Origin of the sequence: Nocardioides sp. GCM10030259, assembly GCF_042666375.1 — a bacterium.
Taxonomy (GTDB): domain Bacteria; phylum Actinomycetota; class Actinomycetes; order Propionibacteriales; family Nocardioidaceae; genus Nocardioides.
The window spans coordinates 798,526-853,686 of sequence record NZ_JBHTDF010000025.1; the positions used below are offsets into that span (position 1 = coordinate 798,526).

Genomic DNA, 55,161 nt, shown 5'->3' on the forward strand with positions numbered 1-55,161 from the left:
CACTCGTCCCGCAGCGGCCACCAGCCGGGGACGTCCGGGTCCACCAGCCAGAGCACGCCGAAGGCGACGATCGTCAGGCCTCCGACCGCGGACAGCGCGATGCGCAGCCAGGTCTCGACGCCCTCGGCCGCCGCGCGCTTGGCGGCGCGCTCGACGGGCTCGAGTCGGCGCTCGGCCCACTCGTACTGCTGCGAGAGGATCACGAGACCCGCGAAGAGCATCAGCAGCCCGGGGCCGGGCAGCACCAGCGCCGCGATGCCGGCGACGACGAGGAGCCAGCCCACGGTCTCCAGCACGATCCGCTTCGCCGCGGCGCCACCGGGGAATGCCATGCCGGAAGCCTGCCAGACGTCCGCAAGCGACGCCGACGGATCAGGCGACCAGGCTCAGGTCGTCGCGAGCGACGTCGGGGTCGATGCCGGGAGGCAGGCGCACGAGTCGGGCGTGCACGTGCGGGGGTACGGCGAGCCGGGCGAGGATCAGGGCCGCGCCGCTGGTCGCGACCAGGGCGTAGATGAGGTTCGCGTCGATGTCGGCGAGCAGACCGTAGCCGCCCGCGAGGGCCGCGTCGACGATGAGCATCGCCCAGGCGGAGGCGGCGATCGCGGAGACGTCGGGCGAGCGCCACGCGGTGAGCGCGGCCGGGCCGACCATGAGCGTGATGGAGCAGCCGAGCGCGATGATGATCGGCCCGGAGCCGAGCACCGGGACCAGCGCGGTGAGCGCCGCGATCGTCGTGGCCCACACGACCGGCAGCCACATCCGGTCCCGGCTGCCGCCGCGGCGCCAGGCGAGGACGGCGGCGCCCGCGGTGCCGGGGAGCGCGAGGACCGCCGGCAGGATCACCCAGATCTCGTGCTCGACCACGCCGTACACCGTCCAGGCGATGCCGCTGACCGTCGAGTTCGCCAGCGCGGCGATGCTGACGCCGGCGGCCGTGCCCGATCGCGCGAGCTTGCGCATCTGGGGGACGGTGTAGGCGAACGCGAGGAGCGTGCCGGCGAGGCCGACCAGGGTCGCGAGCGAGATGTTCACGGGCGTCTTTCGTGTGTACACAGACGACGGCCGCCGCGTGCAGAGCACGCGACGACCGCCGTCGAACCGACTGGGGAACCGGGGTGCGTTCACCCGGTACGCCGGATCCTATCGGGCAATACGGACCGTTCCTGACCACAGGACGGCCCGATCAGGGTGACGTCACCCACAGATCTTGCCGCCCTAGTCCGAAATGGCCGGAAATCGTCCCGTCACGCGCCGCGATAGCGGGGCGATCGCTTCTCCGCGAACGCCGTCGCGCCCTCCTGGGCGTCCTGCGATGCGAACACCGGCAGCACGAGCTCCATCTGCTTCGCCCAGGACTCCTCGGTCGACCAGTCCCGGGCGGCCCGGGCGACCTGCTTGGTGACCGCGACGGCGAGCGGGCCGTTGGCGGCGATCGCGGCGGCCAGCTCGAGCGCGCCGTCGAGCGCGCCGCCCTCGGGCGTCACCCGGTTGACGAGGCCGAGGTCGGCGGCGCGCTGCGCCGTGATCGGGTCGCCGGTGAGCAGCATCTCGAGCGCGATGGCCTGCGGGATCCGCTGTGGCAGCAGCATCGCGGCACCCGCACCGGCGACGAGCGCCCGCTTCACCTCGGGTACGCCGAGGCGGGCGGTCTCGGCCGCGACGACGAGGTCGCACGCCAGCAGCAGCTCGAACCCGCCGGCCACGGCCCAGCCCTCCACCGCCGCGATCAGCGGCTTGCGCGGCGGCGCCTCGGTCAGGCCACCGAACCCGCGGCCCTCGACCGACGGGCTCTCGCCACGCAGGAAGGCCTTGAGGTCCATGCCGGCACTGAAGGTGCCCCCGGCTCCGGTCAGCACCCCGGCCCGCAGCTCGCTGTCGCCGTCCAGCTCGTCGAGCGCGGCGGCGACGCCCGCGGCGACTCCGCCGTTGACGGCGTTCTTCGCCTCCGGTCGGTTGATCGTGATGACCTGGACGCCGTCGCGCCGCTCGACCAGCACCTCGTCAGTCATGCTGCCACTCCTCAGATGTCGGTGACCCGGATCCCTGCGTGGGCCTTGTAGCGCCGGTTGACGCTGATCAGGTTGGCGGTCAGCGCCTCGACCTGGTGGGCGTTGCGGAGGCGACCGCCGTACACGCCGCGGACGCCGGGGATCGTCGACGCGAGGTCCTGGACCAGGTCGGTCGCCTCGCGGACGTCGCCGAGGACGAGGACGTCGGTGTCGACCGAGGCGACCTCGGGGTCCTCGAGCTTGACGGCGCTGACGTTGTGGAAGGCGCCGACGACCGTCGACTCGGCGAGGATGCCCTGCGCCTGCTGGGCCGCCGAGCCCTCCTCGACCGGCAGCGCGTAGGCGCCCTGCTTGTCGAAGCCGAGCGGGTTCACGCAGTCGACGACCACCTTGCCGGCGAGCGCCGGGGCGAGCTCCTTCAGCAGCTCGCCGTGGCCGTCCCACGGCACCGCCACCACGACGATGTCGCCGGCCGCGGCCGCGCCCGCGTTGTCGGCACCGGTGATGTCGCCCCCGACCGCCTCGGTCAGCGCCGTCGCGGCGTCGGCGGCACGCTCGGCGCTGCGGCTGCCGATCACGACCGGCAGCCCGGCCTCCGCGAAGCGACGAGCCAGGCCACGACCCTGGGGACCGGTGCCACCCAGCACCGCGATCGTCTTGCCGGCAAGGGACTCGGGGAGATTCGTCATGGCGGTCACTCTGTCAGCCCCGACCCCTGCGCAGCCCTGTGACCTTGGGCACCAGGACCCGGATCGACCGGGCTCGGAGGCCGCCCCACCACAGTCCGGCGCCGTACGCCGCGTCGTCCAGCCGCCGCGCGACGAACGCCTCCGGCGCCCGCGCCGGCGGTACGTCGCGGTGGTCGAGGAGGTCCCACACCATCGCCGCGACGACGGCCCGGCGCGCCCGTCGCGACACCAGTGCGGCGGCCGCGGCGCCGGGCCACCAGTGCCGCAGCAGCAGCTGAGAGGACTGCCGCAGGGTCGAGACCGTCACCTCGGCGGTCAGCGCCGTCGCCAGCCGGGTGCGATCGGGGGTGTCGGGGAGGGTGCGGCCGAGGCGCCACCGCACCAGCGCAATTGCGCTGGAACCGCACGCGAGGGACCACTTCCGCTGCCACAACAACGCGATTGCGCCGAGAGCGGGCACCGGGGACAGCACCGCGGGTGCCATCCAGTCGCCGTGCCGCTGGGCCAGCCACGCACCGCCGGTGCCGTAGAACGCCTTGCGGCCCAGCCAGGTGCGCCAGGTGCCGCGGCTGTCGTGGCTTGCGGCGTACGCCGGGTCGTAGCGGACGTGCCGGCCGCGCTGGATCAGGCGCCAGACGAGGTCGACGTCCTCGCCGACACGGCGATCGGCCTCGAAGGAGCCTGCCTCCAGGTCGCTCGTCCGCACCAGGAGGCACGCGCTCGGCAGCCAGCCGACCTTCGACCACGGCCGCACCAGGGCGGGCTCGGTGCCGAGGTCGAGCGAGAGGCCGTCGACGTCCCAGCGCTCGAAGCGTCGCGCCCGGTCGTTCAGCGCGACGCCGCGCACCCGCGGGCCGACCGCCGCCACCTGCGGGTCGGCGAAGTGGCCGGCCAGCCCGCGCAGCGTCGCGGCGTCCACGACGACGTCGGAGTCGACGAACGCGACGTACGACGTGCGCACCTCCGCGAGCCCCGCGTTGCGGGCGCCCGCGGGGCCGATGTTGGTGGTCAGGGCGACCAGCCGGGCACCGTGCCGACCGGCCACCGCCGCGACGGCCACCGGGTCGCGGGAGGCGTCGTCGACCACGACGACGGGGAGGTCGGCCCCCTCCTGACAGAGCGAGGCGAGCAGCCGGTCGAGGCGGTCGGCGCGGTCGCGGATCGGCACGACGACGGTGAGGTCGGCGGCCGGGGCCGGGTCCAGCACAGGGCTGGCCAGGTTGGCCGCCAGCAGCCGCTCGGCGACGACGGTGGTCGTGCGGTCGGCGACCTCGAGCACGTCGCCGCGGGCGAGCGCCGGCGCGGGCTCGCGGAGCCGCAGCACCCGCAGCGGCGAGCCGCCGACCAGCGTGCGACCGCCGTCGTGGACCCGCACGCCGTCGCCGACGCGCACCCGGAACCCGGTCGGCAGGGCTCCCCTGGACACGGTCATGGCCGGAACCCGCCGTCGGCGTTGACCACGCCGCCGTTGAGCACCGCGGCCTCGGGCGAGCAGCAGAAGGCGATCGTCGCCGCGACCTCGTCGGGGTCGAGCACCCGCCGCAGCAGCTGGTTGCTGGCGAACATCACCGGGTCGGAGATGCCGTAGAGGTCCGCCGTGCCCTCGAGCATCGCGGTGTTGGTCGACCCCGGCGAGACCGCCACCGCGGTGACGCCGGTCGCGACGAGGTCGGCGGCCAGGCCGCGCACCAGCCCGACGACCGCGTGCTTGGCGGCGTTGTAGCCCGCGAGGTTGAAGAGGCCGTACGTCGCGGCCGCCGACGCGACCGCCACGAACCGGCAGCCGCTCGGGTCCGGTCCGGCCAGCATCGCGGGCACCGCCACGGCGGCGGCGTTCCAGACGCCCCGGACGTCGACGTCCCACAGCTCCTGCAGCTCGTCGTCCGGTGTCTCCCACAGCGGCCGCCCGCCCCGGATCACCGCGGCCGCGGCGACCACGGCGTCGAGCCGTCCCCAGCGCTCGAGCGCGAGGTCGACGGCTGCCTGCAGCTCGGCCCGGTCGCAGACGTCCCCGACCACGTGCACCCCGCCCGTCGGCGCGGGCGCGTCACGGACGTCGTACCCGACGACGGCGTACCCCTGCGCGACCAGCCGCGCCACGGTCGCGGACCCGATCCCGCCGGCGGCGCCGGTGACCAGCGCGACGCGCGTCATGCCAGTCGTCCCACCACGTCGGCGACCATCGCCTTCAGCACCCGCTCGCCCTCCGCCGCCGAGGCACCGGCCGGGTCGCCGAGCACTCCGTTGGCCGACACCGCGGCGATGCCGCCGGCCATCATCGCGGGGACGATCTCGCTCAACGGCTGGGTGTTCCCGGCCTCGGCGCGGTCGAGCCGCACCGACCCGGGCCGCAGGTGCAGCATCAGCGAGGTCTCGGTGAAGCCCGCGTGGAGGTCCACCTCCTCGGTGGCGCAGGGGACCCAGGCGATCTCGTCGGACGCGTTGAGCGCGGCGACGTTGCCACCGTGGGCGTTGACGAACACGACGCGATCGGCCCAGGTGCGCAGCGAGCGCACCAGCTCGACCAGCTGGTGCGTGAGCGCATCAGTGCCCACCGAGGACGTGCCGGGGAAGGACTGGTGCTCGCCGCTCGAGCCGTAGCTGATCGGCGGCGCCACCCAGGTGCCGCCCCACGATGACGGAGCCTCCGCGGCGACCGCCTCCGCCACGGCGACCGCGATCACCGTGTCGGTGTCGAGCGGCAGGTGCGGCCCGTGCTGCTCGATCGAGCCGAGCGGCACCAGCACCAGCCCGGCGCCGGTCGTCTCGAAGGAGGTGGCGCCGCCGAGCCTCATGAGCGGTGGAAGCCCTCGGGCACCAGCAGCGTCTCGGGGGTCAGCTCGTCGATCGACGACAGCCCGAGGCCGAGCAGCGCGGAGTCGATGCCGCCGCGCAGCACGTCGAGCACGTTCTCCACACCCGCCTGGCCGTTCGCCGCGAGACCCCACAGGTAGGCCCGCCCGATCAGCACCGCCCGGGCGCCGAGCGCGAGCGCCTTGACCACGTCGGAGCCGCGGCGTACGCCACCGTCCATCAGCACCTCGACCTGGTCGCCGACCGCGGACGCGATCGGGTGCAGCAGCCGGACCGCGGCGGGCGTGCCGTCGAGGTTGTTGCCGCCGTGGTTGGACACCGAGATCGCCGCGACGCCCGCGTCGACCGCGCGTCGCGCGTCGTCGACGCGGGAGACGCCCTTGAGCACGAACGGCGTGCCGCTGATGTCGTGCCACTGCCGGCGCATCCAGGCGACGTCGTCCCACGAGGGCGGCGGCGTGGTCATCCACTCGTAGTAGGCGCCGAAGAACGTCGGCGCAGGGCCGCCGTCCGGCGGCGCGAGGTTGGGCGCGGTCAGGTCGGGCACCTGGCCGGTGCGGCCGAACTGGTAGAGCCAGCGCGGCTTCGTGGCGACCTTCGGCGCCATCCGCACCATCGTCTTGAGGTCGACCTTCTCCGGGATCTCGGGCGATCCCCAGTCGCGGCCCATCGAGAACGACCAGTCCAGCGTGGCGATCAGGCCGACCGCGCCGGCCTTGTGGGCGCGCTCCATGCGCTGCACCATCACGTCGCGGTCGCCGGTCCAGTACATCTGGAAGAGCGTGCGCGGGCACGCCTCCACGACCTCCTCGACCGGCTTGGACGCGAAGTTCGACAGCCCCATCAGGGTGCCGCGCGCGTTGGCCGCGCGGGCCACGGCGACCTCGCCGTCGGGGTGCACCGCCTGGACACCGGTCGGGCTGATCAGCACCGGCAGCGACACCTCGTGGCCGAGCACGGTGCGCGTCATCGAGCGGTCGGCGTGGTGCCCGGCCACGTGCGGCAGCAGCCCGATCTCGCCGAACGCCGCCTGGTTGTCGGCGATCGTCTGCCCGCGCTCGGAGCCGGCGACGAGCGCGCCGTACACCGGCGCCGGCAGCCGCTTCCGGGCCCGTTGCTGCGCGACGGCGACGGACTCGAACCAGGGGTTCTGCTTCCAGGGGTTCTCGAATCGGCTCATGGCACGAACCCCGCCAACGGGCTCTCCGCGCAGTCGCTGACGGGCGGCCGCGTCATCAGCTTGAGCATCACCGGCTGGTTGCGCGTCGGCGCCGACTTCGAGTGGTCCTGGCTCGCCGCCGGGATCGTGCGGGCGCCGGCGAGGGCGAGCTCGCTGTGTCCCTGCACGCACTCGGGGTCGGGGCCGTCGAGCGGCAGGCCGGTGAAGAACTTCGCCGCCATGCAGCCGCCGCGGCAGGCGTCGTAGTGCGCGCACTTGGTGCAGGCCCCGCCGGTCTGCGGGGAGCGGAGCTCCTGGAAGAGCGGCGAGGTCTGCCAGACCTCCTTGAACCCGCCGTCGGTGAGCAGGTTGCCGGCGTGGAACTGGTCGTGGATCGCGAACGGGCAGGCGTAGACGTCGCCCACCGGGTCGATCAGGCACACCACTCGACCGGCGCCGCAGAGGTTGAGCCCGGGCAGCGCCTCACCGAAGGCGGCGAGGTGGAAGAACGAGTCCCCGGTGAGTACGCCGTCGCCGTGCGCCATCAGCCAGTCGTAGAGCTCGCGCTGCTGCTCCGGCAGCGGGTGCAGCTCGTCCCACACGTCGGCACCGCGGCCGGACGGGCGCAGCCGGGTGAGCCGCAGCGTCGCGCCGTACTCGTCGGCGATCGCCTTGAACTCGTCGAGCTGGCCGATGTTCTGCCGCGTGCAGACGACGCTGATCTTCGCGTCCCGGAAGCCCGCGTCCTTGAGGTTCTGGAGGGCGAGGAGCGCGGTGTCGAAGGAGCCCGGCCCACGCACGTAGTCGTTGACCTCCGCGGTCGCGCCATCCAGCGAGATCTGCACGTCCACGTAGTCGGTGGAGGCGAGGAACGCCGCGCGCTCGGGGGTGATCCGCACGCCGTTGGTCGAGAACTTCACGCCGACCTGGTGCGCCACGGCGTACTCCAGGAGGTGCCAGAAGTCGGGGCGGATCGTCGGCTCGCCGCCGCCGATGTTCACGTAGAACACCTGCATCCGCTGGAGCTCGTCGATCACCGCCTCGCACTGCTCGGTGGTCAGCTCCCGCGGGTCGCGACGGCCCGACGACGACAGGCAGTGGGCGCACTCGAGGTTGCACGCGTAGGTGAGCTCCCACGTCAGGCAGATGGGGGCATCGAGCCCGTGCTCGAAGTGCTCGACGAGCTTCATGCGGCCACCTTTCGCACCATGTCCGAGGCCGCGAGGCCCTCCAGCGCAGCGACGTACGACGGCCAGCTGGCCTCCGGGATCCCGGCTGCCACGAGGGCCGAGCGGACGTCGTCCGCGGCGGCCAGGCCGCGGACGACGGCGACGAGCTCCGGGCGCTTGAGGAAGATCAGCTTCCGGTTGCCGAAGTGGTAGGCCAGCGCCCCGAAGGGCTCCGGCCTGAGGGCCACCGAGGGCGACAGCGCCCAGGGCTCGCCCAGCATCGGCATGGCCTGCATGTCAGTAGACGCCGCACATGCCGTCGATCGAGACCTCCTCGACGAGGTCCTCGGTCGTCAGGGGGGCGGTGACGTCCTGCTCGATCTCCTGCTCGGGGTTCATCGGTGACTCCTTCCGGAAACGAGTGATGGCCGCCACAATAAGTGCACTCATGGCAGAAATGGAACAGCCTCCCGCTCCCGGGCCGCGCGCCGGCCGCCCGGAGGCGACCTCGCACGCCGACATCGAGCAGGCCGCGTTCCGGCTGTTCGCGGACCGCGGCTTCGACGGCACCACGCTCGACGACATCGCCGGCGCGGTCGGCGTCAGCCGCCGCACGCTCTTCCACTACTACCGCTCGAAGAACGACATCCCGTGGGGGCAGTTCGACCGCACCCTGGAGCGCTTCCGCCAGATCCTCCGCGACCTGCCGCAGGACCAGTCCGTGGCCGAGGTAGTGCAGCAGGGCGTGCTGGCCTTCAACGAGTTCGACGACGCCGCCGACCCACCGCACCGGGAGCGGATGCGGCTGATCCTCGAGACGCCCACCCTGCAGGCCCACTCGGTGCTCCGGTACGCCGAGTGGCGCGCCGTGATCGCGGAGTACGTCGCCGAGCGGTTCGGCCTCGAGCCCACCGACGCCCTGCCCGAGACCGTCAGCCAGGTCTGCCTGGCGCTCGCCCTCTCGGCGTACGCGCTCTGGCTGCGCGATCCCGGACCCACCCTCCACGCCCGGCTCGAGCGGTCCCTCGCCGACCTGCGCAGCTACCTCGACTGAGGAAGTAGTCGGACGTCCAACTATCGTCGGAGGATGCCCGCTTCCCGCTTGCTCCCCTCCGACGAGGCCGTCGACCTGATCGCCCTGGTGCGCGATCTCGCCACCAACGAGCTCGCGCCGCTGGTCGCGCGGGCCGAGCGCGAGGAGGAGTTCCCCCGCGAGGTGTTCCGCCTGCTCGGGCGCGCCGGCCTGCTCGGGCTGCCCTACCCGGAGGAGTACGGCGGGGGCGGGCTGCCGTACGAGGTCTACCTCCAGGTGCTGGAGGAGATCGGCGCCGTGTGGGCGAGCGTGGGCGTCGGCGTCTCGGTGCACGCGCTGAGCTGCTTCGGGCTCGCGACCGCCGGCACCGAGGAGCAGCGGCAGCGGTGGCTGCCCGACATGCTCGGCGGCGAGCTGCTCGGCGCGTACTGCCTCTCGGAGCCACAGGCCGGCTCCGACCCGGCCGCGATGACGACCCGGGCCCGGCCGGACGGCGACGGCTACGTCATCACGGGCGCCAAGGCGTGGACGACCCACGGCGGGCAGGCCGACTTCTACAAGGTGATGGCCCGCACCGGCGACGGACGCAACGACATCTCGTGCTTCCTGGTGCCGGCGGACTCGGAGGGCTTGGTCGCCGACCCGCCCGAGCAGAAGATGGGGCTGACCGGGTCGACGACCGCGACGATGCGCTTCGACGGCGTACGCGTCCCGGCCGAGCGGCGGCTCGGCGCGGAGGGCGAGGGCCTGCGGATCGCACTCGCCGGCCTCGACGCCGGCCGCCTCGGCATCGCGGCCGTCGCGACCGGGCTCGCCCAGGGGGCGCTCGACCAGGCGGTCGCCTACGCGAAGAGCCGGGAGACGTTCGGCACCCGCATCATCGACCACCAGGGGCTGGCCTTCGTGCTCGCCGACATGGAGGCCGCGGTCCAGAGCGCGCGGGCGACGATGCTGCACGCCGCCCGGCTCAAGGACCAGGGCCTGGCGTACGGCCGCGAGGCGTCGGTCGCGAAGCTGGTCGCCACCGACAACGCGATGAAGGTGACGACCGACGCGGTGCAGGTGTTCGGCGGCTACGGCTACACGCGCGACTTCCCGGTCGAGCGGAACATGCGCGAGGCCAAGGTCATGCAGATCTTCGAGGGCACCAACCAGATCCAGCGCCTGGTCATCGGCCGGAGCCTGGACCGCGGAGACGCGGGCCGGCTGGCCCGCGTCTCCGGCTGATCCCGACGATCAGTCGCAGTCCTCGCCGCCGGCGAACGCGTCGCCGGCCTCGAAGGGCGAGCCGGCCGCGGCGTTGTTGAGCGACGCGGCGCCGTCGGCGGTCAGCCGCAGCCAGGCGTCGCCGTCGCCGTGGTCCCCGCCACCACGGCGGTCACGCCGGTCGCCGTCGTGGTGGTCACCGAGATCGAGCTTCAGGATCGCCGCGCGCGGGCCGCCCGAGAGCACGGCGGTGACCACGCCACGGTCCTTGTCGACGCGCAGGTTCGTCCACCGCACGTCCGGGCCGGCGCCGGTGAACGCGACTCCGCCGGAGAGCGCCCAGGTCTCGTCGCCGCCGTCGCCGTGGGCCTGCCGCCCGCGGCGGTCGCCGTCGTGGTCGTCGTCGTCGCCCGCGCCGCGGACCGGGAAGCTCAGCACGACCCGGTCGTCGTCCGTCCAGGCGTCGGCGCCGCCGATGCCGTCGACGTCGTTCGCGCCGTCGAGCAGCTCGTCGCTGACGCGCTCCGTGAGCGGGATCGTCACGTCGTACCCGTCACCGTCGTGGTCGCCCCCTGCGGTCGCGGGCGCGGCGCCCGCTGCACCGAGCGCGCCGGTGGCCAGGACCGCGGCGGCGGCGAGGGCGAATGGGCGAGATGCTGACTTCCTCATGGGGTGTCTCCTGTATCGGGGATGGCCCCCTCCCAGCAGGTAGGTGCCCGATCGGGACGCCCGGAAACGGACGGGGTTGTCCGATGTCGGCGGCGCCGTCTAGGTTGCAGTCTCGGTCACGGAGGGTGACCTGGATCACTCGGGAGTTCCCATGCGCCATCTGCTCCGTGCCCTGCTCGTCGTCGCCGTGCTGGCCCTGCTCGCCCCGTGGCTGCCGGCGAGCGCGAGCCCCGCTGGCCACCCGGGCGACCACCGCGACCGCGGGTCCGACGGCGACTACGCCGGCCACGCCCTGCGGGCCGGCGTGACCGACCAGGACTTCTACTTCGTCATGGGCGACCGCTTCGCCAACGGCGACCCGGCCAACGACACCGGCGGCCTGGGCTCCGACCGCCTGGTCAGCGGGTTCGACCCGACGGCGCGCGGGTTCTACAACGGCGGCGACCTCGCCGGCCTGCGCTCGCAGCTCGACTACATCCAGGGCCTCGGCACCGACGCGATCTGGCTGACGCCGATCTTCAAGAACAAGGCCGTGCAGATCGAGGACGGCCCCTCCGCCGGCTACCACGGCTACTGGATCACCGACTTCACGTCCGTCGACCCACACCTCGGCACCAACGCCGAGCTCGCGGCGCTCGTCGACGACGCGCACGCCCGCGGCATGAAGGTCTACTTCGACATCATCACCAACCACACCGCCGACGTCGTCGGCTACGAGGAGGGCGCGCGCACCGGGTACGTCTCCAAGGACACCTCGCCGTACGCCGACGCCGACGGCCGGGAGTTCGACGACCGCGACTTCGCGGGCAGCCGCCGGTTCCCGGACCTCTCCGCCGCCACGTCGTTCCCGTACACGCCGGTGCTCGACCCGGCGGAGCAGGACCTCAAGGTGCCGGCCTGGCTCAACGACCCGACGATGTACCACAACCGCGGCAACACCGACTTCATCCGCGACGACGAGGACAGCCAGTACGGCGACTTCTTCGGCCTCGACGACCTCTTCACCGAGCGTCCCGAGGTGGTCGACGGGATGATCGACATCTACCGCTCCTGGATCGGCGAGTTCGGCATCGACGGCTTCCGCATCGACACCATGAAGCACGTCAACGACGAGTTCTGGCAGGAGTTCGGCCCCGGCATCCTCGACTACGCGAAGCGGCACGGGAAGCCGGAGTTCTTCATGTTCGGCGAGGTCGCGCTCGACGGCAGCGGTGCAGCGTCCAAGGCGTTCACGTCGCGCTACACGACCAAGGACGGGATGCAGTCGATCCTCGACTTCCCGTTCCAGGACGCCGCCCGCGGCTTCGCGTCGAAGAGCCTGCCGACCCAGCGGGTGGCGGACTTCTTCGTCAACGACGACTGGTACACCGACGCCGACTCCAACGCCTACGCGCTGCCGACCTTCCTCGGCAACCACGACATGGGCCGGTTCGGGTTCATGCTCAAGACCGACAACGCCGGCGCCGACGACGCGGAGCTGCTCGCGCGCGACCGGCTGGCGCACGAGCTGATGTACCTCTCGCGCGGCAACCCCGTCGTCTACTACGGCGACGAGCAGGGCTTCACCGGCACCGGCGGCGACCAGCTCGCCCGGCAGACGATGTTCGCCAGCCGGGTGCCGGAGTACCAGGACGACGACCAGATCGGCTCCGACCGGACTCCGGCGGTCGACAACTTCGTGACCGACCACCCGCTCTACCGGTCCATCGCCGACCTGTCGGCGCTGACCGACGAGCACCCCGCCCTGCGCAACGGCGCGCAGCAGGTCCGGCTCGCCGGCGACGACGCGGGCGTCCTCGCGTTCTCGCGCTTCGACCGGCGCACCCAGCGCGAGTACGTCGTGACGCTCAACAACAGCGAGCAGGCGGCGTCGGCCGACGTCCCGACGTACGTCCGCAACGGCGGGTTCACGCGCGTCTACGGCACCGGCGCCCGCCGGCTCTCGACCGACGGCGCCCGCGAGCTCCCGGTGACCGTGCCCGCCCTGTCCGCGGTCGTCTACATGTCCGACCAGCGGATCGCGCGCTCTTCCCGGGCGCCCGAGATCGAGCTGGCGGCGCCGCGGCCGAGCGACATCAGCCGCGGGCGCATGCACGTGGCCGCGGACGTCGAGGGCTCGTCGTTCTACGAGGTGACCTTCCAGCGGCGGGTCGGCGGGCACGGACCGTGGCGGACGATCGGCACCGACGACTCCGCGCCGTACCAGGTCTTCGACGACGTCAGCGCGCTGCGGCCCGGCACCCGGGTCGACTACCGCGCGGCCGTGCTCGACAACGCCGGTCACACCCGCGGCACCGCTGCGCGCGGCACGCAGGTGCCGTCACCGAAGGTGACGATGGTCAGCCCGGGCGGCGCCTCGGTGATCGGCATCGACCCGGTCACCGTCGAGGCGACCGTCGACCCGGAGCGCACCACGCAGTCGGTGACGTTCCAGCGACGCGTCGGCTCGGGCCCGTGGACGACGCTCGGCACCGACACCTCGTCGCCGTGGTACAGCCGCGTCGACGACGTGTCCGACCTGCCGATCGGCACCCGGGTCTCCTACCGCGCCGTCCTCCGCGAGGGGTCCCTCCCGACCGTCACCAGCGACCCGGTGACGGTGACGGTGGTGGAGCCGACCCCGCTGCGCGACAGCGTGACGGTCGCCGGCGACCTGCAGTCCGAGCTGGACTGCCCCGGCGACTGGCAGCCCGACTGCGCCGCCACCCACCTGTCCTTCGACATCAGCGACGGCAAGTGGCACGGCACGTTCACGCTGCCGGCGGGTGACTACCAGTGGAAGGTCGCCATCAACGACTCGTGGAACGAGAACTACGGCGCCGGTGGCGCCGCGGGCGGCGACAACCTGCCGCTGTCCGTGCCTGTCGGTGGCGGCACCTACGTCTTCACGTGGGACCAGGCGTCGCGCGTCCCGAGCGTCGCGCCCGCGGGCTAGGGCGTGGCTCTCGATTCGGGCCGTCGCGAGCGTCGTCCAGCGCGTGCTCTCGCAAGGCGCCGGAGCGAAGGCAGACTGGGTCGTCTTTCGAGCGACGGCAACGCCGCGAGAGTGCGTGATGGGCGGCGCGAAGCAGGCCAGGAATTGGGAGCCACGCCCTAGGCGATGGCGCGGCAGCGGACGACGAGCTCGCGGTACTGCTCGTCGTCCGCTGCCGACTCCGGAAGGGTGAGGACGAGGCCGGCGCAGCGGCCGGCGTACCAGCGGTCGAGGACGTCGGGGATCTCGGCGTAGGTGCCCTGGGGCACGAGGGTGTCGACGACCTCGTCGGTGAGGTGGTCGGCGAGGTCGGTCCACTCCTTCCGGCGCGCCATCTCGGAGAGGGTTGCCCCGAGGTCGTCGAGGCCGAACTCCTCGAGCTGCCGTCGGTAAGCCGGGGTGCTGTAGAGGAACGCCATCTCGGGGCGGCGCGCGTCCCGGGCCTCCGCGACCAGGTCGGGCGTCGCCGCCATGATCGGCTGCGGGTTGGTGACCACGAGCGGGCCACCATCGGTCCGGCCGGCCCGGCGCGCTCCCTCGGCGAGGGCCGGCAGCAGGGCGCGCTCGAGGAGGCGGGGATGCGAGCTGGTCGGGTGGCAGACGAACCCGTCGGCCACCTCGCCGCCGAGCGCGCACATGCGCGCGTTGACGCCGCCGGTCCACAGCTGCGGCGCGGGGTGGTCGAGCGGACCGGGGTTGAAGTAGGGCTGCAACCGGTCGAACCGGTAGTGGTCGCCGACGTGGTGCAGCGGCTCGCCGGTCTGGAAGCTGTGGAAGATCGCCCGCAGCGAGGCGACGTAGTCGCGCAGCCTCTCGACGGGGTCGGCCCAGGTGACGGAGAAGCGGCCCACGATGTTGCCGCGCACCTGGGACGCGACGCCGAGCTGGAAGCGGCCGCCGGAGAGGGCGACCAGGTCCCACGCGGCGTACGCCGTGACCATCGGGCTGCGCGCGAACGCCACCACCATGCTGGTGCGCACCACCAGCCGGCGGGTGTGGGTGAGGGCCAGCGCGGCGACCGTGAACGGGTCATGCACCGTCTCGGGGACGTGCAGGACGTCGAAGCCGAGCAGCTCGACCCGCTCGGCGTACGCCCCGACGCCGCTGAGCGGCAGGTGCGACGGCCAGGAGGCCACGATCTCCACGTCAGCGCTCCAGGTCAGCGCGCCGTCGGCAGCGGCACCTCGCGGCGGTTGACCTTGCCGGTCGCGTTGCGCGGCAGCGGCGTGCCGGTGAGCACCCAGTGGGTGGGCAGCTTGTAGCGGGCGAGCCGGGGGCGCAGGTGCTCGAGGAGGTCGTCCTGGGTCACGGCGGCATCCTCGCGGAGGACCACGACGGCGGCCACCGCCTCACCGAAGTCCGGATCGGGGACGCCCATGACGATGCACTCGGCGACGGCGTCGTGGGTGACGAGCTGGTTCTCGACCTCGGCGGGGTAGACGTTCTCGCCGCCCCGCAGGATCAGGTCCGAGCGGCGGCTGGCGATGTGCAGGTGGCCGTCGGGGCGCAGGGTGCCGAGGTCGCCGGTCCGGAACCAGCCGCCCGCGTCCATCGCCGCGGCCGTCGCGGCGGGGTCGTTCCAGTAGCCGATCATCACCAGCGGGCCACGCAGGCACACCTCCCCCTCGACGCCGGGCGGCAGCGCGGTGCCGTCGGCGTCGCGCACCTCGATCTCCATGGTGGGTACGGCGCGACCGACGGTGCCCGGGTCGGCGAGCAGCTCCTGCGGACTGGCGAGGGTGGCGGCGCTGGAGGACTCCGTCAGCCCGTACGTCGTGCCGAGCGACCGCCCGGCGTCCGGCAGCGCGTCCCGCAGCCGCGACTTGAGCGTCGGCGACGAGGGGGCGCTGTTGACCGAGATCGTCCGGAGCGAGCTGAGGTCGAGGTCGTCGAGGCCGCGCCGCTCGGCGCGCTCGACGAGGCGGCTGATCATCGTGGGCACGGCCCCCCAGTTGGTGACCCGCTCCCGCTCGACGAGCCGGAGCACCTCGTCGATGTCGAAGCGCCCCAGGTGCACGACGGCGGTGTCGCCGATCGCCAGCCGTATCACCGCGAGGTTGTGCAGGGCGGCGATGTGGAAGAGCGGCGTCACCAGCAGGAACCGGCGGTCCCGCTGCGGCGCGCCCAGCTCGGCGGCCACCGCGTCGTTGAGCAGGTGGAACCACACCGCGGCGATCATGTTGCGGTGCGAGTGGGTGGCACCCTTCGGCCGGCCCGAGGTGCCGCTCGTGAAGAGCACCACCGCGGGGTCGTCCTCGGCCACCGCGACCTCCGGCAGCGGGGCACCGCGGTGACGCTCGATGAGGCCGGGCAGGTCGGCGTCGAGGTCGACGACCGGCATCCCGGCCGGGTCGGCCAGCGCCGCCCGCTGGGCGTCGGCGATGAGCACTCGGGGCGTCGTGAGGTCGAGGCCGTGGCGCACCTCCGCCGGCGCCCACATCGAGTTCATGCCGACGGCGACCGCGCCGAGCGAGACCGTCGCCCAGAAGGCGACGATCCACTCCGGCCGGTTCGCCGCGCAGATCGCGACCCGGTCACCGGGTCCGACGCCGTGCTCGTCGCGCAGGCCGGCGGCCAGGGCGGCGACCCGGTCGAGGTGCTCGACGAACGTGATCCGGTCGTCGGTCGAGACCAGGTACTCGGCGTCGCCGTACCTGGCCGAGGCGCGCAGCAGCTCGCCCAGCGAGCGGTGCCGGTGGCGGAAGACCTCGAGGTCGTGACCGCGGACGTCCTCCCGCACCAGCTCGTACGGCGCTCCGGGCGCGGTGAGCCGGGCGACGACCTCGTCGCGGGTCGCTGTGGGTGCTGGCATGGTGCCCTCCTCTGCCGGGCTCATCATTCCGCTGCGCCGATCCGGGGAGCGGTCGGCAGCCGGTCGCCCAGCGCAGCGGCCACGGCACCGGCACTCCCGAGTGCGAACGCGCCCTGCCGTCCCCACAGGAAGTAGCGGTGGATCGGGTAGTCCACGTCGGCCCCGATCCCGCCGTGCAGGTGCTGGGTGGCGTGCACGACTCGCAGCCCGCCAGCGCACGCCCAGTGCTTCGCGACCAGGGACGCCGGCTCGGCGGCATCCTCGTCGCCGCGGTCCAGGAGCCACGCGGCGTGCTGCGCGGTGAGCCTGACCGCCTCGGTGTCGAGGTAGGCGTCGGCAGCGCGGACGGCGACGGCCTGGTTGGTGGAGATCGGGCGTCCGAACTGCACGCGCTGCGAGACGTACGCCGAGGTCGTGGCGAGTGCCTCCTCGCAGACCCCGAGCTGCACGGCGGCCAGCGCGACCCGCAGCCGTCGCCGCGTCCAGGCGGCGACGACGGCGCCGTCGTCGCCCAGGGGCGAGCCGGCGGCTCGCGTGAACGACACTGCCCCGCAGCTGCGGCGGTCGGTCGCCGCTACGGGCGCGACGCTCACGCCGTCGCCGTCGAGCGGGACCACGAGCACCACCGTGCCGTCCGGGGTGCGCGCGGGCGTCACCACGGCCCCGGCGAGGGGTGCCGCGGCGACGGCGGCCAGTCGACCGCTGACCACCCAGCCGTCGGCGACCTGCTCCGCGGTCAGCGTGCCGGCCGTCTCGTCGTAGGCCGACGTGACCAGGAGGTCGCCGCCCAGGATGCCGGGCAGCCACCGGGACTGCTGGTCGGCCGTGCCCCACCGCGCGATGGGCAGCGCGGCACCCGCCAGCACCTCAGCGAGCGGCAGCGGCGCCACGCGTCGCCCCTGCTGCTCGAGCAGCGTCGTCAGGCCGAGCATCCCGAGACCGGCACCGCCGGCCTCCTCGGTCACAGGAGCCGCGAGCAGTCCGGCGTCGGCCAGTCGCGACCACAGGTCGGCGTCGAAGCCGCCCTCGGACTCCTCGACGTGCCGCACCCGGTCGACGCCGGCGCGGTCGGCGAGGATCCGCTCGGCCAGCCTCCGCAGCTCCCCCAGGTCCGGGCCGAGGGCGAAGTCCAGGCCCTCGGTGCGCTCCTCCACGGCGCTCATGCCGACTCCTTCCGCTCGATGCGCCTGGCCCCGACGGTCATGCCGAGGCACTTCGCGGCGACGATCTCGCGCATCACCTCGTTGGTGCCGCCGCCGAAGGTGTTGTTCTGCGCGCGCCGGCCGAGCGTCTCGACCCGGCCCTCGAGAGCCGCGCCAACGCTGCCGGGGCGCAGCAGGCCGGTGGCGCCGAGCACCTCCTGCAGCCGCGCGTAGGCCTGCACCACGGCCTCGGTGCCCATCACCTTCGCGGCCGCGGAGTCGCCGCCGCCGAGGGTGTTGCCGGCGACGTCGGCCACCAGCCGGAGGTTGACGAGCGACGTGGCGCTGAGCAGCGCGTAGACCTCCGCGAGGGTGGCGCGGACCCAGGGCAGGTCGTGGACGACGCCGTCGCCGTACGGCTCCTGCCGTGCCCAGGCCAGCACCTGGTCGAAGAGCTCGTTGGCGATCCCGCCGCGGGCGGCGAGCGCCACCCGCTCGTGGTTGAGCTGGTCGGTGATCAGGCCCCAGCCCTGGTCGATCTCGCCGACGACGTTGGCGAGCGGCACCCGGACGTCGTCGTAGTAGGTCGCCGAGGTGCTGATGCCGCCGACGGTGTGGATCTCGGTGACCGAGAAGCCGGGCGCGGTGGTCGGGACCAGCACCACCGAGATGCCGCGGTGCCGCGGGGCGTCGGGGTCGGTGCGCACCGCCAGCCAGATCCAGTCGGCGAAGACGCCGGCGCTGGTGAAGATCTTCTGCCCGTTGATGACCAGCTCGTCGCCCTCCACGACCGCCCGCGTCGACAGGGACGCCAGGTCGGTGCCCGCACCGGGCTCGGTGTAGCCGATCGCGAAGATCAGCTCACCGGCCAGGATCGGCGGCAGGAAGAAGTCCTTCTGCTCACGAGTCCCGTGCTTCATCAGCGCCGGCGCGACGGTGTTGAGGGTGACCAGCGAGAGCGGGGCACCGGCGCGGATCACCTCGTCGTAGAAGACGTAGAGCGCCTCGGGGTCCTCGCCGCGGCCGCCGTACTCCTCCGGCCAGCCGAGCCCGAGCCAGCCGTCGGCGCCCATCCGGCGCAGGATCCGGTCGAAGACCGGTCCGCCCTCGGTCTGGTCGACCAGCGCCCGCCGGTCGTCGTCGTCGATGATGCGGTCGAAGTAGTCGCGTAGCTCGGCGCGCAGCGCCTTCGAGCGCGGCGAGAGGTCAGGGTGCACCGGGGTTCTCCTTCACGGACGGGGCTCGCCGGGCAGCCCGAGGACCCGGCGGGCGATGACGTTGAGCTGGATCTCGACGGTGCCGCCGCCGAAGAGGACGGCGGGCAGCCCGAGGTGGTCGACGGCGTACGGCGTGGCCGCGTCGTCGACCATGCCGAGCGGGCCGAGCAGGGCGACCAGGTCGCGGGACCCCTCGCGCTGGGCCAGGGCGTTGTAGACCTTCTGGACGCTGACGGCCGGGCCCGGGTCGACGCCCGCGAGCCGGGCCAGGGTGCCCCGGAGCGCGAGGGCGGAGAGCGCCATCTCCCGCGAGGTGCTGGTGCCGAGCACGCGCAGGGCCTCGGGCAGGTCGGCGACGCAGGCGCCGTCGTCGATCGCGCGGCGCACGAGGGCGGCGGAGCCGTGGCCGAACGCGGCACCCATGTTCAGCCGCTCGTTGGCGAGCGTCGTGCTCGCGAGCCGCCAGCCGTCGCCCGCGGATCCGACCAGGCAGTCGTCCGGCACGAACACGTCGTCGAGGAAGACCTCGTTGAACTCGGCCTGCCCGGTGGCCTGCCGGATCGGGCGGGCGTCGACGCCGGCCGAGCGCATGTCGACGAGGAAGTAGGAGATGCCGGCGTGCCGCGGCGCCTCGGCGTCGGTGCGGGCCAGGCAGACGCCCCAGTCGGCCTCGTGCGCGTAGGAGTTCCAGACCTTCTGGCCGGTCAGCGACCAGCCGCCCTCGACCCGGCGCGCCCGCGTCGCCAGCCCCGCGAGGTCGGATCCGGCGCCGGGCTCGCTGAAGAGCTGGCACCACACCAGGTCGCCGCGGAGCGTCGGCCACACGAACCGGTCGCGCTGCGCGTCGCTGCCGTGCTCCAGCAGCGTCGGCAGCACCCACTCCCCGATCACCGTCGTCGGCTGCGCGAGGCCGCGGGCCGCGAGCTCCTGCGCGATCACCGCCTGCTCCTCGGGACCGGCGCCGCGCCCCCACGGGGCCGGGTAGTGCGGCGCGACGAGCCCGGCGTCGGCGAGGTGTGCCTGCCGGGGTCCGCCCCGCACCGGGCCCCACCCCGTCATGACGCCGTCGTCCGCGGGCAGCCGGGCCGCGTCGTCGAGGACGGGTGCGAGCTCGGCGCGCAGCTCGGGCATCGCGTCGGCGGGGACCAGTGAGAAGTCGCGGCTGTGCTCCCGGGCGAGCTCGCCGAGTCGGCGCGCCCAGGTCGCCTCCGGCCCGACCGACGCCGAGAGGGCGAGGGCGCGTCGCCAGTAGCGGTGCGCGTCGTGCTCCCACGTGAAGCCGATCGCGCCGAGCAGGCCGACGCAGTCGAGCGCGAGGTCGACGGCGGCCGGGGGGCCGACCACCGCGGCCTGCGCGGCGGCCAGGCGCTGCTGGTCGAGCGGCGCGTCGATGGCGCGGACGGCGTCCCACGCCGCGGCAGCCGCGGTCTCGAGGCGGACCAACATCAGGGCGGCCCGGTGCTGCAGGGCCTGGAAGGACCCGATCGGCCGGCCGAACTGGTGGCGGGTGCGGGCGTGCTCGACGGCGGTGTCGAGCAGCCACCGGCCGAGTCCGACCGCCTCGGCCGCGTGCAAGGCGTTGGTCACGAGCTCACGGGTCGGCGCCGGTGGCGGGGTGAGCACGTCGTCCGGCTCGACCACGTGGCCGTCGAGGATCAGGACCCCGCAGGATCGCGTCAGGTCGACGCCGGGGCGGTCCTGGACGACCGCGGTGGGACCCGGGCGCAGTCGCCACCACACCTCGTCGCCGTCGGCGGTCTGCGCGTGGCCGACCACGACGTCCGCGTCCGGGACTCCCGGCACCGGGAGGCTCGCGCCGTCGATCCGCCAGCCCGCGCCGTGGGGCTGCGCCCGGAGGCCGGGACCGCCCACGACGGCGCCGGTCGCGCCGCCGGCGTACGCCGCGAGCGCCTCGGTCCGGGCGGGGCCGGGCGCGCTGCCGGACACCAGGGCGCTGGCGACGACCGTCGACAGGATCGGGACGGGCGCCAGCGAGCGGCCGAGCTCCTCGACCACGACGGCGATCCCCGCGAGACCCGCGCCACCGCCGTGCTCCTCGGGCAGGTGGACGGCGTGCAGGCCGAGACCGACCAGCTGCTCCCAGGAGGAGGTACGTCGCGCGACGTCGGCGAGGTCTCGCTGGTCCTCGGTGGTTGCGAGGCTCATTCGACTCGCTCCAGGACGAGGCAGGTCGTGGACGCGGACGCGCAGATCGCGACCATCGCGATCGAGGCGTCGCGCCGGGTCAGCTCGCCGAGCGCTGTCGCGATCAGCCGGATGCCGGTCGCGCCGGCAGGGTGGCCGACCGCGATCGCGCCGCCCGTCGGGTTGAGCCGGTCCTCGTCGACCCCGTGCGCGCGAGCGAAGGAGAGCGGCACCGACGCGAACGCCTCGTTGACCTCGAAGACGTCGATGTCGGCCACGCCCATCCCGAGCCGGTCCAGGAGGATCTGTCCGCCGCGGACGGGGCCGTCCAGCATCAGCTCGAGGTCTCCCCCGATGACGCACTGGGCAAGGATGCGGGCGCGCGGCGCCAGCCCGAGGTCGCGCGCGGCCGCCGCGGAGGCCAGGACCGCGGCACTCGCGCCGTCGCTGACCTGCGAGGAGGTGCCGGCCGTGTGCAGCCCACCGTCGACCGTGGGCCGCAGGCCGGCCAGCGCCTCGAGGCTGGTCGCGCGCAGGCCCTGGTCGCGGTCGACGACGGTGGTCGTCCCGTCGTCGTTCGGCACCGTCACCGGCAGCACCTGCTCGTCGAGGTGCCCGGCGTCCCAGGCGGCCCGGGCGCGCTGCTGGGAGCGCAGCCCGAAGGCGTCGAGGTCGGCGCGCGCCAGGCCACGAGCCCGGGCGATCCGGTCGGCGGCGGTGTACTGGTCAGGAGTGTCGAGCGCCCATGTCGCCGGCCGTGGCGTCCCGAGGCCGGTGCCGGACTTCGGCGTGAGAGGCACGCGGGACATCAGCTCCACGCCGCACGCGACGCCCACGTCGACCGCGCCCATCGCGATCTGGCCCGCGAGCAGCAGCGTCGCCTGGGCGGCCGTGCCGCACTGGGCGTCGATCGTCGTCGCACCGGTCTCCGGCGGCAGCCCCGCGTGCAGCCACGCCGTACGCGTCACGTGTCCGTACTGCTCGCCGACCGGGGTGACGCACCCGCCGATCACCTGGTCCACCCGCGCCGGGTCGACCCCGAGCCGGCCGAGCACCCCCGTCTGTGCCCGGCCGAGCAGCTCGGCGGCGTGCACCGGGGCCAGCCAGCCCGAGCGCCGGCCGAACGGCGTACGCGCGGCGTCGAGCAGCACCGGCGACCGGTCGTCGAGCACGGCCATCAGGACCACCGGGCGGCGACGCGGTGCACCGCGTCGGTCACCCGCTCGACCTCGGCGTCGGTGAGCCCGTGGCTCATGCCCAGGCTCATGCCGCGCTCGAAGACGGCATCGGCGTTCGGTAGCCCGCTCTCGGGCACCCGGTGGGTGACCCCGTTCATCATCGGGTGGCGGGTGACGTTGCCGCTCCACACGGTGCGGGTGTCGATCCCGTCGGCCTCGATCGCCTCCTGGAGATCGCTGCGCGAGAACGGCGCGTCCGCGTCGACGAGCACCGGGAAGCAGAGCCAGGCGGTGTCGAGGCCCGGCAGCTCGACCGGCGGCGTGAACAGGTCGGGGTGGGCGGCGAACGCCTCTGTGTACGCCGCGAACGTCTTCTTCCGGCGCTCGTAGTTGGCGGCGAGCTTGTCGAGCTGCTGCAGCCCGTAGGCGGCCCCGAGCTCGGACGGCTCGAAGTTCCACGACAGCACGTCGAAGATGAAGTCGTTGTCGTAGTCGACGCCGTCGAGCTGCTCGCGGAAGACGCGGCCGACGCCGTTGGACCCGAAGAGGTTGGGCTCGGAGCGCCGGCCCCAGCGCCGTAGCAGCAGCGCCTTCTCGCGGTCCTCCTCGGAGTCAGTCATCACCATCCCGCCCGTGCCGGCGCAGGTGATGATGTGGGCCATCGCGAAGCTCGTGCAGCTGTAGTCGGCGCGAGCGCCGGTCGGCGTCCCGTGGAGGGTCGCGCCGAGCGCGTCGCAGGTGTCCTCGATGACCTTGAGCCCGTGCCGGTCCGCGACCGCGCGTACGGCGTCCCAGTCGGGCGCGTTGCCGGCCAGGTTGGGCAGCAGGATCGCGCCGGTCCGGTCGGTGACCAGCTCCTCGATCCTCGCGGCGTCGGCGTTGAACGTCGCCGGCTCGACGTCGACGAAGACCGGCACCAAGCCGGCCCGCACGATCGGCGCGACGTCGGTCGAGAAGGTCAGCGGGGAGGTGATGACCTCACTGCCGGCGGGCAGCCCGAGGAGCTCGACGGCGAGGTAGAGCGCGGACGAGCCGGAGTTGCACATCACGCCCCACTGCTTGCCACTGAGGGAGGCGACGCGCTCCTCCATCGAGGCGACGTGCTTGCCGATGCGCAGGCCCTGGTGGCCGCTGCGCAGCACGTCGACGACGGCCTGGATCTCCTCCTCGCCGTGGGTCGCGCGGGCGTAGGTGATGCGGTCGGTCATGGCGGTGCCTCTCTGGTCGGGGTCGCGCTCAGGCGTCGGCGCTCAGCACGATGGCGCTGTGCGGCACCGGGGAGCCGGCGGTGACGAGCACGTTGTCGACCGCCTTCCCGGGCTGGTTGACCGAGGTGCCACGGACGAGCCGGACGCCCTCGGCGATGCCGTTGACCCCGTGCAGGTAGCCCTCGCCGAGCTGGCCGCCGTGGGTGTTGACCGGCAGCCGGCCGTCGACCTCGAGGTGGCCGTCGGCGATGAAGTCCTTCGCCTCGCCGCGCCCGCAGAAGCCGTACTCCTCCAGCTGGAGCAGCACCATCGGCGTGAACGCGTCGTACACGACGGCCGCGTCGACCTGGCCGGGCCCGAGCCCGGACTGCTCCCACAGCTGACGGGCGACGAGCTCCACCTCGGGCATCTCGTCGATGTCCTCGCGGTAGTAGCTGCTCATCGAGATCTGCTGTGGGCCGACACCCTGCGCCGCGCCGGTGATCACGGCCGGCGGGTGCGGGAGGTCGCGGGCCCGCTCGGTGCTGACGATGACGAGAGCCTGGCCGCCGTCGCTCTCCTGGCAGCAGTCGAGGAGGCGGATCGGGTCGGCGATCATCCGGGACGCCTGGTGGTCCTCGAGGGTGATCGGCCGCTCGTGGAACCACGCCTTCGGGTTGCGGGCGGCGTGCTTGCGGGACAGCACGGAGACCCGGCCGAAGTCCTCGCTCGTCGCGCCGTACCTGTCCATGTATCGCCGCGCGAGGAACGCCTCCTGCTGGGCCGGCGTCATCAGCCCGTAGGGGTTGATCCAGTTGCGGTACTCCTGGTCGGTGTTGTGCACGTAGGCGAACGGCGGCGGCCCGGACCCGAACCGGTGACCAGACCGCTCGTTGAACGCGCGATAGACGACGACCACGTCGGCGACGCCGGAGGAGACGGCGAGCGCCGCCTGCTGCACCGGCGCGCACGCACCGCCACCGCCGTGCGGGATCCGGCTGAAGAACTTCAGCTCGGGGATCCCGAGCGCGCGGGCGACCGCGATCTCCGGGTTGGTCTCCATGGTGAAGAGCGCGAAGCCGTCGACCTCCTCGACGCCGATCCGGGCGTCGTCGAGGGCGGCCAGCACGCTCTCGCAGGCAAGCCGCCACTCGCTGCGGCCCGAGTCCTTGGAGAACTCGGTCGCCCCGATGCCGGCGATCGCCGCCTTGCCGGAGAAGCTCATCGCGCACCTCCGGTCGGTACGACGACCACCTCGGCGGTGACGTGCGGGCCCCGGTCGTTGCTGCCGACCACCGTGATCGTGGAGCGGTCGCCGTCGACCGCGACGACCTCGCCGGTCAGGCGCAGGGTGTCTCCGGGGAACGCCGGGACGCCGAGTCGCAGCGAGACCGAGGCGATGCGTCCCTCCGGCCCGGTCCAGTCGGTGATGTAGCGGTCGACGAACCCGTTGCTGCTGTTGATGCTCATGAAGATGTCCGGCGTGCCCCGCTCGGCGGCCTTGCCGGGGTCGTGGTGGACGTCCTCGAAGTCCTGCGAGGCGATGGCGGCCGCGACGATCGTGGTGCGGTCGAGCTCGACGGCGAGCTCGGGCAGCGTCGTGCCGACCTCGTGGGCGGGGATGCTCACTGATCCTCCTTCGGTGCGCGCAGCTGGGGCAGTACGGCGCCGTGCGCGTGCTCGGCGAACCCGACCTCCAGCGGCATGCCGATCCGCAGCTCGTCGTGCGGTACGCCGGCGATGTCGGCGACCAGCCGGGTGCCCTCCTCGAGGTCGAGCAGTCCCACGGCCAGCGGGTAGTCGAACGCCGGGTCCTGCGGATGGTGGGCGATCGTCCAGGAGTGCAGGGTGCCGCGGCGGCTGGACTCGACGGTGTCCCACTCGAACGACCGGCACCGCGGGCAGGTCGGGCCCGGCGGGTGGCGCAGCGTGCCGCAGTCGGCGCAGCGCTGGATCAGCAGCCGCCCCTCGGCCGCGCCCTCGAAGAAGAAGGAGTTGTCCTGGGTGACGATCAGCGGCGGGACCGACGTACGACGCTCGCTCATGCCTTGGCTCCGGGGTTGAACCGCAGCAGCCGGAACCGCTCGTCGACGAGGGCCTCGCCGTGCTGGTCGACGTACCGCTTGAGCAGCGTGATGAACCGCCCCGGGCCGAGCCCGGTCTGCTTCGGGTCGGAGATCGACTCGATCGTGAAGTGGCAGGTGACGTGGTCGCCGGGCACCAGCTCGCGGTGGTAGGTCTGCTCGACGTTCGTGGCGACGACCGAGGTGTAGCCGGCGTCGTCGAGCTCGCGCATCATCCGCGCGTAGGCGAAGTCCTCGGTCTCGCCGGTGGCGCGCCGCTGCTGGATCTCGCGGTAGCGGCGCAGCCCGGCCATCACCCAGGTCGAGATCATCGCCGGCGGCGCCACGATGCCGGGCCGGCCGGTGGCGCGGGCGGCCGCGTCGTCGACGTACACCGGGTTGCGGTCGTCGTGGGCCTCGACCCAGTTGCGGATCATAGCCTCGTTGACGGCGTACCGCGCGACCCGCGGCGGCTCGGCCTCGAGACCGACGTACGCGGAGAGATCGGGTTCGTCCACCGGGACTCCTCCTCCTACCGACTTGAGCAAGCGCTCGGTTTTGGTGAAACTAGCCCGACTCGAGGAGCGTCTGCCGCGTCGCTCCCACTGACCGGAAGCGGACGCCATGCGAAAAGGGGTGCAGAAGCGGGAGGAGATCCTCGCGCTGTCCGCCGAGCTGTTCGCGACGAAGGGGATCGCGGCCACGACGGTGCGCGACATCGGCGTCGCGGCGACCGTGCACTCGGGCAGCCTCTACCACCACTTCCGGTCGAAGGACGTGATCGTCGGGGAGATCCTGGGCCGCTTCATGGCCGACGTGCAGCAGCGCTTCCAGGCCGCGGTCGATGCGGCCGAGACGCCCGCCGACCGGGTGCGTGGCCTGATCCGCGAGACGCTGCGGGTCATCGACGCCCACCCGCACGCGACCGCGATGTACCAGCACGACCGGCAGTACCTGCGCGAGCACGGGCTCCTCGACCCCGTCGACGACGCCTCCCGAGCGGTCCGCGGCTTCTGGCTCGACGCGATCGCCGACGGCGTGGCCGACGGGACCTTCCGCGACGACGTGCCGCCCGAGGTCTTCTACCGGACCGTCCGCGACACCCTGTGGGCGACCATGCACTGGCCGAACCGCCGCGACCACGACGTCGACGAGTTCGCCGAGCTGATGATCGCGCTGTTCTTCGACGGCTTCACCGCGGGCGGCCATCGAGACCGCGGACGTCGAGGCCGAAGCGCTCCCGCAGGTCGAGGCTGACCGTCACCTCGCCGGTGACGTCCTCCGGGCACCGGCACAGCGCCAGCGCGCCCTCGACCATCTCCTCCATCGACTCCATCACCGAGGTGTCGATCGTGTCGCCGACCAGGAGGTCGGCGCCCTCGGTCAGCACGCCGAACCGCGGTTCGACGGTGTTGACGCGTACGCCGGTCCCGTGGAGCTCGGCGCCGAGGCCGTTGGTCAGCCGGTTGAGTGCCGCCTTCGAGGCGCCGTAGACCGCCATCGCCGTCCCGGGCGGCACCAGCACGAACGGCGGCCCCGAACGCAGCTTGGCCGTCGCGCTGGAGACGTTGACGATCCAGCCCTCGCCGCGCTCGACCATCCCGGGCAGCACCGCCTGCGCGAGGTCGAGCGGGGCGTGCACGTTGGCCTCGAAGACCAGGTGTCGCCGGCGGAGCGGGAAGTCGGCAAGCGGCTGGTAGATCGCGGCCGCCGCGTTGTTGACGAGGATGTCGAGCGGGCCACCCAGCAGCCGCTCGGCCTCGGGCACGACGCCGGCGCGCGCGTCCGCGTCGGTGAGGTCGGCGACGACGAGCTCGACGCGGCCGCCGTACGACGACAGGCGGGCCGCCACCGACTCGAGCGAGCCCTCCAGCCGAGACTCGTGGTCGCGCCGGGTGCGCCCCGTGATGACGACGTCGGCTCCCTCGGCGGCGAGCCGCTCGGCGAGGGCGGCGCCGATACCGCGGCTCGACCCGGTCACGAGGGCGCGGCGTCCGCGCAGCGACGAGGTCGGCGGGAGCACGGTCATCGGACCGTCAGCTGGCCGCCGTCGACGTTCCAGGACTGCCCGGTGACGTACGACGCCTGGTCGCTGGCGAGGAAGACCGCGACGGCGGCGATCTCCGCCGGGTCGCCGGACCGCTGCATCGGCACCTGGATGCGCACGTACTCGTCCCACTTCTCGGGCGACCAGTCGTCGAGCCGTGAGGTGCCGATGACGCCGGGGCAGATCGCGTTGACCCGGACGCCGTGCGGGCCCAGCTCCTTGGCCATCGACGACGTCAGCGACTGGAGGCCCGCCTTGGAGGCGGAGTACGCCGCGGTGCCGGGTCCGCCGAGCTTGCCGCCGATCGAGGAGACGTTGACGATCGAGCCGGGCTGTCCGATCTCGAGGCAGTGCTTGCCGAACGCCTTGCTCATCAGGAAGGCGCCGCGCAGGTTGACCGCGATCACCTGGTCCCACACGTCGGTCGCGAGCTCGGTCGCGCGCACCCGGTCGGCGCCGCGGCTGGCGGCCGCGTTGTTGACGAGCACGTCGACCCGACCGAGCTCGTCGAGGGCGCGCTGCAGCGTGTCGGCCACGCCGTCCTCGCTGGCGACGTCCGCGACGAGCGGGACGGCCCGCCTGCCGAGCGCCTCGATCTCGGCGGCGACGGACGCGATGTCGCCCCAGCCCGCGGCCTTCTCGTCCTCCGGGTAGGTCGACGGGTCCCGGCCGGTGCCGGTGACCACCACGTCGCACCCGGCGCGGGCGAGCTCGACCGCGACCGCCCGACCGATCGAGCGCATCCGGCCGGCTCCGGTCACCACCGCGACCTTGCCGTCCAGCCCGGACAGCGCGTACGTCATGAGGCCTCCTCGGGGCCGAAGCGGAGTCGGCAGCCGCTGAGGACCGATCGGCCCTCCACCTCGGCGGCCAGCGCCCGGCCACCGTCGGCGGCCGGGGCGTGGACGACGTCGACGACGTCGCCCGGGAAGACCGGGCCGGCGAACCGGCCCTCGAGCTCGACCAGGTCGGCGGGGTGCGCGCCGGTCTCCGCGGCCACCGCCAGCGTCACCGCCGCCAGCGTGCACAGGCCGTGCAGGAACGGCCGCGGCTGCCCCGCGGCGCGCGCCGCCTCCGGGTCCACGTGCATGTGGTGCCGGTCGCCGAGCAGGCGATAGAGCACCGCCTGCGTCGGGAAGGTCGGTACGGCGAGCCGGTCACCGCCGGCAGCCGTCGAGGCGGGCCGCGACGGACCACGGTCGCCGCCGAAGCCGCCGTACCCGGGCGCGAAGATCGACCAGGTCGCCACGAAGTGGTCGCTCTCGACCTCGACCTCGAAGACGGCGGCCGAGCCCTTGTCCCAGACGTTGCCGACCCGGGCGGCGAGGTCGAGCTCGCCGGAGCGCGGCAGCGGGCTGCGCACCTCGAGCCGCTGGGACCCGTGCACGGCCGTGCCGGTGTCGAACGCACCCTGGCTGCCGAGCGCGTCGGGTGCCCACTGGGCGAGGGTCAGCGCGAAGGTCGGGAGCACCCGCAGCCGCTCCTCGAAGACCAGCGTGAGGTCGTCGGCGGGCGCGCCGACGGCGAGGGCGTAGAGGATCGCGTCGCGCTCGTCGTACGCCACGGTGCGCCGGCCGAGGTCGGCCCCGGCCCAGGATCCCGCCGGCCTCTGGGGGGCGTCGCTCACGTGTGCACCTCCGTCACCGCGAGCCGGTCGCCGAGGTCCGCGAGCGCGGCGGCGGCGCCGCCGAGCGTCGACGACAGCTGCTTGCCCCAGAGGAAGTAGCGGTGCACGGGGTAGTCGACGTCGACGCCGATGCCGCCGTGCACGTGCTGCACGCGGTGCACGACGTCGAGGCCGGCCTGGTCGCACCACCACTTGGCGACGAGAGCGGAGAGCCCCGGCTCCGCGGCGTCGACCACCGCCTGCCACAGCGTGACCTCCATCGACTCGCAGTCGATCCAGCAGTCGGCGAGCTGGTGCTGGAGCGCCTGGAACGTGCCGAGCGGCCGGCCGAACTGCTCGCGCTCGGAGACGTACGCCGCGGCGAGGTCGAGCGCGCCGCGGGCGACGCCGAGCTGCACGGCCGCCACGGCGACGGCGGCCGTGGCCAGCACGTCGGCGAGCGTCCCGGGGCCGCCGACCCGCTCCGCGGGGCTGCCGTCGAGCCGCAGCTCGCCCGCCAGGTCGTGCGTGGTGACGGCCGCGGTCTCCCAGGTCGCCCCGGCCTCCACGAGGAACAGCCCGGTGCCGTCCGGGGTCGAGGCGGAGACCAGCACGCCGTCGGCGCCGACAGGCGTCGGGACGACGGCCTTGGTGCCAGTCAGGGTCCAGCCGTCGCCGGCCGGACGGGCGACGCAGCCGGGGCGCGCCGGGTCGGCGGCGTACTCCTCGAGCGCGAGCGTGAGGCGTGTCGCGCCGCTCGCCAGACCGGGGAGCAGCCGGGTCCGCTCGTCGTCGTCCCCGTGGGAGGCGACCACGAGGGCGGCGACGCCCGCGGACCAGAGCGGCACCGGTGCGACCCGGCGCCCCTGCTCGATCAGGAGCACGGCGAGCCCGGGCATGCCCAGGCCGGCGCCGTCGTGCTCCTCGGGGAGCGCGATGCCGAGCAGGCCCGCGCGGGCGAGGTCGCCCCAGAGCCGCGCGTCCACGCGGGTGTCGGAGCCTTCGACCTCGCGCGCCCGGTCGGGCGTCGCCTGGTCGGTGAAGATCTCGCGGGCCAGGTCGCGGACGGCGACCAGGTCCTCGTCGAGGTGGAAGTCCATCTCTGCCTCCGTCTCCTCAGGCCCGCCGCGAGCGCGGCAGGCCGAGCTCCTGGGTCGCGACCATGTCGCGGAGCACGTCGTTGACGCCGCCGCCGAACGTGTTGACGATCCCCTGCCGCGACAGCTGCTCGACCTGGCCGCCGAGCGCCGCGGCGGGCGACCCGGGCCGGATCCGGCCGGCGGCGCCGAGCACCTGGGTCAGGGTGCGCTGCACGTCGACGTGGGTCTCGGTGCCGTACGCCTTGACCGCCCCGGCGGTGCCGCCGCCGAGCGTGTCCTCCGCGACCGCCTGCGTCATCTTCCAGTTCATCAGCCGCATCGCCTCGAGCTTCGCGTAGGTGCGGGCCAGCTCCTGGCGCACCCAGGGCTGCTCGATGACACCGGTCTCCTTCGCCCAGGCGAGCACCTGCTCCCAGAGCTGGATCATCCGGCCGCCGAGCGCCGCGAGCCCGACGCGCTCGTGGTTGAGCTGCGCCGTGATCAGCTGCCAGCCGCGGTCGACCTCGCCGACGACGTTCGCGGCGGGCACCCGGATGCCGCTGTAGTACGTCGCCGTCACGGTCATCCCGCCGACCGCGTGGATCGGGCTCCAGCTGAAGCCGGGGTCGTCGCACGGCACGACGAGGATGGAGATCCCCTGGTGCTTGGGGGCTTCCGGATCGGTCCGAGCGGCGAGCCAGACGAAGTCGGCGGTGTTGCCGCCGGTCGTGAAGATCTTCTGGCCGTCGACCACGAACTCGTCGCCATCGCGCACCGCGCGGGTGCTCAGCGACGCGAGGTCGGTGCCCGCGGACGGCTCGGTGTAGCCGATGGCGAAGACGATGTCGCCCGACAGGATCCCCGGCAGGTAGGCGCGCTTCTGCGCCTCGGTGCCGTAGCGCATCAGCGTCGGTCCGACGGTGTTGACGGTGACGAAGGGGAACGGCAGGCCGGCGCGCTGCACCTCGTCGAAGAAGACGTACTGCTCCTCGATGGTGCGACCCTGGCCGCCGTACTCGGTGGGCCAGCCGACGCCGAGCCAGCCGTCCCGGCCGAGCATCGACACCACCTCGCGGAAGCGCGGTCCCCCGGCGCCTCCCTCGCCGACCTCGCGCCGCTCGTCCTCCGGCAGCAGGCCGGCGAAGTACGCGCGCAGGTCGCGCCGCAGCTCCAGCTGCGCCGGCGTCTCACGCAGGTCCATCGGTCTCCTCGCTCTCGAACCAGTCCCACTCCCACGGCACGACCGGCAGCAGCGGCGTGCGCAGCAGGGGCTCCGTCCCGGGCGCGTCGGGCGCGCCCATCCCACCGACGACCGCCAGCGGGTCCTCGTCGCAGTAGTGCAGGGTGATGCGCAGCGCGCCCGCGGGCGGCTCGCGCCGTACGTCCACGCCGGTGAAGGTCCAGGCTCCGGCGACACCGGGCGCGAGGTCGGGCTCCGGGTACGGCGCGGCCGGCTCGGTGACGCGCGCGACGTCGAGCACGACGCCGCGGTGCGGGCGGAAGGGCAGCGCGCCGACGCTGACGAGCGCGCGGGGCGCGACGACGCCGTGCTCCGGACGGAAGAAGTCGGTCAGGCGGCGCTCGGTCCAGTCGAGCTCGGGCCGGCGGCCCTCGAGGCGGGTCGACTCCCCGAGCGCCTTCCACTCCTCGACGTACCGTTCGACGCCACCGTCGCTGGCCTCGGCGAACCAGTACATGGCGACGTACTGCGCCGCGTCGAGCGTGGGATCGGCCGGCCCGGTCGAGGCGGCCCGGCAGGCCGGTGTCCGCACCCAGCGCTCGCCGTGGATGACGCCCCGCAGGGCGCGGTTCTCCGGCAGGTGGTCGAGCTGGTGCCACGCGTTGTAGTCCCGGTGGCGACTGGGGTCGGTCACCTCGGGGAACGAGAAGAACGCCAGGGGCGAGGCGGCGGCTCCGGTGTGCACGGCCCGCACGCTGTCACCTCGCGTCGCGGCGCGGGCTCACGTTCCCGGCAGCCGGGACCCGAGCTCGCCCGACCGCAGCCGCCCGAGCAGCGTCTCCACGACGTCATGGCCGTCGCGCGTGCCTGACGGGCCGGGCGCCTCCCGTTCCCGGCGTACGGCGCTGTCGTCGTGCGTCCACTCGCGCACGGCGAACCGCTCGACGATCGCCCACACGCCGTCGCGGCGCTCGAGGTGGTCGACGTACCGGAAGCCGCTCGTGAAGTTGCTGCGGGGGTCGTCGGCCGGCCGGCCCCAGTGCGCGGCGGTGCCGTAGGTCTCGGCGACCGCGACGTCGCCGTCGACCTCGGCCAGGTGGTTGCCGACGACGTGCATGGTGCCGTCGAGCCGGCGCAGGCCGGTGTCGACCCAGGCGACGAACTCGTCGACGGTGCCGTCGAAGCCGGTGTGGTGGTCGATGCCGTCGGGGTGGTACGCCGAGCGGACCAGGTCGAGGTCGAGGCGGTCGATCCCCCGGCAGTAGCGCAGCACGACCTCGCGGATCGCCTGCTTGTCCAGGAGCTCCCGCAACGCCTCGTCCATGTCAGTCCTCCTACCCGCAGGTCGGCGGGGTCGTGAGCCACTCGGTCGCTCGGATCGTGCGCCCGAGGTGTCCGTCGGGCGTGGGACAGCCGACGAGGTGGACGACGGCGCGGGCGGCGGCGTCCATCGGCGTGGTCGCGAAGCCACGGTCGGCGATGGCCCCGGTGCCGCCCCGCGCGGCCGCCGCCTCGGTGACGACGAAGCCCGGGTCGAGGTTGAAGGCGCGGACGCCGTCGGCGCGATGCTCGGCGTTGACGGAGCCGGCGACGCGGCCGAAGGCGGCCTTCGACGACGAGTACGCCAGTCCCCAGCCGCCCTCGCCCGGCGGCGCCGGCGGGTCGTTGACGACCGAGCCGGAGACGAGGTCCACGACGACGCCCCCGCCGCCGGCGACCATCGCCGGCAGCAGTCGCTGGAGCAGCACCACCTGGCTGACGTGGTTGGCCTCGAGGCTCGCGCGCAGCGTCGCCGGGTCGAGGTCGAGGAGGCGCGCGTGGGGCAGGTGCGAGATCGCGTTGCTGACGACGACGTCGACCCGGCCCCACTCCGCGAGCACCGCGTCGGCGGCCGCGCGGACGCTGTCGGTGTCGAGCAGGTCCATCTCGACGGGCAGCGACCGGACGCCCCGGTCGCGCACCTCGGCGTCCGTGGTGGCGAGGCTGCCCGGCACCCGGATCTCCCGCTGCTCCTCCTGCTGCGTCCGGGGCGGTACGGCGCCCTCGCCCTCGACGCGCGTCCGCCCGGTGAACGCCACGTCGTGGCCGGCCTCGGCGAGCGCGAGCGCGACCTGCCGGCCGATGCCGCGGCTGGCTCCGGTGACGAGGGCGACCGGGCGGCTCATACCGCGAGCTCCGGTCCGGTGGCGGCCGACGCGGGCACCGCCTCGTCGGCACGGGCTCTCCGCGCGGCGGCGCGGGCGAGCAGGTAGCAGCCGATCGCCGCGAGCAGGGCGAGCCCCACGCCCCACGCCGCGCCCATCCGGTAGCTCAGCCGGGTCGGATGACCGGCGGCGTCGGCGAAGCCCTGCAGCGCCGCCAGGGAGAGCGCGCTGCCCAGGCAGAACCCGAGGAACCGCATCACCAGGTTGAGGCTCATGGCACTCCCTGTCTCCGCGGCCGGCACGAAGCGGAGCATCAGCCACGGGATCGAGTTGAAGGTCATCCCGCTGCCCACGCCCGCGACCAGCATCATCGCGAGCACCATGCCGAGCGACGCAGGGAGGAGCAGGAAGACGACGTTGGCGGCGCCGTACAGCAGGCAGCCGAGCGGCAGCAGCAGGTCCGGGCCGATCGCGGGCCCGATCCGGAGCGCGAGCCGGCTGCCGGCCACGCTGGCGACGGCGTAGGGGACCATGAGCAGGCCCGCCAGGGCGACGGACCGGTCGAGGCCGTAGCCCTCACCTTCGGGCGTCTGCACCATCACCATGACCAGCGCGAACACCATGTACATCGCGCAGCCCGCGAGCAGCGCGGCCACGTGTGCTCCGGCGACGCCGGGGTGGGTCGCGAGCGAGAGGTCCACGAGCGGGTGCGCCGTCCGACGCAGCCACCAGATGCAGACGGCGAGCAGCACGGCGGCGGCGCCGAGCGCTCCAACCGTGGCCGGGGAGGCGTAGCCCCAGTGGTCGGCCTGGCTGATGGAGAGGAGCAGGAGGAAGGTGCCGCCGCCGAGCAGCGCGGCGCCCACCCAGTCGACGCGCGCCGTCACGACCTCCCGGGACCCCGGGACGGTCACGACCGCGACGAGCAGCGCCACCAGGGTGAGACCCAGGCCGAGCCAGAAGGCCCCCCGCACCCCGGCCAGGTCCGCGGTGATCGCCGTGACCGGGAACCCCAGCCCGGCCGAGACCACGCCGGACACCGAGATCGCCGCGACCGCGGTGCGCTGCCGCTCGGCGGGGAGCGCGTCTCGGGCGACCGCGAAGGCCAGCGGGGTGAGCGCGACCCCGGTGCCCTGGAGCGCCCGGCCGGCGATGAGGGCCGCGATGCCGAGAGGCAGCGCCGAGAGCAGGGTGCCCGCCGCGACGATGCAGAGGATCCCCAGGATCATCGGCTTGCGCCGCCGTCCCGCGCCGACGCGGCCGACGACGGGGGTCGCGACCGCGCTGACCAGCAGGCCCGCGGTCAGCGACCACTGTGCCGTCCGCAAAGGCACGTCCTCGGCCTGCGCGATCTCCGGGATGATCGGCGCCCCCAGGCTACCGATCACGCCGGTCACCATCGCGACCAGCAGCAGGCCGGGCAGGACCAGACGATCGCGGCGCACCCTCACCGGCTCGCCGTCCAGCGCTCCGCGAGCTCGCGCAGCGCCGACCGGGCCAGCTTGCCGGTGCTGGTCACCGGGAGATCGTCGACGACGTGGTAGTCCGACGGCACCTTGTACGCCGACAGCCGCTCGCGGACGAGCGCGTCCACGCGGCTCACATCGACGGTCGCGCCGCGCGGCACCACGAAGGCGACCAGCCGCTGCCCGCGGCGCCGGTCCGGCACGCCCGTCACCGCGACCTGGGCGACGTCGGGGTCGGCCGCCAGGACCGTCTCGACCTCGCCCGGGTGCACGTTGAAGCCCGAGACGATGACCATGTCGCTGCGCCGGCCGACGACGAGCAGCTGACCCTCCGCGTCGATGACGCCGAGGTCGCCGGTGTCGAACCAGCCGCCCGGCGGGTCGGTGGAGACCCCGTACGTGCGGGCGATGTTGTAGCCGCGGACGAGCACCCGTCCGGGGGCTCCGACGACGTCCTGCCCGAGCTCGTCGCGCACGACGACGTCGACGCCCGGGAGCGGGAGCATCGGCGCGCTGTCCCGCGCGACGTCCGTGGGCACGCGGGCCAGGGCGACCGTCCCGCACGTCTCGGTCATGCCGTAGCCGACGACGAGCTCGGGGATCGCGAGCGAGCGCGCGACGTCGACGAGCTCCCCGACCCGCACGACCTGTCCGCCGGCGATCGCCAGCCGGGCCGACGGCAGCGGGCCCGAGTCCTCGAGGTCGTGGTAGATCGTGGGCGGCCCGGCGAGCACGGTGAGCCGCTCGCGCCCCACGACCTCGGCGACGACCGCCCGGTCGTACGACGACAGCACCCGGATCATCGCGCCGCCCAGCATCGCGACCAGGAGCAGCCCGTTGAACCCGAAGGAGTGGGCCAGCGGGACCGCCACCAGGAACCGGTCGGTCTCCCGGATCGTCATCTGCTCGGCGAGCTCGGCGTACAGCCGCAGCAGCTGCTCGTGGGTCATCGGCACCGACTTCACGGCGCCCGTGGTGCCCGAGGTCGAGAGCACCAGCGCCGCGGCCGCTCCGTCGACGGACGCGGGTCGGGTACGACGAACGCCGGGCCGCGGACACGCCACGTCGGCCAGGGTCAGGCAGCGGACCCCGTCAGCCGCAGGCAGGGACGCGTCGTGCACGAGGACGACCGGGTCGAGCCCGGCGAGGACCCGACCCCGCTCGACCAGGGACGCGCCGTGGCCGACCGGCACCAGCGCCGCGCCGGCCAGCAGCGCGCCGAACGCGGCGACGACCCAGTCGGCGGAGTTGCGGGCCTGGAGGGCGACGCGGGCACCCGGCCGGACGCCGTGGGCGGTGAGCACGGCGGCGGCGTCGAGTGCCCGCTCGGCGAGCTCGGCGTAGGTCAGCACACCGTCGTCGTCGGCGACCGCGGGGCGCGCGGCGTGGGTGCGGGCGCGCTCCAGGCACAGCTCCGCCAGAGTCCGGACGTCCGGCCCCGGTCGCATGGGCGGATTCAAGCAGCCGGACCTGAGACCATCGGCACAGGTCCCGCTCAGCTGCACCACCTGGGGGCGGTGCAGCGTGGCCGGGCGGTGCCTCGTGAGGACGGTCAGGCCGTCGCACCTCCGTCGACGACGAAGTCGGCGCCGGTGCAGTAGCCGCTCGCGTCGCTGGCGAGGTAGGCGACCAGCCCGGCGACCTCGTCCGGCGTACCCCGCCGCGGCAGCGGCAGGTGGCTGAGGTCCATGGTGCTGCCGGCGATCATCGGGGTGTCGACCGAGCCGGGGCAGACGCAGTTGACGCGGATGCCGCGGGGGGCCAGCTCGCGGGCGGCCGACCTCGTCGCGCCGCGCAGCCCCCATTTCGAGGTGGCGTACGGCAGCGCGCCGGCGTGGCCGCGCAGGCCCGAGATCGAGGCGACGTTGACGATCGAGCCGCCGTCGGTCATCGCCGGCGCGACGGCCTGCATGCCGAAGACGGGTCCGAGCAGGTTGACGTCGAGGAGCGCCCGCAGGTCGTCCTCCGGCCAGGTGAGCAGGTCGCCGGTGCGGTAGACCCCGGCGTTGTTGACGAGCACGTCGACCCGGCCGTGCTGGGCGACGGCGGCCGCGACCACGCGGTCCCAGTCGGCCCGCGACGTCACGTCGTGGCGGTGCACCCCCTCGTCCTCGAGGACGTCGGTCGCGACGACGACGGCGCCCAGCCGGGCGAAGAGCGCGACCTCGGCGGCGCCCTGCCCGCGGGCGGCGCCGGTGACGATCGCGACCTTGCCGGCGAGGTCGACCAGCGGAGTGGTCATGAGCCCATCACGAACCCGGCGTACCCGAGGCTCTTCGCCTCGGCGCAGCGCGCGATGTAGGTGTGGAAGCCGCCGATGTACGGCATGAAGACCCGCGGCTTGCCCTCGATGTTGGCGCCCCGGTACCAGGAGTCCGCGCGGGAGAACAGCGTCCCGCCGGCCACCGCGTCGACGTGGTCGGTCCAGGTGCGCGCGGCGTCCGCCCGTGCCTCGACCGTGGTGTGGCCCTCCTCGCGGCAGTGGTCGACGAGATCGAGCAGCCAGTCGACCTGCTGCTCCGCGGCGAGCACCATGTTGGCCAGCACCGACGGGCTGCCGGGACCGGTGAGCACGAAGAGGTTGGGGAAGCCCGGCACCGAGACGCCGAGGAAGGTCAGCGGGCCGCCCGCCCACGCCTGCTCCATCGTGCCGCCGCGCGGGCCGCGGATGTCCATGCGGGTCATCGAGCCGGTCATCGCGTCGAACCCGGTGGCGAGCACCAGGATGTCGAGCTCGTACGACGAGTGCGCGGTCTTCACGCCCCAGCTGGTGATCGTGTCGATCGGGTCGCGGCGCAGGTTGACGAGCTCGACGTTGTCGCGGTTGTAGGTGTCGAAGTAACCGCTGTCGGTGCAGATCCGCTTGGTGCCGATGGGGTGGTCGTCGGGCAGCAGGTCGTCGGCGACGGCCTGGTCGCGGACGATCGAGCGGACCTTCTCCTCGACGAACTCGCGCGCCATGTCGTTGATCCGCAGGTCGATGGTCTGGTCGACGAACGTCTTCGCGAACAGCACGCCGCCCGCGCGCCAGCGCGCCTCGAAGGCCTGCTCGCGCTCCTCGTCGTCGACCTCCCACACCGAGCGGTGGTAGGGCTCGTGCGGCGACCCGGCGCCGCCGGCGAAGGACTTGGCGCGGCGCTCGCGGTAGGTGCGGCGCGCCTCGGCCTGGTCCTCCTCGGTCAGCGGCCGGTTGAACGCCGGCACCGAGTAGTTGGGGCTGCGCTGGAAGACGGTCAGGCTGGCTGCCGTCTCGGCGAGGATCGGGATCGACTGGATGCCCGACGAGCCGGTGCCGATGACGCCGACCCGCTTGTCGGTGACGTCGTACCCCTCCTCGGGCCACTGCGCGGTCATCAGCACGTCGCCGGCGAAGTCGTCGAGGCCCGCGATGTCCGGCCGGTTCGGCGCGGAGAGGCTGCCGGTCGCGCAGAAGAGCCACCGGCAGCGCACGACCGTGCCGGCGTCGGTGCGGACGGTCCAGGTGGCGGTGTCGTCGTCGAACTCGGCGCCGAGCACCCGCTCGCCGAACCGGAAGTGCCGGCGCAGGTCGTAGCGGTCGGTCACGTGCTCGAGGTAGGAGAGGATCTCGGGCTGGGTCGCGTACCGCTCCGACCACTCCCACTCCTGCTCGAGCTCGGGGTCGAAGGAGTAGCTGTAGTCGAGACTCTCGACGTCGCAGCGCGCACCGGGGTAGCGGTTCCAGTACCAGGTGCCGCCGGGGCCCGGCGCCGCCTCGATCCCGACGGTGCGGTGCCCGCGCTGGACCGCGCGGTGCACGGCGTACAGCCCGGCGAAGCCGGCGCCGATGACGACGACGTCCACCTCGGTCACGGACGGGTCGCTCATGCACTGCTCCTCTGGGTCGTGCGCTCGAGGAGCGCTGCGATGTCGCCCCACAGCAGGTCCCGCGCCGCGGCGGCCGGGCCGAACGGCCCGATCGTCACGAACCCGTGGAACAGCTCGGGGTAGTGGCGGTGGCGGACCGGTACGCCGGCCTCGCGCAGGGCCCGCACGTAGAGGCGGCCCTCGCTGTGGAGCGGGTCGCGGCCCGCGGTGACGACGACGGCCGGCGGCAGACCGGACAGGTCGGCGGCGCGCAGCGGCGCGACGTGCTCCGCCGGGTACGTCGCGTCGGCTGGCACGTCGGCCTCGCCGAGGTAGAGCCTCCAGTACCACTCCATCGCGGCCCGGGTGTTGAAGTGGCCCTCGCCGAAGTCGCGGTAGCCCTTGGAGTCGAAGTCCGGCTCGATGACGGGGTAGACCAGCACCTGCCCGGCGACCGCCGGGCCGCCGCGCTCCCGGGACATCAGGCAGACGGCGGCGGCGAGGTTGCCGCCGGCGCTGTCACCCGCGGTGAGGATCCGGTCGGCGTCGACCCCGAGGTCCTCCGCGTGCTCGGCGACCCAGGCGAGCGCGGCGTACGCGTCCTCGGCAGCGGCGGGCGCCCGGTGCTCGGGGGCGAGCCGGTAGTCGACGGAGACGACGACGGCCCCGGTGTGGCGGGCGACCCGGCGGCAGAAGCCGTCGTGGCTCTCGATGCTGCACAGCACGAAGCCGCCGCCGTGCAGGAAGACGATCGCCGGCCGCGGCGCCTGCTGGGCGTCCCGCGGGCGGTAGACCCGCACCCGGAGCGGACCGCCCGGACCGGCGATCTCCTGGTCCTCCGCGTCGGCGTCGTCGAGGTTGTCGACCGGCTGCGCGCGGGCGGCCACCAGGGCCCGGGCCTCCTGCCCACTCATCTCGTGGACCTTCGGGAAGCCCCCGTCGAGGACGGCCAGCATGTTCTGGACCTCGCCGGCCACGGCGTCGTGCACGTCGGTGCTCACGCTTCCCCCTTCGTTTCGCCTAGAAGTATTACTAACCGAAATACTACGTGAGAGCAAGCGGGATCCCGGCGGTGCTTGAAACCGTGACGACTCGACATGGTTCGGCTGGGAACATGACGGGCCACTCGAGGGGGTACGCTCCCGCCATGGCGAGCGACGAACCCCTCCCCAGCCTGCGTCCGACGAGCTGGGCCGTGCTCGGCCTGCTCTCGTTCGGGGAGGAGCTCTCCGGCTACGACCTGAAGAAGTGGGCCGACTGGAGCCTGCGGTTCTTCTACTGGGCCCCGTCGTACAGCCAGATCTACGGCGAGCTGCGCAAGCTCGAGGAGATCGGCTACGCCACCTCCCGCGTCGTCAACAAGGACGACGTCCGCGGCAAGCGGCTCTACACGATCACGCCCGAGGGCGAGGAGGCCGTCGCCCGCTGGGCCAGCGAGGCGCCGGTCGAGATGCCGGTGCTCAAGCACGGCGTCATGCTGCGCATGTGGCTCGGACACGCGAGCGACCCCGACCAGCTGCGCGCGATGCTGCTCGAGCACCGCGACCAGTCGGAGAAGATGCGGGCCCGCGCCGAGGCCGACGCCGAGGGCGCCTCCAAGGAGCCCGGCTGGGCCTACCCCGAGATGGTGCTCAACTGGGCCGAGCGCTACTACGCCGATGAGCGCGACCGCGCCGACACCATGCTCTCCGAGCTCGACGCCGTCCGCGCCAAGCAGCGCCGCAGCTCCGTCGCCAAGCGCTCCACCAAGGCCCGGCGTACCTCGGCGGACCTGCGCCAGCACCGGGCCTAGGCGACCGGCGCGTCCACCTGCGGCGCGGGCACCAGGTGAGCCCGGCCGTGCTCGGCGAACGCCTCCTCGAGGGCGGCCCGCGCAGAGGCGTCGAGCGCCACGTACTCCGCGGTGCGACCGACCCGCACGAAGACCGGGTCGTCCACGACCCACGCCTGCTGGCGCAGCGGCGACTTGTTGACCTTGTTGCTGCCCGTGAGCGGGATCCGGTCGACGAGCCGCACGTACGACGGCCACCACTTCGCGCCCATGTCGGCCTGCTCGTCGAGGAATCGGCCGAACGCGACGGGGTCGAAGTCGGCTCCCGGCGCGAGCTCCACGGCGCACATCACCCGGTCGCCGGTCGTCGGGTCCGGTACGGCGTACACCGGCGCGGACTCGATGGCCGGGAAGCGCTGGAGCACCCGCTCGACCTGGGCGGCCGCGAAGTTCTCGCTGTCGACGCGCAGCCAGTCGGCCGAGCGGCCCGCGAACCAGAACCAGCCGTCCTCGTCGCGGTAGGCGAGGTCGCCGGACCAGAAGTCGTCGCCGCGCACCCGCTCGGCCATCGCGCCGGGGTTGCGGTAGTAGCCCTCGAAGGTGTGCGCGAGGCCGACCGCGACCATCTGGCCGACCGCCGCCGGGTCGACGAGCCGGCCGGTGGCGTCGAACCGGGCCCGCGGGCACTCCTCGCCGGTCGCCTCGTCGAGGATCCGCACGTCGAGACCGCCGGCGGGCTTGCCCAATGACCCGGGGGGCGTGTCCGGCGTCCGGTTGATCCGGAAGACGCCCTCGCTGAGCCCGTAGCCCTCCTGCACCCGGCAGCCGAACCGCTCGCCGAACCGCGCGATGTCGGCCTCGGACGCCTCGGTGCCGTAGGCCAGCCGCAGCGTGCCCGACCGGTCGCGCGGGTCCTCCGGCGTGCTGAGCACGTAGGACAGCGCGCGCCCGACGTAGTTGACGTACGTCGCGCCGAAGCGGTGGACGTCGTCGGAGAAGCGGCTGACCGAGAAGCGGCGCACCATGCCGACCATCGCGCCGGTGGCGAACGCCGGCGCGAGGTTCATCATCACGGCGTTGCCGTGGAAGAGCGGCATGGCCAGGTAGGTCACGGAGTCGCGGGTCATCTCGACCCGGTCGACGATCGCGGGCGTCAGCCGGGCCAACCGGCCCTGCCCGACGATGACGGCCTTCGGGCGGCCGGTCGACCCGGAGCTGAAGAGCAGCATCGCGATGTCGTCGGGGCTCGGCGTCGCGGTCGGCAGCGGGGCGCCACGGTGCTCGGCGAGCAGGGCGGCGTACGCCGAGTCGTCGACGTCGAGCACCCGCTCGGACGGCACGCCGTGGTCGTGGCCGGCGACGAGGTGCATCAGCCGCGACTCGGTGACGATGAGGTCGATGTCGGCGTGCCGGATGTCGTCGGCGAGCTCCACTCCGCTGCGGCTGGAGTTGATGCCCACGACGACGGCTCCGGCCAGCGCGCCGGCGCCGATCCAGAAGACGAAGTCCGGCACGTTGTCGAGCAGTACGCCGACGTGCACCTGCCGGTCGGCCGGCCGCGGCACCAGCGCATCGAGGACGGCGACGCGGTCGGCGCTCTCCTGGACGACCTCGCCCCAGGTCCAGCTCCAGTCCTCGAACCGCAGCCCGGTCTTGTCGTCGCCCACGCGGGCGCGCACGATCTCGGCGAAGGTCTCCACGGGCGCGCTCACACGTCGGCGTGGTGGCACGCGACGTAGTGGCCGTCGCCGGCGGCGCGCAGCATCGGCTCCTCGGTGGCGCACACCTCGGTGGCCAGCGGGCAGCGGGTGCGGAACCGGCAGCCGGACGGCGGGTCCAGCGGCGACGGCAGCTCCGCCGACGTCGCGCGGATCGAGTCCTCGGTGCTCACGCCCGGCAGGTGGGCCTCGGGCACCGACTCCAGCAGCAGGCGGGTGTACGGGTGCGCGGCCGAGCTCGCCAGGTCGCCGGACGGCACGATCTCGCAGACCTTGCCGAGGTACATCACCATGATCCGGTCGCTGATGTTCTTCACGACCGCGAGGTCGTGGGCGATGAACACCATGCTGAGCCGGTAGCGCTTCTTGGTCTCCTCGAGCAGGTTGAGGATCTGCGCCTGCACCGACACGTCGAGGCTGGAGACCGGCTCGTCGCAGATCAGCAGCTCGGGGTCGAGCATCAGGGCGCGCGCGATGCACACGCGCTGGCACTGGCCGCCGGAGAGCTCGTGCGGCCGCCGGTCCCAGACCACGTCGGGGTCGAGGCCGACCGCGGTCAGCACCTCGCGGACCCGGTCGTCGTCGACCTTCTCGCCCCGCGTGCGCGGGCCCTCGGCGACCAGGTCCTTGACCCGGCGGCGCGGGTTCAGCGACGAGACCGGGTCCTGGAAGATCATCTGCATGCCCGCCCGGCGGGTGCGCAGCTCGCCGCGCGAGGCTCCGGTGAGCTCGACCCCCTGGAGCCGGACCTGGCCGGACGTCGGCGGCGGCAGCTGCATCAGCGCACGGCCGGCGCTGGACTTGCCGCAGCCGGACTCGCCGAGGATGCCGAGCGTCTCGCCGTCGATCACGTCGAAGCTGATGCCCGAGACCGCGTGGACGGTGCCGCCGCCCTTCGCGGGGAACTCGACGACGAGCTCGTCGACGCTGAGCACCTGGTCGGCCTCGCGCAGGTGCAGGCTTCCCGTGCCGGCCATCAGCGTCCTCCTGCGTCGTCGGTCTTCTCCAGGTCCAGGTGCACCGGGTGGTGGCAGGCGAACCGGTGGTCGGGCGCTCCCGGCGTTCCCTCGAGCACCGGGCTCGTCGTCACGCAGTCCTCCTGCGCGTAGCGGCACCGCGGCGCGAACCGGCAGCCCTGCGGCGGGCGCAGCATGTTGGGCGGCGCACCGTCGATCGCGTCGAGGCGCAGGTGCGGCGGCAGCTCCAGGCGCGGGATCGCGGCGAGCAGCGCCTCGGCGTACGGGTGGTGCGGCGCCCGGAAGAGCGTGTCGGCCTCGGCGGTCTCGACGATGCGGCCGGCGTACATCACGGCGACCCGGTCGGCACGGCCGGCGACGACACCGAGGTTGTGGCTGATCAGGATGACCGCCATCCCCAGCTCCTCCTGGAGCCGGTCGAGCAGGTCGAGGATCTGCCGCTGGACCGTGACGTCGAGCGCCGTCGTGGGCTCGTCGGCGATGAGCAGGTCGGGCTCGTTGGCGAGCGCCATCGCGATCACGACGCGCTGCCGCATGCCGCCCGACATCTCGTGCGGGAACTGGTCGATGCGCCGCTTCGGGTCGGGGATGCCGACCTGCACCAGCAGCTCGATCGCGCGGTCCCGCGCGGCCGACCGGCCGAGACCGCGGTGCTTGCGCAGGGTCTCGGTGAGGTGCGTGCCGATCTTCTTCACCGGGTTGAGCGCGGTCATCGGGTCCTGGAAGACCATGCCGATCCGGCCGCCCCACAGCTCGCGGAGCTGGCCGGCCGAGAGGCTGTGGACGTCCTGGCCGTCGAAGGAGACCCGGCCCTGGATCGTGGTGTTCGGGCCGGTCGTGTGCAGGCCCATGATCGTCCGGCCGAGCACGGACTTGCCGGAGCCGGACTCGCCGACGACGCCGAGCATCTCGCCGCGCGCGAGGGTGAGCGACACCCCGTCGACGGCGCGCAGGTCGCCGCGCGCGGTGTGGATCGTGGTCCGGAGGTCGTCGACGACGAGCAGCGGTCCGGCGGTGCCGGAGGCCGGTCGCTCGTCGAGGACGGCGGGTGCGTTGGTCATCGTGGCGGCTCCTCGGCGCTCACAGCTTCGCCGCCCGGGAGTCGAGGCGCTTGCGCGCCTTCTCCCCGAGCAGGTTGAACGAGAACACGGTCAGGAAGAGCACGGTGCCGGGCACGAGCACGATGTGCGGGTGCTCCTTGAACGCCTCGCCCTCGCCCTCGGCGATCATGTTGCCCCAGGAGGGGCTGGGCGCCTGGATGCCGAGGCCCAGGAAGCTCAGTGACGCCTCGGCCACGATCAGCACCGACACCATCACCATCGCGTACGACGCGAGCGGGAGCACGACGTTGGGCACGATCTCGCGCAGCATCACCCGCCAGCTCGAGGCGCCCATCGACTTCGCGGCGAGCACGAACTCGCGCTGGGTGAAGGTCAGCGTGTTCGCCCGCGCCATCCGGATCATGCTCGGCAGCGCGAGCAGCGAGAGCGCGAACGCGATGTTGTAGAGCGTCGGCTCGAGCACCGTGGCCAGCGCGATCAGCAGGATCAGCGGCGGTACGGCGAGCAGCGAGTTGGTCGAGACGCCGACGACGGCGTCGATCGCCTTCCGGAAGTAGCCCGCGATCACGCCGATCGTCCCGCCGATGATCATGCCGATCAGCACCGCGCCGATGGAGACCACGAGCGAGGCGCGCGCGCCGTACACGACGCGGGAGAGCAGGTCGAGGCCGAAGTTGTTGGTGCCGAGCGGGTACTCGCCGAGGAGGTCCGGCGGCACGTTGGCCGGGTTCATGATCGACTTGGTGAGGTCCTCGGACTCCCCGAGAGGCAGCAGCGGCGCGAAGACCGCCGCGAGCACGAGCACCACGAGCCAGGTGCCGCACAGCCAGGCGAGCAGGTCGAAGCCCATGCCGAAGCGGGCTCGGCCGAGCTCGCTCGCGCCGGCGTACGCGAAGGCGAGGCCGACCAGCACGACGACCAGCTGGACCCAGCCGTTGTCGCGGACGGCCCCGACGGCGACGCCGAAGACGACCGCGCCGACGACCAGGAGCAGCGCGCCGCGCCACCTCTTCGGTGTACGGCGCCGGGTGACGACCTCCGCGTCGGTGTGGAGCGTGGCCACCTCGACGTCGGCGCTGCCGACGTTGACGACCGGCCGCTCGACGGTCTCAGACATGGGCCCTCCGGATCCGCGGGTCGAGGTAGCCGTACGAGATGTCGATGACGGCGTTGACGACGACGTAGATGACAGCGATCACGAGCACCGCGCCCTGGACCATCACGAAGTCGCCCTTGCTGGCGGCACCGATGACGAGGCTGCCCATGCCGGGCAGCGCGAAGAGGTACTCGACGATGATCGTCGAGCCGATCAGGCGACCGAGGCTGATGCCCATCAGGGTCACCAGCGAGAACGACGAGGGCCGCAGCGCGTCGCTGAAGAGGATGTGCATGGTGCCCATGCCCTTCGCCTTCGCGGCCAGGATGAAGTCCTCGTTGAGCGTGCCGATGAGGTCGTTGCGCAGGATGCGCGTGAACATCGCGGTCTCCGCCAGCGCGATCGTGAGCGCGGGCAGGAACGCGTGGTAGAGGTTCTGCCCGAGACCCTCGCTGAGCCGTGCCCACTCGGCCCGCGGGAACCAGCCGAGCTGGTTGGCGAACACCATGATGATGATCAGTCCGGCGAGGAAGCTCGGGACCGAGAGGATGCCGAAGGTGCCGGCGCTGATCGCCCGGTCGAGCCGGCCGCCGGCGCGGTACGCCGAGATCATCGCCAGCGGCACCGAGAAGAGCAGCGCCATGCCCATGCCGAGCACGGCGAGCTCGACGCTGACGGGCAGCGCGGCCTGGATCCGCTCGGTGACATCGACGAACGGCGGCACGATCGAGGTGCCGAGGTTGCCCGAGAGCGCGTCGCCGAGCCAGTCGAGGTAGCGCTGGAAGACCGGGTCGTTCAACCCGAGCTCGGCGCGCACCGCGGCGTACTCCTCGGGTGCCCGCCCCTCCCCCAGGATCGACACGGCCGGGTCGCCCGGCATGAGCGACACGAGCATGAACGTGCCGAAGCTGACGATGAGCAGCACGATGACGAGCTCACCCAGGCGCTTCAGGACCGAACGCAGAGCCACGATTGCCCCTCCTTCCGGCGGAAGCCGATCAGGTCCGGCGTTGTGACTCCAGACACGATCCCGCCCAGCGGGAGTACTTCAGTCGAAGGTGACGACGGCACGGGCCGCTCCCCCGTCCCGCATCAGGTCGAAGCCCTGGGCGACGTCGTCCAGCGGCAGCCGGGTGGAGACCAGCGCGTCGAGCTCGAGGCGCTGCTGGGTGTAGAGGTCGGCGAGCATCGGGATGTCCTCGGCGAAGCGGTTCGACCCCATCAGCAGCCCCTGGACGCCCTTGGCCTGGGTGAGCACGTGCAGGCCCGGCAGCCGCAGCTCCTCGCCGACCGGCGGGATGCCGACCAGCCAGGCGATGCGGCCGGCCTTGAGCATCTGCACGGCCTGGACGGCGGTCGCCGACCGGCCGACGACGTCGAAGGCGTGGTCGACGCCCCCGCCGGTGAGCGCCTGCACCTCGGCGACCGCGCCGTCGCCGGCCACCACGGTGTCGGTGGCGCCGAACCGGCGGGCCAGCTCGAGCTTGGCGGGCTGTACGTCGACCGCGACGATCCGGCGGGCGCCGGCCAGCCGGGCGCCCTGGACGACGTTGAGCCCGACGCCGCCGACGCCGATGACGGCCACCGTCTCGCCGACCCGGACCTCGGCACCGCGCAGCGCCGCTCCGACGCCGGTGATCACGGCGCAGCCGAGCAGCGCCGCGCGGTCCGGGGGTACGTCGGCCGGCACCTCGACCACGGAGTTGCGGTGCAGCACGGTGCGGTCCACGAGGCCGCCGAGCCCGGCGACCTGGCCGACCGGCGTCCCGTCCGCGCGCTGGAGGCGGGGCCGCGGACGCTCCGAGCGACCGAGGTCGTTGCGGCGCGCGCAGAGCCACGAGCGACCGGCGCGGCACTCGGCGCACCGGCCGCAGAACATCGACAGGCACGCCACGACGTACGCACCGACCGCCAGGTCGTCGACGGCGGAGCCGACCGCCTCCACGATGCCCGCGACCTCGTGGCCCGGCACGGTCGGCAGCGGCGTCGGCAGCTCGGCGTCGAGCATGTGGAGGTCGCTGTGGCAGAGGCCGCAGGCGTGCACGCGCACGCGCACCTCGTGGGGCTCGAGCACGGCGTCGAGCAGCAGGTCCTCGATCACCGGCTTGCCCGGCGCCTCGGACAACACGGCTGCCCGGACCGGGATGCGGTCGTCGGTCGTCGTCATGCGTCTCCTCGGGGTCGCTTGCGCGATCAGCATATAACGATTAGTAATACTTCCAACCACAACATTCGGACATGAAATCGAGGGGCGGATGGAGTCGAGGGAGCAGGTCTACGTCGGCGGTCGCTGGATCGCGCCACGAGGCACCGAGCGCCTGACGCTCGTCGACCCACGGAACGGTGACTCGATCGCCGAGGTCGTCCACGCCGACGCCCGGGACGCCGACGCGGCGGTAGCCGCCGCGCGCGCGGCGTTCGACGGCCCCGACTGGCCGCTCGCCGATCGGCTCGCCGCCCTCACCCGGCTCGCCGACGCCCTCGAGTCGCGCACCGAGCAGATCGCCGACACCATCTCCGCCGAGATGGGCGCCCCGGCGGCGTTCGCCCGCCAGGTGCAGGTCGGCATGCCGCTTGCAACACTCCGGACCACGATCGAGGTCGCGGCCGAGCACCCCTTCGAGGAGCGGCTCGGCGACTCGACGGTCGTCGCGGAGCCGGTCGGCGTCGTCGCCGCCATCACCCCCTGGAACTTCCCGCTCCACCAGGCGCTCGCGAAGGTGGGCTCGGCCCTGGCCGCGGGCTGCCCGGTCGTGCTCAAGCCCGCCGAGACGACGCCGCTGACGGCGTACCTGCTCGCGGAGGCAGCCACCGATGCAGAGATCCCGGAGGGCTGGCTCAGCGTGCTGGCCGGCCGCGGCCACGTGGTGGGCGCGCGCCTCGCCGAGCACCCGGACGTCGACCTGGTGTCGTTCACGGGCTCGACCGCGGTCGGCCGGACCATCGCGGCGACCGCGGCCGGAACCGTGAAGCGGGTGGCGCTCGAGCTCGGCGGCAAGTCGCCCAGCGTGCTGCTCGACGACCTCGACGACGACGCCTTCGCGGCGGCGGTGCGCACCAGCCTCGGCTTCTGCATGATGAACACCGGGCAGACCTGCGCCGCGTGGACGCGGCTGGTCGTGCCGGACGAGCGGTACGACGACGCTGTCGCGCTCGCCCGCGAGGTCGCGGCGTCGTACGTGCCGGGCGAGAACCTCGGGCCGCTCGTCTCCGAGGTGCAGTGGGAGCGGGTGGCCGCCCACCTGCGCAACGCCGTCGAGGAAGGCGCCGAGGTCGTCCACGGCGACGCCGCGCCCGCGCGCCCCGAGCGCGGCTTCCACCTCGCTCCGGTGGTCTTCGGCCGCGTCACCCCGCAGATGCGGATCGGGCAGGAGGAGGTCTTCGGGCCGGTCCTCGCCATCCAGACCCACCGCGGTGACGACGACGCCGTGGTCGTCGCGAACAGCACGGTCTACGGGCTGAGCGCCGGCGTCTTCGGCGCCGACCCGGACCGCGCGTTCGGGGTCGCGCGCCGGATCCGGTCCGGGACGGTGCACGTCAACGGCATCAACACCAACCGGCTCGCGCCGTTCGGTGGCATGAAGCAGTCGGGCATCGGCCGCGAGTACGGCCGCTGGGGGATCGAGGAGTTCCTCGAGACCAAGTCGATCCAGCCGGCGGCGCGACGATGACCCTCGACGACGCGACCACCGCGCTGCTCGGCCAGCTCGCGGCCGCGGGCGGCCCTCCGATGCACGAGCTCGACCCGGCCGGCGCTCGGGCCCGGATGGCCGGGCTCGCCGGCCTGATGCCCGCGGGTCCCGACACGGTCGCGCTCGGCGAGCGGGCGATCCCCACCCGCGACGGCGAGGTGCCCGCGCTGGTGCTCACCCCCGAGCGGCCGTGCGGCGTGCTCCTCTACTTCCACGGCGGCGGCTGGGTCCTCGGCTCGCCCGCGGAGAACGAGGCGCTCGGGCGCCGGCTCGCGGACCGGACCGGCTGCACCGTCGTGCTCGCGGGCTACCGGCTCGCACCCGAGCACCGCTGGCCGGCCGCCGTCGACGACGCGTGGGACGTGCTCTCCTGGACGGCCGGGCAGCACCCCGGGCTCCCGCTGGTGGTCGCGGGTGACAGCGCGGGCGGCAACCTCGCCGCGATCCTGTCGCGCCGGGCGCGGGACGCCGGCGGTCCGGCGATCGCGGCCCAGGTGCTCGTCTACCCCGTCACCGACCACGACTTCGGGACCGACTCCTACACCGACCCGGCCAACCAGCTGGCGCTCAACGCCGACACGCTGCGCTGGTTCTGGGACCACTACGTCGCCGCCGACGACCGCGACCACCCGGACGTCTCGCCGCTGCGCACCGCCGACCTCGGCGGCCTCCCGCCCGCCGTCGTGCTCACCGCCGAGCACGACGTGCTGCGCGACGAGGGCGAGGCGTACGCCGAACGGCTGCGCGCCGCCGGCGTACCGGTGTCGCTGCGTCGCTTCGACGGCCAGATGCACGGCTTCTTCACGATGGTCGGGCTGCTGCCCGGCCACGACGCCGCCCTCGACCACGTCGCCGCGGAGCTCGGCCGCGTCCTCACCCAGGAGCACTGAGATGTCCGATCCCACCACCGTCGACGCCGTCGTCGTCGGCGCCGGATTCTCCGGCCTGTACGCCGTCCACAAGCTGCGCGGCCTGGGCCTCGACGTCCAGGGCTTCGAGGCCGGCGACGGCCCCGGCGGCACGTGGTACTGGAACCGCTACCCCGGCGCCCGCTGCGACATCGAGAGCATCTACTACTCCTACTCCTGGGACCCCGAGCTGATCCGCGACTGGGAGTGGTCGGAGCGCTACGCCGCGCAGCCCGAGATCCTCGCCTACCTCGAGCACGTCGCCGACAAGCACGACCTCAACCGGCACTTCAGCTTCGGCACCCGCGTCACGGCGGCGACGTACGACGAGGAGGCGCGGCGCTGGCGGGTCGAGTCCGACAAGGGCCACCTGCTGCTCGCGCGGCACCTCGTGCTCGGTGTCGGCCTGCTGTCGCAGCGGCTGCTGCCGGCGATCGAGGGCATCGAGGACTTCGCCGGCGAGGTGATGCACACCGGCAGCTGGCCCCACGAGCCCGTCGACCTGGCCGGCCGCCGGGTCGGCGTGATCGGCACCGGCTCCACGGGCATCCAGGCGATCCCGCGGATCGCCGAGGTCGCCGAGCACGTGACGGTCTTCCAGCGCACGCCGAACTTCAGCATCCCGGCCCGCAACGGCGCCCCCGACCCCGAGAGGGTCCGTCGTCGCCGTGACGAGCACGAGGCCGTCACCGAGGAGATCCGGACCTCGTCGTACGGCATCCTGCTCGAGGTGCCGACCCAGTCGGCGCTGGAGGTGTCGGCGGAGGAGCGGACCGCGAAGTACCGGGAGCGCTGGGACGAGGGCACGCTCACCGGCATCCTCCAGGCCTACAACGACATGGTGCGCAACCAGGAGGCCAACGACACCGCGGCGGACTTCATCCGCGAGCGGATCGGCGAGATCGTCACCGACCCGCAGGTCGCCGACGACCTGATGCCGCGCGGCTACGCCTACGGCACCAAGCGGCCCTGCCTCGACACCGGCTACTACGCGACGTACAACCGCGACAACGTCTCGCTGGTCAACGTGCGCCGTACGCCGATCACCCGGGTCACCGCGTCCTCTGTCGTGACCACCGAGGGCGAGCACTCGATCGATGTGCTCGTGCTCGCGACCGGGTACGACGCGCAGACCGGCCCGCTCCTGGCGATCGACCCGGTCGGCCGCGACGGCCGGCGCCTCTCCGAGCACTGGGCCGCCGGCCCGCGCACCTACCTCGGCCTCACCGTCGCCGGCTTCCCGAACATGTACACGATCTGCGGCCCCGGCAGCCCCTCTGCTCTGTCCAACGCGATCGTCTCCATCGAGCAGCACGTCGAGTGGACCGCCGACCTCATCGCCCACCTTGCCGCGCAGGAGCTGGAGGTCGCCGAGCCCCTCGACGTCGCCGAGAAGGAGTGGAGCGAGCACGTCCAGGACGTCGCGAGCTACACGCTCTACCCGAACACCGACAGCTGGCTGATGGGCGCCAACGTCCCCGGCAAGCCCCGGGTCTTCCTCCCCTACATCGGCGGCGTCGGCGCCTACCGCGCCTATTGCGACTCCGTCGCCGCCGAGGGCTACCGGGGCTTCGAGCTGGGCTGACCGCGCAGCGGCGCGCCCACGGCGTGCAGGTGCCGCAGCGCGACGCCGTACGACTCGAGCAGACCGGCCTCCTCGTAGTCGATCCCGCGCTCGGCGCAGAAGTCGCGGACGATCGGCTGCGCCTGCGGCAGGTTGGCGCACGGCATGCTCGGGAAGAGGTGGTGCTCGATCTGGTAGTTCAGCCCGCCCAGCGCCGCGTCGGTGAACCGGCCACCACGCACGTTGCGGGAAGTCAGCACCTGCTTGCGCAGGAAGTCGGGCTCCGGCTGCCCGGTGCGGGTCGGCATCCCCTTGTGGTTGGGGGCGAACGCGCAGCCGAGGTAGACGCCGAAGAGCGCCTGGTGCACCACCAGCACCAGGAGCGCGGTGCCGATCGGCAGCGCGGTCAGCAGCAGGCTGACGTACGCGACCGCGTGGGCGGCCAGCAGCGCGGCCTCGAGCCGGCGCTCGCGCAGCCCTGGCCGAAGCAGCGCGCGGACGCTGGAGACGCGCAGGTTCAGCGCCTCCAGCGTGAGGAGCGGGAAGAAGAGGAACCCCTGGTACGCCGCGACGAAGCGCGCTGGCCCGGGCGCCTCGTCGATCCGTCCCTCCGCCTGCTCCCGCGACCACACCAGCAGGTCGGGCGCGACGTCCGGGTCGAGCTCCTCGTGGTTGGGGTTGGCGTGGTGGCGGGTGTGCTTGTCCTGCCACCACCCGTAGCTCATCCCGATGCCCAGGTTGCCGATCAGGCGGCCCACGAGCTCCGACGGCCGGCGGGTGCGGAAGACCTGGCGGTGCGCGACGTCGTGGGCCAGCAGGGCCAGCTGGCCGGAGACGGCCGCCATCAGCACGCCCACCGCCACGGCCCCCACGGCAGACCCGACCTGGAACGCGGCCACCCAGCTGAGCACCAGCGCCGCACCCACCGCCGCGAACCGCGCGGCGTAGTAGCCGGGACGTCGCCGCAGCAGGCCGGCCGCCTCGATGCGCCGGCGCAGCTGGGCGAAGTCGGAGCCGTGGCCGCTGCGGCTCTCCGGAGCGGCGGTCGTCTCGATCGTCATGCCGCCAAGTCTTCGGCGGCGCCGCGGTCCCGACGATGGTGCAGACACCCGGATCGGGGTGGGCCTAAGCCCCCCTGCGCGGGACCCGACCGATGAGATCGACCGGCTCGTCCGGTCAGTCCGGGCGACACGAACATCGAGGAGGACCGCAACATGATGCCGACTGCCGACACGACACAGACGACCACCGAGGTCATCGACCGCTTCAACCGGGCGTTCCAGGAGCGGGACGTCACGCTGCTGGAGGCCATCGTCGCCCCCGACTGCGTCATGGAGAGCGTCCAGCCGGCCCCCAATGGGACCCTCTACGAGGGCTACGACGCGTCGCTCGGCTCGTGGCGGGCCCTCATCGACGACACCACCAGCCACTTCGACGTCGAGGACGTCCACGTCGGCGGAGAGTGGGCGGTCATCCGCTGGCGCTACGTGTGGGGTCCCGGCCCGGACGAGTCGGTCCGCGGCGTCAACGTCATGCACGTCGTCGACGGCCTGATCGTCGAGGCCGCCGGCTACTCGAAGACCGCGCCGACCGTCGCCGCCCTGGAGAGCTGACCGACCCGATGGCCACGATCGACGCCAACCAGGTCACCCTGGGCATCGAGTCGTTCGGCGACGACGCCGATCCGCTCGTCCTGCTCGCCGGCGGGACGACGATGCTCTCCTGGCCCGACGCCCTCTGCGAGCGGCTCGCTGCGGGTGGGCGCCGCGTCGTCCGCTACGACCTGCGCGACAGCGGCGAGTCGACGACGGCGGACCCGGACGCGCCCCGCTACACCCTGCGGGACCTCGCGGCGGACGCGGCGGCTCTCGTCGACGCCCTCGGCGGCGGGCCCGCCCACCTCGCGGGGATCGGCGTCGGCGGCATGGTCGCGCAGGTCGCCGTACTCGACCATCCCGCTTCGTTCTCGGCACTCACCCTCGTCGGCACCCGAGCGGTCGCACCTGGCAGGTGCGATCCCGACCTGCCCGACCACGACGCGGAGACGATGAAGCGCCTCTTCGCGCTGCCGATGCCCGACTGGACCGACCGCGAGGCGGTCGCCGCCTTCGCCGCCGCTCGCGCGGAGGTGCTCGGCGACGACCCCGCCGCCGCCCGCGCGAACGCCGCCCGCATCTGGGACCGCACCCCCGCCACCACGCCCTCGATCCAGCTGGCCAACCAGCTGGGCATGGTCTTCGCCCGGCTCGACTGCAAGCCGCGGTGGCGCCAGCGGCTGCCCGAGATCGCCGTCCCCACCCTCGTCGTCCACGGCCGCCGGGACCCGTTCTTCCCCGTCGGCAACGGCGAGGCGATCGCGCGCGAGACGCCGGGCGCCCGGCTGCTCGTCCTCGAGGGCGCGGCCACGGCGATCCCCGACTCGGCCGCCCGCGAGGTCGCCGAGGCCATGCTCGCGCTCGGACAGAAGCCCAGCAGCTGACCGCGCGTCGCGAAATCTGGGGCTGCGCGATCCGGCGTGGGTGGGCACGATGGAGGCATGGATCGTGCGGTCCTGGAGACGGCCATCGACCGCGCGCCGGTCAGCGACGACGGCCGCTCCGGAGCGGTGCTCGAGCGCGTCCTTCTCGCGGATGGCTCCCGCGTGGTGGTCAAGCGCTTCGACCCGGCCGTGGACCTGGTGATGCGGCTGTCCGGCGACGACCACGGCCGCGAGGTCGACCTCTTCCGCAGCGGTGTGCTCGACCGGCTGCCGGCGAGCGTGGTGTGTCCGATCCTGGACGGTTGGTACGACGAGGACGGGCGCGGCGTCCTGGTGATGCGTGACCTCGGTGGTGCCGTGCTCGGCTGGTCCTCCGTCGTGACCCCTGACCAGGCAGCCGGGATGTTCGGCGCCCTCGCCGACCTCCACGCGACGTTCCTCGGCGCGGCGCCGGACGGCCTGACCCCACTGGGAGCGTTGGTGAGCCTCTTCGAGCCGGGGCGGATCCAGCCGTTCGCCGGAGCCGCCCTCGTGGACTGTGCCCTGCGCGGGTGGGAGTACTGGCCCGAGGTCGCACCGGGTGACATAGGGGAGCGGGTGCTCGCCCTCGCCCAGGACACGGCGCCACTCGTGACGGCGTACCGGAGCCTCCCGGCGACCCTCCTGCACGGGGACCTCGCGACGGTGAACATGGCCTTCGAGCCCGACCGGCCGGGGTGCCTCACGCTCATCGACTGGGGCCTGGCGGCGGCGGGGCCCGCGGAGCTGGACCTCGGTCGGCTGCTGGCAGGTTGTGCGCACCTGTTCGGCCCGATCGGCGGGCAGCCGGAGAGCGCGACCATCGTGGCGAGGCTGGACGGACTCCTCGACCTGCACCGGCAGGCCGTCGGCCCGGCGTACGACGAGGCGGCGCTGCGATTGGGTCTTCTGGGCGGCATCACCTGGCTGGGTTGGAACAAGGCGCTCGACATCGTCGAGCATCCCGATCCGGCGGTGCGGGAGCGGGAACGCGCGGCGCTGCCGTGGTGGCTGGAGCAGGCGGAGCGCGCGTTGGAGATCGGCCTCATCTGAAGGGCAGA

At 73.4% G+C, this 55,161-nt stretch carries 54 protein-coding genes (1 of these 54 only partly in view); 11 read left to right on the forward strand and 43 right to left on the reverse strand.

Annotated elements, in window-relative coordinates; genetic code table 11:
* The 11 genes from ACFQQI_RS23260 to mftA all read right to left on the reverse strand — a co-directional run.
* On the reverse strand, window positions 1-332 hold the 5' portion of the coding sequence (locus ACFQQI_RS23260; RefSeq protein ID WP_378568981.1) for a PGPGW domain-containing protein. 145 nt of this gene lie to the left of the window's left edge; 332 of the gene's 477 nt are visible here — the first part of the coding sequence; its start codon is at window positions 330-332; its stop codon lies beyond the left edge, outside the window.
* A 40-nt stretch (window positions 333-372) separates the two neighbouring features.
* The gene (locus tag ACFQQI_RS23265; RefSeq protein WP_378568982.1) at window positions 373-1,035 is read right to left on the reverse strand and encodes a PQ-loop domain-containing transporter; all 663 of its coding nucleotides are present in this window, start codon (window positions 1,033-1,035) and stop codon (window positions 373-375) included.
* 212 nt (window positions 1,036-1,247) lie between these two features.
* Window positions 1,248-2,012, reverse strand: coding sequence for a crotonase/enoyl-CoA hydratase family protein (locus tag ACFQQI_RS23270; RefSeq protein WP_378568983.1), 765 nt, complete (start codon window positions 2,010-2,012; stop codon window positions 1,248-1,250).
* Between the two features lie 11 nt (window positions 2,013-2,023).
* Window positions 2,024-2,701, reverse strand: coding sequence for an NADPH-dependent F420 reductase (gene npdG / locus ACFQQI_RS23275; RefSeq protein WP_378568984.1), 678 nt, complete (start codon window positions 2,699-2,701; stop codon window positions 2,024-2,026).
* Window positions 2,702-2,714: 13 nt separating this feature from the next.
* A complete protein-coding gene (mftF, locus tag ACFQQI_RS23280; RefSeq protein ID WP_378568985.1) occupies window positions 2,715-4,133 on the reverse strand; it encodes a mycofactocin biosynthesis glycosyltransferase MftF in 1,419 nt (472 codons plus the stop codon).
* Complete coding sequence (locus tag ACFQQI_RS23285) at window positions 4,130-4,855, reverse strand: mycofactocin-coupled SDR family oxidoreductase (protein ID WP_378568986.1); 726 nt, start codon at window positions 4,853-4,855, stop codon at window positions 4,130-4,132. The genes mftF and ACFQQI_RS23285 overlap by 4 nt, the downstream gene beginning before the upstream one ends.
* Window positions 4,852-5,496, reverse strand: coding sequence for a mycofactocin biosynthesis peptidyl-dipeptidase MftE (gene mftE, locus ACFQQI_RS23290; protein ID WP_378568987.1), 645 nt, complete (start codon window positions 5,494-5,496; stop codon window positions 4,852-4,854). The genes ACFQQI_RS23285 and mftE overlap by 4 nt, the downstream gene beginning before the upstream one ends.
* Window positions 5,493-6,695, reverse strand: coding sequence for a pre-mycofactocin synthase MftD (gene mftD, locus ACFQQI_RS23295; protein WP_378568988.1), 1,203 nt, complete (start codon window positions 6,693-6,695; stop codon window positions 5,493-5,495). The genes mftE and mftD overlap by 4 nt, the downstream gene beginning before the upstream one ends.
* Window positions 6,692-7,864, reverse strand: coding sequence for a mycofactocin radical SAM maturase (mftC, locus tag ACFQQI_RS23300; protein ID WP_378568989.1), 1,173 nt, complete (start codon window positions 7,862-7,864; stop codon window positions 6,692-6,694). Before mftC ends, mftD begins: the two co-directional genes overlap by 4 nt.
* Entirely contained in the window at window positions 7,861-8,130 is a 270-nt protein-coding gene (mftB, locus tag ACFQQI_RS23305; RefSeq protein ID WP_378568990.1) for a mycofactocin biosynthesis chaperone MftB, read from the reverse strand. The genes mftC and mftB overlap by 4 nt, the downstream gene beginning before the upstream one ends.
* A 10-nt stretch (window positions 8,131-8,140) precedes the next feature.
* Window positions 8,141-8,242, reverse strand: a complete 102-nt coding sequence (mftA, locus tag ACFQQI_RS23310) for a mycofactocin precursor MftA (protein ID WP_378568991.1) — start codon at window positions 8,240-8,242, stop codon at window positions 8,141-8,143.
* A 49-nt stretch (window positions 8,243-8,291) separates the two neighbouring features.
* On the opposite strand from mftA, the gene mftR reads away from it, so the two are divergent.
* On the forward strand, window positions 8,292-8,897 hold the full coding sequence (mftR, locus tag ACFQQI_RS23315) for a mycofactocin system transcriptional regulator (protein ID WP_378568992.1): 606 nt from the start codon (window positions 8,292-8,294) through the stop codon (window positions 8,895-8,897).
* Between the two features lie 33 nt (window positions 8,898-8,930).
* A complete protein-coding gene (locus ACFQQI_RS23320) occupies window positions 8,931-10,103 on the forward strand; it encodes an acyl-CoA dehydrogenase family protein (protein ID WP_378568993.1) in 1,173 nt (390 codons plus the stop codon).
* Between the two features lie 9 nt (window positions 10,104-10,112).
* On the opposite strand, the gene ACFQQI_RS23325 is transcribed toward ACFQQI_RS23320, so the two are convergent.
* Window positions 10,113-10,751, reverse strand: coding sequence for a hypothetical protein (locus ACFQQI_RS23325; protein WP_378568994.1), 639 nt, complete (start codon window positions 10,749-10,751; stop codon window positions 10,113-10,115).
* A gap of 151 nt (window positions 10,752-10,902) precedes the next feature.
* Here ACFQQI_RS23325 and ACFQQI_RS23330 point away from each other — a divergent pair, with 151 nt between their 5' ends.
* Window positions 10,903-13,686 carry an alpha-amylase family glycosyl hydrolase gene (locus ACFQQI_RS23330; protein WP_378568995.1) on the forward strand — a complete coding sequence of 928 codons (2,784 nt, stop codon included), beginning with the start codon at window positions 10,903-10,905 and terminating at the stop codon, window positions 13,684-13,686.
* A 158-nt stretch (window positions 13,687-13,844) separates the two neighbouring features.
* Here ACFQQI_RS23330 and ACFQQI_RS23335 read toward each other — a convergent pair whose 3' ends face one another.
* Genes ACFQQI_RS23335 through ACFQQI_RS23385 form a run of 11 tightly spaced genes read right to left on the reverse strand, consistent with a single transcriptional unit; the run spans window position 13,845 to window position 25,987 of the window.
* Window positions 13,845-14,870, reverse strand: coding sequence for a TIGR03617 family F420-dependent LLM class oxidoreductase (locus tag ACFQQI_RS23335; RefSeq protein WP_378568996.1), 1,026 nt, complete (start codon window positions 14,868-14,870; stop codon window positions 13,845-13,847).
* A 14-nt stretch (window positions 14,871-14,884) separates the two neighbouring features.
* A complete protein-coding gene (locus ACFQQI_RS23340) occupies window positions 14,885-16,537 on the reverse strand; it encodes a class I adenylate-forming enzyme family protein (RefSeq protein ID WP_378568997.1) in 1,653 nt (550 codons plus the stop codon).
* 23 nt (window positions 16,538-16,560) lie between these two features.
* Entirely contained in the window at window positions 16,561-17,700 is a 1,140-nt protein-coding gene (locus tag ACFQQI_RS23345) for an acyl-CoA dehydrogenase family protein (protein WP_378568998.1), read from the reverse strand.
* A complete protein-coding gene (locus ACFQQI_RS23350; protein ID WP_378568999.1) occupies window positions 17,697-18,896 on the reverse strand; it encodes an acyl-CoA dehydrogenase family protein in 1,200 nt (399 codons plus the stop codon). Before ACFQQI_RS23350 ends, ACFQQI_RS23345 begins: the two co-directional genes overlap by 4 nt.
* 12 nt (window positions 18,897-18,908) lie before the next feature.
* Entirely contained in the window at window positions 18,909-21,062 is a 2,154-nt protein-coding gene (locus ACFQQI_RS23355) for an acyl-CoA dehydrogenase family protein (protein ID WP_378569000.1), read from the reverse strand.
* On the reverse strand, window positions 21,059-22,219 hold the full coding sequence (locus ACFQQI_RS23360) for a steroid 3-ketoacyl-CoA thiolase (protein ID WP_378569001.1): 1,161 nt from the start codon (window positions 22,217-22,219) through the stop codon (window positions 21,059-21,061). The genes ACFQQI_RS23355 and ACFQQI_RS23360 overlap by 4 nt, the downstream gene beginning before the upstream one ends.
* Window positions 22,219-23,427 carry a DegT/DnrJ/EryC1/StrS family aminotransferase gene (locus tag ACFQQI_RS23365; protein ID WP_378569002.1) on the reverse strand — a complete coding sequence of 403 codons (1,209 nt, stop codon included), beginning with the start codon at window positions 23,425-23,427 and terminating at the stop codon, window positions 22,219-22,221. Before ACFQQI_RS23365 ends, ACFQQI_RS23360 begins: the two co-directional genes overlap by 1 nt.
* Before the next feature lie 28 nt (window positions 23,428-23,455).
* A complete protein-coding gene (locus tag ACFQQI_RS23370) occupies window positions 23,456-24,631 on the reverse strand; it encodes a lipid-transfer protein (protein ID WP_378569003.1) in 1,176 nt (391 codons plus the stop codon).
* Window positions 24,628-25,035, reverse strand: coding sequence for a beta-hydroxyacyl-ACP dehydratase (locus ACFQQI_RS23375; RefSeq protein ID WP_378569004.1), 408 nt, complete (start codon window positions 25,033-25,035; stop codon window positions 24,628-24,630). The genes ACFQQI_RS23370 and ACFQQI_RS23375 overlap by 4 nt, the downstream gene beginning before the upstream one ends.
* Window positions 25,032-25,451, reverse strand: a complete 420-nt coding sequence (locus ACFQQI_RS23380; RefSeq protein ID WP_378569005.1) for a Zn-ribbon domain-containing OB-fold protein — start codon at window positions 25,449-25,451, stop codon at window positions 25,032-25,034. The genes ACFQQI_RS23375 and ACFQQI_RS23380 overlap by 4 nt, the downstream gene beginning before the upstream one ends.
* Window positions 25,448-25,987: a MaoC family dehydratase N-terminal domain-containing protein gene (locus ACFQQI_RS23385; RefSeq protein WP_378569006.1), complete on the reverse strand. Its 540-nt coding sequence runs from the start codon at window positions 25,985-25,987 to the stop codon at window positions 25,448-25,450. The genes ACFQQI_RS23380 and ACFQQI_RS23385 overlap by 4 nt, the downstream gene beginning before the upstream one ends.
* A 106-nt stretch (window positions 25,988-26,093) precedes the next feature.
* Here ACFQQI_RS23385 and ACFQQI_RS23390 point away from each other — a divergent pair, with 106 nt between their 5' ends.
* Window positions 26,094-26,726 carry a TetR/AcrR family transcriptional regulator gene (locus ACFQQI_RS23390; protein ID WP_378569007.1) on the forward strand — a complete coding sequence of 211 codons (633 nt, stop codon included), beginning with the start codon at window positions 26,094-26,096 and terminating at the stop codon, window positions 26,724-26,726.
* On the opposite strand, the gene ACFQQI_RS23395 is transcribed toward ACFQQI_RS23390, so the two are convergent.
* The 13 genes from ACFQQI_RS23395 to ACFQQI_RS23455 all read right to left on the reverse strand — a co-directional run bounded on the left by ACFQQI_RS23395 (window position 26,662) and on the right by ACFQQI_RS23455 (window position 39,817).
* Entirely contained in the window at window positions 26,662-27,498 is an 837-nt protein-coding gene (locus ACFQQI_RS23395) for an SDR family NAD(P)-dependent oxidoreductase (RefSeq protein ID WP_378569008.1), read from the reverse strand. The two genes, ACFQQI_RS23390 and ACFQQI_RS23395, sit on opposite strands and share 65 nt — an antisense overlap.
* Entirely contained in the window at window positions 27,495-28,319 is an 825-nt protein-coding gene (locus ACFQQI_RS23400) for an SDR family NAD(P)-dependent oxidoreductase (protein ID WP_378569009.1), read from the reverse strand. The genes ACFQQI_RS23395 and ACFQQI_RS23400 overlap by 4 nt, the downstream gene beginning before the upstream one ends.
* Window positions 28,316-29,143: a MaoC/PaaZ C-terminal domain-containing protein gene (locus ACFQQI_RS23405; RefSeq protein WP_378569010.1), complete on the reverse strand. Its 828-nt coding sequence runs from the start codon at window positions 29,141-29,143 to the stop codon at window positions 28,316-28,318. Before ACFQQI_RS23405 ends, ACFQQI_RS23400 begins: the two co-directional genes overlap by 4 nt.
* Entirely contained in the window at window positions 29,140-30,222 is a 1,083-nt protein-coding gene (locus ACFQQI_RS23410) for an acyl-CoA dehydrogenase family protein (RefSeq protein ID WP_378569011.1), read from the reverse strand. Before ACFQQI_RS23410 ends, ACFQQI_RS23405 begins: the two co-directional genes overlap by 4 nt.
* 16 nt (window positions 30,223-30,238) lie before the next feature.
* Window positions 30,239-31,402 (reverse strand): acyl-CoA dehydrogenase family protein, encoded by a 1,164-nt coding sequence (locus ACFQQI_RS23415; protein ID WP_378569012.1) that lies wholly within the window; start codon window positions 31,400-31,402, stop codon window positions 30,239-30,241.
* Window positions 31,389-32,126: a hypothetical protein gene (locus ACFQQI_RS23420; protein WP_378569013.1), complete on the reverse strand. Its 738-nt coding sequence runs from the start codon at window positions 32,124-32,126 to the stop codon at window positions 31,389-31,391. The genes ACFQQI_RS23415 and ACFQQI_RS23420 overlap by 14 nt, the downstream gene beginning before the upstream one ends.
* A gap of 36 nt (window positions 32,127-32,162) precedes the next feature.
* Complete coding sequence (locus ACFQQI_RS23425; protein WP_378569014.1) at window positions 32,163-32,705, reverse strand: nuclear transport factor 2 family protein; 543 nt, start codon at window positions 32,703-32,705, stop codon at window positions 32,163-32,165.
* A 10-nt stretch (window positions 32,706-32,715) separates the two neighbouring features.
* Window positions 32,716-33,546: an SDR family NAD(P)-dependent oxidoreductase gene (locus ACFQQI_RS23430; RefSeq protein WP_378569015.1), complete on the reverse strand. Its 831-nt coding sequence runs from the start codon at window positions 33,544-33,546 to the stop codon at window positions 32,716-32,718.
* Entirely contained in the window at window positions 33,543-34,970 is a 1,428-nt protein-coding gene (locus ACFQQI_RS23435; protein WP_378569016.1) for an MFS transporter, read from the reverse strand. Before ACFQQI_RS23435 ends, ACFQQI_RS23430 begins: the two co-directional genes overlap by 4 nt.
* A gap of 2 nt (window positions 34,971-34,972) precedes the next feature.
* A complete protein-coding gene (locus ACFQQI_RS23440) occupies window positions 34,973-36,439 on the reverse strand; it encodes a class I adenylate-forming enzyme family protein (protein WP_378569017.1) in 1,467 nt (488 codons plus the stop codon).
* A 104-nt stretch (window positions 36,440-36,543) separates the two neighbouring features.
* The gene (locus tag ACFQQI_RS23445; protein ID WP_378569018.1) at window positions 36,544-37,233 is read right to left on the reverse strand and encodes an SDR family NAD(P)-dependent oxidoreductase; all 690 of its coding nucleotides are present in this window, start codon (window positions 37,231-37,233) and stop codon (window positions 36,544-36,546) included.
* Complete coding sequence (locus ACFQQI_RS23450) at window positions 37,230-38,837, reverse strand: flavin-containing monooxygenase (protein WP_378569019.1); 1,608 nt, start codon at window positions 38,835-38,837, stop codon at window positions 37,230-37,232. The genes ACFQQI_RS23445 and ACFQQI_RS23450 overlap by 4 nt, the downstream gene beginning before the upstream one ends.
* A complete protein-coding gene (locus ACFQQI_RS23455) occupies window positions 38,834-39,817 on the reverse strand; it encodes an alpha/beta hydrolase (RefSeq protein WP_378569020.1) in 984 nt (327 codons plus the stop codon). Before ACFQQI_RS23455 ends, ACFQQI_RS23450 begins: the two co-directional genes overlap by 4 nt.
* Window positions 39,818-39,963: 146 nt before the next feature.
* Between ACFQQI_RS23455 and ACFQQI_RS23460 the strand changes: the two genes are divergently transcribed.
* Window positions 39,964-40,608, forward strand: coding sequence for a helix-turn-helix transcriptional regulator (locus ACFQQI_RS23460; RefSeq protein WP_378569021.1), 645 nt, complete (start codon window positions 39,964-39,966; stop codon window positions 40,606-40,608).
* On the opposite strand, the gene ACFQQI_RS23465 is transcribed toward ACFQQI_RS23460, so the two are convergent.
* The 6 genes from ACFQQI_RS23465 to ACFQQI_RS23490 form a co-directional block, all read right to left on the reverse strand.
* On the reverse strand, window positions 40,605-42,299 hold the full coding sequence (locus ACFQQI_RS23465; protein ID WP_378569022.1) for an AMP-binding protein: 1,695 nt from the start codon (window positions 42,297-42,299) through the stop codon (window positions 40,605-40,607). The two genes, ACFQQI_RS23460 and ACFQQI_RS23465, sit on opposite strands and share 4 nt — an antisense overlap.
* Window positions 42,296-43,282, reverse strand: coding sequence for an ABC transporter ATP-binding protein (locus ACFQQI_RS23470; RefSeq protein WP_378569023.1), 987 nt, complete (start codon window positions 43,280-43,282; stop codon window positions 42,296-42,298). The genes ACFQQI_RS23465 and ACFQQI_RS23470 overlap by 4 nt, the downstream gene beginning before the upstream one ends.
* The gene (locus ACFQQI_RS23475; RefSeq protein WP_378569024.1) at window positions 43,282-44,343 is read right to left on the reverse strand and encodes an ABC transporter ATP-binding protein; all 1,062 of its coding nucleotides are present in this window, start codon (window positions 44,341-44,343) and stop codon (window positions 43,282-43,284) included. Before ACFQQI_RS23475 ends, ACFQQI_RS23470 begins: the two co-directional genes overlap by 1 nt.
* Before the next feature lie 19 nt (window positions 44,344-44,362).
* Window positions 44,363-45,460: an ABC transporter permease gene (locus ACFQQI_RS23480; RefSeq protein WP_378569025.1), complete on the reverse strand. Its 1,098-nt coding sequence runs from the start codon at window positions 45,458-45,460 to the stop codon at window positions 44,363-44,365.
* Window positions 45,453-46,409, reverse strand: a complete 957-nt coding sequence (locus ACFQQI_RS23485) for an ABC transporter permease (RefSeq protein ID WP_378569026.1) — start codon at window positions 46,407-46,409, stop codon at window positions 45,453-45,455. Before ACFQQI_RS23485 ends, ACFQQI_RS23480 begins: the two co-directional genes overlap by 8 nt.
* Window positions 46,410-46,487: 78 nt before the next feature.
* Complete coding sequence (locus ACFQQI_RS23490; RefSeq protein WP_378569027.1) at window positions 46,488-47,606, reverse strand: zinc-binding dehydrogenase; 1,119 nt, start codon at window positions 47,604-47,606, stop codon at window positions 46,488-46,490.
* An 88-nt stretch (window positions 47,607-47,694) separates the two neighbouring features.
* Here ACFQQI_RS23490 and ACFQQI_RS23495 point away from each other — a divergent pair, with 88 nt between their 5' ends.
* From ACFQQI_RS23495 to ACFQQI_RS23505, 3 genes are read left to right on the forward strand one after another with little or no spacing between them, the layout of a single operon-like run.
* Entirely contained in the window at window positions 47,695-49,110 is a 1,416-nt protein-coding gene (locus ACFQQI_RS23495) for an aldehyde dehydrogenase family protein (protein WP_378569028.1), read from the forward strand.
* On the forward strand, window positions 49,107-50,021 hold the full coding sequence (locus ACFQQI_RS23500) for an alpha/beta hydrolase (RefSeq protein WP_378569029.1): 915 nt from the start codon (window positions 49,107-49,109) through the stop codon (window positions 50,019-50,021). The genes ACFQQI_RS23495 and ACFQQI_RS23500 overlap by 4 nt, the downstream gene beginning before the upstream one ends.
* 1 nt (window position 50,022) lies before the next feature.
* Window positions 50,023-51,624, forward strand: a complete 1,602-nt coding sequence (locus ACFQQI_RS23505; protein WP_378569030.1) for a flavin-containing monooxygenase — start codon at window positions 50,023-50,025, stop codon at window positions 51,622-51,624.
* Here the strand turns inward: ACFQQI_RS23505 and ACFQQI_RS23510 are convergent.
* Entirely contained in the window at window positions 51,600-52,664 is a 1,065-nt protein-coding gene (locus ACFQQI_RS23510) for a fatty acid desaturase family protein (RefSeq protein ID WP_378569031.1), read from the reverse strand. The two genes, ACFQQI_RS23505 and ACFQQI_RS23510, sit on opposite strands and share 25 nt — an antisense overlap.
* 153 nt (window positions 52,665-52,817) lie before the next feature.
* On the opposite strand from ACFQQI_RS23510, the gene ACFQQI_RS23515 reads away from it, so the two are divergent.
* From ACFQQI_RS23515 to ACFQQI_RS23525, 3 genes are read left to right on the forward strand one after another with little or no spacing between them, the layout of a single operon-like run.
* Entirely contained in the window at window positions 52,818-53,216 is a 399-nt protein-coding gene (locus ACFQQI_RS23515; RefSeq protein WP_378569032.1) for a nuclear transport factor 2 family protein, read from the forward strand.
* A gap of 8 nt (window positions 53,217-53,224) precedes the next feature.
* The gene (locus ACFQQI_RS23520) at window positions 53,225-54,082 is read left to right on the forward strand and encodes an alpha/beta fold hydrolase (RefSeq protein WP_378569033.1); all 858 of its coding nucleotides are present in this window, start codon (window positions 53,225-53,227) and stop codon (window positions 54,080-54,082) included.
* A gap of 57 nt (window positions 54,083-54,139) precedes the next feature.
* Window positions 54,140-55,153 carry a phosphotransferase family protein gene (locus ACFQQI_RS23525; protein WP_378569034.1) on the forward strand — a complete coding sequence of 338 codons (1,014 nt, stop codon included), beginning with the start codon at window positions 54,140-54,142 and terminating at the stop codon, window positions 55,151-55,153.
* The last annotated feature ends 8 nt before the right edge of the window (window positions 55,154-55,161 follow it).

Bases quoted from the DNA above. Each gene is read 5' to 3' on its own strand.
- ACFQQI_RS23395 (WP_378569008.1), bottom strand. From the start codon at position 27,498: ATGACCGTGCTCCCGCCGACCTCGTCGCTGCGCGGACGCCGCGCCCTC.
- ACFQQI_RS23390 (WP_378569007.1), top strand. From the start codon at position 26,094: ATGCGAAAAGGGGTGCAGAAGCGGGAGGAGATCCTCGCGCTGTCCGCC.
- ACFQQI_RS23520 (WP_378569033.1), top strand. From the start codon at position 53,225: ATGGCCACGATCGACGCCAACCAGGTCACCCTGGGCATCGAGTCGTTC.
- ACFQQI_RS23515 (WP_378569032.1), top strand. From the start codon at position 52,818: ATGATGCCGACTGCCGACACGACACAGACGACCACCGAGGTCATCGAC.
- ACFQQI_RS23400 (WP_378569009.1), bottom strand. From the start codon at position 28,319: ATGACGTACGCGCTGTCCGGGCTGGACGGCAAGGTCGCGGTGGTGACC.
- ACFQQI_RS23505 (WP_378569030.1), top strand. From the start codon at position 50,023: ATGTCCGATCCCACCACCGTCGACGCCGTCGTCGTCGGCGCCGGATTC.
- ACFQQI_RS23450 (WP_378569019.1), bottom strand. From the start codon at position 38,837: ATGAGCGACCCGTCCGTGACCGAGGTGGACGTCGTCGTCATCGGCGCC.
- mftE (WP_378568987.1), bottom strand. From the start codon at position 5,496: ATGAGGCTCGGCGGCGCCACCTCCTTCGAGACGACCGGCGCCGGGCTG.
- mftD (WP_378568988.1), bottom strand. From the start codon at position 6,695: ATGAGCCGATTCGAGAACCCCTGGAAGCAGAACCCCTGGTTCGAGTCC.
- mftA (WP_378568991.1), bottom strand. From the start codon at position 8,242: ATGAACCCCGAGCAGGAGATCGAGCAGGACGTCACCGCCCCCCTGACG.
- mftR (WP_378568992.1), top strand. From the start codon at position 8,292: ATGGCAGAAATGGAACAGCCTCCCGCTCCCGGGCCGCGCGCCGGCCGC.
- ACFQQI_RS23380 (WP_378569005.1), bottom strand. From the start codon at position 25,451: ATGAGCGAGCGTCGTACGTCGGTCCCGCCGCTGATCGTCACCCAGGAC.
- ACFQQI_RS23285 (WP_378568986.1), bottom strand. From the start codon at position 4,855: ATGACGCGCGTCGCGCTGGTCACCGGCGCCGCCGGCGGGATCGGGTCC.
- ACFQQI_RS23320 (WP_378568993.1), top strand. From the start codon at position 8,931: ATGCCCGCTTCCCGCTTGCTCCCCTCCGACGAGGCCGTCGACCTGATC.
- ACFQQI_RS23355 (WP_378569000.1), bottom strand. From the start codon at position 21,062: ATGAGCCTCGCAACCACCGAGGACCAGCGAGACCTCGCCGACGTCGCG.
- ACFQQI_RS23430 (WP_378569015.1), bottom strand. From the start codon at position 33,546: ATGAGCCGCCCGGTCGCCCTCGTCACCGGAGCCAGCCGCGGCATCGGC.
- ACFQQI_RS23480 (WP_378569025.1), bottom strand. From the start codon at position 45,460: ATGTCTGAGACCGTCGAGCGGCCGGTCGTCAACGTCGGCAGCGCCGAC.
- npdG (WP_378568984.1), bottom strand. From the start codon at position 2,701: ATGACGAATCTCCCCGAGTCCCTTGCCGGCAAGACGATCGCGGTGCTG.
- ACFQQI_RS23525 (WP_378569034.1), top strand. From the start codon at position 54,140: ATGGATCGTGCGGTCCTGGAGACGGCCATCGACCGCGCGCCGGTCAGC.
- ACFQQI_RS23470 (WP_378569023.1), bottom strand. From the start codon at position 43,282: ATGGCCGGCACGGGAAGCCTGCACCTGCGCGAGGCCGACCAGGTGCTC.
- ACFQQI_RS23500 (WP_378569029.1), top strand. From the start codon at position 49,107: ATGACCCTCGACGACGCGACCACCGCGCTGCTCGGCCAGCTCGCGGCC.
- ACFQQI_RS23490 (WP_378569027.1), bottom strand. From the start codon at position 47,606: ATGACGACGACCGACGACCGCATCCCGGTCCGGGCAGCCGTGTTGTCC.
- ACFQQI_RS23415 (WP_378569012.1), bottom strand. From the start codon at position 31,402: ATGGACCTGCGTGAGACGCCGGCGCAGCTGGAGCTGCGGCGCGACCTG.
- mftC (WP_378568989.1), bottom strand. From the start codon at position 7,864: ATGAAGCTCGTCGAGCACTTCGAGCACGGGCTCGATGCCCCCATCTGC.
- ACFQQI_RS23410 (WP_378569011.1), bottom strand. From the start codon at position 30,222: ATGGACTTCCACCTCGACGAGGACCTGGTCGCCGTCCGCGACCTGGCC.
- ACFQQI_RS23370 (WP_378569003.1), bottom strand. From the start codon at position 24,631: ATGAGCTTCTCCGGCAAGGCGGCGATCGCCGGCATCGGGGCGACCGAG.
- ACFQQI_RS23325 (WP_378568994.1), bottom strand. From the start codon at position 10,751: ATGAGGAAGTCAGCATCTCGCCCATTCGCCCTCGCCGCCGCCGCGGTC.
- ACFQQI_RS23475 (WP_378569024.1), bottom strand. From the start codon at position 44,343: ATGACCAACGCACCCGCCGTCCTCGACGAGCGACCGGCCTCCGGCACC.
- ACFQQI_RS23425 (WP_378569014.1), bottom strand. From the start codon at position 32,705: ATGGACGAGGCGTTGCGGGAGCTCCTGGACAAGCAGGCGATCCGCGAG.
- ACFQQI_RS23345 (WP_378568998.1), bottom strand. From the start codon at position 17,700: ATGAGCGCCGTGGAGGAGCGCACCGAGGGCCTGGACTTCGCCCTCGGC.
- ACFQQI_RS23340 (WP_378568997.1), bottom strand. From the start codon at position 16,537: ATGCCAGCACCCACAGCGACCCGCGACGAGGTCGTCGCCCGGCTCACC.
- ACFQQI_RS23460 (WP_378569021.1), top strand. From the start codon at position 39,964: ATGGCGAGCGACGAACCCCTCCCCAGCCTGCGTCCGACGAGCTGGGCC.
- ACFQQI_RS23445 (WP_378569018.1), bottom strand. From the start codon at position 37,233: ATGACCACTCCGCTGGTCGACCTCGCCGGCAAGGTCGCGATCGTCACC.
- ACFQQI_RS23495 (WP_378569028.1), top strand. From the start codon at position 47,695: ATGGAGTCGAGGGAGCAGGTCTACGTCGGCGGTCGCTGGATCGCGCCA.
- ACFQQI_RS23330 (WP_378568995.1), top strand. From the start codon at position 10,903: ATGCGCCATCTGCTCCGTGCCCTGCTCGTCGTCGCCGTGCTGGCCCTG.
- ACFQQI_RS23440 (WP_378569017.1), bottom strand. From the start codon at position 36,439: ATGCGACCGGGGCCGGACGTCCGGACTCTGGCGGAGCTGTGCCTGGAG.
- mftB (WP_378568990.1), bottom strand. From the start codon at position 8,130: ATGCCGATGCTGGGCGAGCCCTGGGCGCTGTCGCCCTCGGTGGCCCTC.
- ACFQQI_RS23360 (WP_378569001.1), bottom strand. From the start codon at position 22,219: ATGGCCGTGCTCGACGACCGGTCGCCGGTGCTGCTCGACGCCGCGCGT.
- ACFQQI_RS23510 (WP_378569031.1), bottom strand. From the start codon at position 52,664: ATGACGATCGAGACGACCGCCGCTCCGGAGAGCCGCAGCGGCCACGGC.
- mftF (WP_378568985.1), bottom strand. From the start codon at position 4,133: ATGACCGTGTCCAGGGGAGCCCTGCCGACCGGGTTCCGGGTGCGCGTC.
- ACFQQI_RS23270 (WP_378568983.1), bottom strand. From the start codon at position 2,012: ATGACTGACGAGGTGCTGGTCGAGCGGCGCGACGGCGTCCAGGTCATC.
- ACFQQI_RS23365 (WP_378569002.1), bottom strand. From the start codon at position 23,427: ATGACCGACCGCATCACCTACGCCCGCGCGACCCACGGCGAGGAGGAG.